Origin of the sequence: Engelhardtia mirabilis, from assembly GCF_007748095.1 — a bacterium.
Taxonomy (GTDB): Bacteria; Planctomycetota; UBA1135; order UBA1135.
On the sequence record NZ_CP036287.1, the window covers coordinates 5,823,479 to 5,880,909 of the forward strand.

50 protein-coding genes and 1 pseudogene (2 of these 51 running past the window's edge) are annotated in these 57,431 nt (G+C 70.1%); 20 read left to right on the plus strand and 31 right to left on the minus strand.

Features of this window, described 5'->3' with window-relative positions:
- Both Pla133_RS21470 and Pla133_RS21475 read left to right on the plus strand, forming a co-directional pair.
- On the plus strand, window positions 1-377 hold the 3' portion of the coding sequence (locus tag Pla133_RS21470; protein WP_145069097.1) for an RNA polymerase sigma factor. 349 nt of this gene lie to the left of the window's left edge; the window shows 377 of its 726 coding nt (coding positions 350-726); its start codon lies beyond the left edge, outside the window; it ends in the stop codon at window positions 375-377.
- A gap of 68 nt (window positions 378-445) precedes the next feature.
- Complete coding sequence (locus tag Pla133_RS21475) at window positions 446-1,813, plus strand: serine/threonine-protein kinase (protein ID WP_145069100.1); 1,368 nt, start codon at window positions 446-448, stop codon at window positions 1,811-1,813.
- Window positions 1,814-1,825: 12 nt separating this feature from the next.
- Here the strand turns inward: Pla133_RS21475 and Pla133_RS21480 are convergent, their stop codons facing one another.
- The 4 genes from Pla133_RS21480 to Pla133_RS21490 form a co-directional block, all read right to left on the minus strand.
- Complete coding sequence (locus tag Pla133_RS21480; protein WP_145069102.1) at window positions 1,826-2,332, minus strand: hypothetical protein; 507 nt, start codon at window positions 2,330-2,332, stop codon at window positions 1,826-1,828.
- On the minus strand, window positions 2,308-3,114 hold the full coding sequence (locus Pla133_RS26640; RefSeq protein WP_419191818.1) for an archaeosortase/exosortase family protein: 807 nt from the start codon (window positions 3,112-3,114) through the stop codon (window positions 2,308-2,310). The genes Pla133_RS21480 and Pla133_RS26640 overlap by 25 nt, the downstream gene beginning before the upstream one ends.
- Window positions 3,111-5,528, minus strand: a complete 2,418-nt coding sequence (locus Pla133_RS26645) for a hypothetical protein (RefSeq protein WP_419191819.1) — start codon at window positions 5,526-5,528, stop codon at window positions 3,111-3,113. The genes Pla133_RS26640 and Pla133_RS26645 overlap by 4 nt, the downstream gene beginning before the upstream one ends.
- 129 nt (window positions 5,529-5,657) lie before the next feature.
- Complete coding sequence (locus Pla133_RS21490) at window positions 5,658-7,166, minus strand: B12-binding domain-containing radical SAM protein (RefSeq protein ID WP_145069106.1); 1,509 nt, start codon at window positions 7,164-7,166, stop codon at window positions 5,658-5,660.
- 415 nt (window positions 7,167-7,581) lie between these two features.
- Between Pla133_RS21490 and Pla133_RS21495 the strand changes: the two genes are divergently transcribed.
- The gene (locus tag Pla133_RS21495) at window positions 7,582-9,048 is read left to right on the plus strand and encodes a B12-binding domain-containing radical SAM protein (protein WP_419191820.1); all 1,467 of its coding nucleotides are present in this window, start codon (window positions 7,582-7,584) and stop codon (window positions 9,046-9,048) included.
- A 70-nt stretch (window positions 9,049-9,118) separates the two neighbouring features.
- Here the strand turns inward: Pla133_RS21495 and Pla133_RS21500 are convergent, their stop codons facing one another.
- Window positions 9,119-9,658 carry a hypothetical protein gene (locus Pla133_RS21500; protein ID WP_145069110.1) on the minus strand — a complete coding sequence of 180 codons (540 nt, stop codon included), beginning with the start codon at window positions 9,656-9,658 and terminating at the stop codon, window positions 9,119-9,121.
- Between the two features lie 155 nt (window positions 9,659-9,813).
- Between Pla133_RS21500 and Pla133_RS21505 the strand changes: the two genes are divergently transcribed.
- From Pla133_RS21505 to Pla133_RS21515, 3 genes are all read left to right on the plus strand, one after another.
- Window positions 9,814-10,086, plus strand: coding sequence for a hypothetical protein (locus Pla133_RS21505; RefSeq protein WP_145069112.1), 273 nt, complete (start codon window positions 9,814-9,816; stop codon window positions 10,084-10,086).
- A gap of 238 nt (window positions 10,087-10,324) precedes the next feature.
- Complete coding sequence (locus tag Pla133_RS21510) at window positions 10,325-12,763, plus strand: hypothetical protein (protein WP_145069114.1); 2,439 nt, start codon at window positions 10,325-10,327, stop codon at window positions 12,761-12,763.
- A gap of 171 nt (window positions 12,764-12,934) precedes the next feature.
- The gene (locus tag Pla133_RS21515; protein ID WP_145069116.1) at window positions 12,935-15,370 is read left to right on the plus strand and encodes a hypothetical protein; all 2,436 of its coding nucleotides are present in this window, start codon (window positions 12,935-12,937) and stop codon (window positions 15,368-15,370) included.
- 89 nt (window positions 15,371-15,459) lie between these two features.
- Here Pla133_RS21515 and Pla133_RS21520 read toward each other — a convergent pair whose 3' ends face one another.
- Window positions 15,460-16,428, minus strand: a complete 969-nt coding sequence (locus Pla133_RS21520; RefSeq protein WP_145071026.1) for an NAD(P)-dependent alcohol dehydrogenase — start codon at window positions 16,426-16,428, stop codon at window positions 15,460-15,462.
- A gap of 156 nt (window positions 16,429-16,584) precedes the next feature.
- Here Pla133_RS21520 and Pla133_RS21525 point away from each other — a divergent pair, with 156 nt between their 5' ends.
- Window positions 16,585-17,253, plus strand: a complete 669-nt coding sequence (locus Pla133_RS21525) for a TetR/AcrR family transcriptional regulator (protein WP_145069119.1) — start codon at window positions 16,585-16,587, stop codon at window positions 17,251-17,253.
- Window positions 17,254-17,269: 16 nt separating this feature from the next.
- Here Pla133_RS21525 and Pla133_RS21530 read toward each other — a convergent pair whose 3' ends face one another.
- Window positions 17,270-18,193, minus strand: coding sequence for a class I SAM-dependent methyltransferase (locus Pla133_RS21530; protein ID WP_145069121.1), 924 nt, complete (start codon window positions 18,191-18,193; stop codon window positions 17,270-17,272).
- A gap of 50 nt (window positions 18,194-18,243) precedes the next feature.
- Window positions 18,244-18,678, minus strand: a complete 435-nt coding sequence (locus tag Pla133_RS21535; protein ID WP_419191821.1) for a DMP19 family protein — start codon at window positions 18,676-18,678, stop codon at window positions 18,244-18,246.
- 198 nt (window positions 18,679-18,876) lie between these two features.
- Here Pla133_RS21535 and Pla133_RS21540 point away from each other — a divergent pair, with 198 nt between their 5' ends.
- From Pla133_RS21540 to Pla133_RS21550, 3 genes are all read left to right on the plus strand, one after another.
- A complete protein-coding gene (locus Pla133_RS21540; RefSeq protein WP_145069126.1) occupies window positions 18,877-19,740 on the plus strand; it encodes a beta-galactosidase in 864 nt (287 codons plus the stop codon).
- 88 nt (window positions 19,741-19,828) lie between these two features.
- Window positions 19,829-20,935, plus strand: coding sequence for an IS630 family transposase (locus tag Pla133_RS21545; protein WP_145071014.1), 1,107 nt, complete (start codon window positions 19,829-19,831; stop codon window positions 20,933-20,935).
- A gap of 212 nt (window positions 20,936-21,147) precedes the next feature.
- Window positions 21,148-21,645 carry a hypothetical protein gene (locus Pla133_RS21550; protein WP_145069128.1) on the plus strand — a complete coding sequence of 166 codons (498 nt, stop codon included), beginning with the start codon at window positions 21,148-21,150 and terminating at the stop codon, window positions 21,643-21,645.
- Window positions 21,646-21,696: 51 nt separating this feature from the next.
- Here Pla133_RS21550 and Pla133_RS21555 read toward each other — a convergent pair whose 3' ends face one another.
- The 8 genes and pseudogenes from Pla133_RS21555 to Pla133_RS21590 form a co-directional block, all read right to left on the minus strand.
- Window positions 21,697-21,969, minus strand: a complete 273-nt coding sequence (locus Pla133_RS21555) for a hypothetical protein (protein WP_145069129.1) — start codon at window positions 21,967-21,969, stop codon at window positions 21,697-21,699.
- A gap of 175 nt (window positions 21,970-22,144) precedes the next feature.
- Window positions 22,145-22,579, minus strand: a complete 435-nt coding sequence (locus tag Pla133_RS21560) for a DUF1330 domain-containing protein (protein ID WP_145069131.1) — start codon at window positions 22,577-22,579, stop codon at window positions 22,145-22,147.
- 75 nt (window positions 22,580-22,654) lie between these two features.
- Window positions 22,655-23,221 (minus strand): SRPBCC family protein, encoded by a 567-nt coding sequence (locus Pla133_RS21565; RefSeq protein WP_145069133.1) that lies wholly within the window; start codon window positions 23,219-23,221, stop codon window positions 22,655-22,657.
- Window positions 23,222-23,366: 145 nt separating this feature from the next.
- Window positions 23,367-23,849 carry a cupin domain-containing protein gene (locus Pla133_RS21570; RefSeq protein WP_145069135.1) on the minus strand — a complete coding sequence of 161 codons (483 nt, stop codon included), beginning with the start codon at window positions 23,847-23,849 and terminating at the stop codon, window positions 23,367-23,369.
- Between the two features lie 90 nt (window positions 23,850-23,939).
- Window positions 23,940-24,860: pseudogene (locus Pla133_RS21575) on the minus strand (aminoglycoside phosphotransferase family protein).
- Between the two features lie 132 nt (window positions 24,861-24,992).
- Entirely contained in the window at window positions 24,993-25,682 is a 690-nt protein-coding gene (locus tag Pla133_RS21580; protein WP_145069138.1) for a VIT1/CCC1 transporter family protein, read from the minus strand.
- Between the two features lie 117 nt (window positions 25,683-25,799).
- Window positions 25,800-26,177: a VOC family protein gene (locus Pla133_RS21585; RefSeq protein WP_145069140.1), complete on the minus strand. Its 378-nt coding sequence runs from the start codon at window positions 26,175-26,177 to the stop codon at window positions 25,800-25,802.
- A 49-nt stretch (window positions 26,178-26,226) separates the two neighbouring features.
- Window positions 26,227-27,345, minus strand: a complete 1,119-nt coding sequence (locus Pla133_RS21590) for an NHL repeat-containing protein (protein ID WP_145069142.1) — start codon at window positions 27,343-27,345, stop codon at window positions 26,227-26,229.
- A 57-nt stretch (window positions 27,346-27,402) separates the two neighbouring features.
- Between Pla133_RS21590 and Pla133_RS21595 the strand changes: the two genes are divergently transcribed.
- Complete coding sequence (locus Pla133_RS21595) at window positions 27,403-29,676, plus strand: HEAT repeat domain-containing protein (protein WP_145069144.1); 2,274 nt, start codon at window positions 27,403-27,405, stop codon at window positions 29,674-29,676.
- Between the two features lie 43 nt (window positions 29,677-29,719).
- Window positions 29,720-30,187 carry a hypothetical protein gene (locus Pla133_RS21600; RefSeq protein WP_145069146.1) on the plus strand — a complete coding sequence of 156 codons (468 nt, stop codon included), beginning with the start codon at window positions 29,720-29,722 and terminating at the stop codon, window positions 30,185-30,187.
- 26 nt (window positions 30,188-30,213) lie between these two features.
- On the opposite strand, the gene Pla133_RS21605 is transcribed toward Pla133_RS21600, so the two are convergent.
- The 7 genes from Pla133_RS21605 to Pla133_RS21635 form a co-directional block, all read right to left on the minus strand.
- On the minus strand, window positions 30,214-30,414 hold the full coding sequence (locus Pla133_RS21605; RefSeq protein ID WP_145069148.1) for a hypothetical protein: 201 nt from the start codon (window positions 30,412-30,414) through the stop codon (window positions 30,214-30,216).
- A gap of 157 nt (window positions 30,415-30,571) precedes the next feature.
- Window positions 30,572-31,297 carry a CPBP family intramembrane glutamic endopeptidase gene (locus Pla133_RS21610; RefSeq protein WP_419191822.1) on the minus strand — a complete coding sequence of 242 codons (726 nt, stop codon included), beginning with the start codon at window positions 31,295-31,297 and terminating at the stop codon, window positions 30,572-30,574.
- A gap of 280 nt (window positions 31,298-31,577) precedes the next feature.
- The gene (locus Pla133_RS21615) at window positions 31,578-31,997 is read right to left on the minus strand and encodes a c-type cytochrome (RefSeq protein WP_145069152.1); all 420 of its coding nucleotides are present in this window, start codon (window positions 31,995-31,997) and stop codon (window positions 31,578-31,580) included.
- Between the two features lie 29 nt (window positions 31,998-32,026).
- Window positions 32,027-32,833: a uracil phosphoribosyltransferase gene (locus tag Pla133_RS21620; protein WP_419192458.1), complete on the minus strand. Its 807-nt coding sequence runs from the start codon at window positions 32,831-32,833 to the stop codon at window positions 32,027-32,029.
- Between the two features lie 5 nt (window positions 32,834-32,838).
- Window positions 32,839-34,089, minus strand: a complete 1,251-nt coding sequence (locus tag Pla133_RS21625) for a pyridoxal phosphate-dependent aminotransferase (protein WP_145069156.1) — start codon at window positions 34,087-34,089, stop codon at window positions 32,839-32,841.
- Window positions 34,090-34,252: 163 nt separating this feature from the next.
- Window positions 34,253-34,711 (minus strand): hypothetical protein, encoded by a 459-nt coding sequence (locus Pla133_RS21630; RefSeq protein ID WP_145069158.1) that lies wholly within the window; start codon window positions 34,709-34,711, stop codon window positions 34,253-34,255.
- 54 nt (window positions 34,712-34,765) lie between these two features.
- Window positions 34,766-35,239 carry a hypothetical protein gene (locus Pla133_RS21635; RefSeq protein ID WP_145069160.1) on the minus strand — a complete coding sequence of 158 codons (474 nt, stop codon included), beginning with the start codon at window positions 35,237-35,239 and terminating at the stop codon, window positions 34,766-34,768.
- Between the two features lie 348 nt (window positions 35,240-35,587).
- Between Pla133_RS21635 and Pla133_RS21640 the strand changes: the two genes are divergently transcribed.
- On the plus strand, window positions 35,588-36,196 hold the full coding sequence (locus Pla133_RS21640; RefSeq protein WP_419191823.1) for an RNA polymerase sigma factor: 609 nt from the start codon (window positions 35,588-35,590) through the stop codon (window positions 36,194-36,196).
- Entirely contained in the window at window positions 36,193-36,753 is a 561-nt protein-coding gene (locus Pla133_RS21645; RefSeq protein ID WP_145069164.1) for a hypothetical protein, read from the plus strand. The genes Pla133_RS21640 and Pla133_RS21645 overlap by 4 nt, the downstream gene beginning before the upstream one ends.
- A 39-nt stretch (window positions 36,754-36,792) precedes the next feature.
- Here the strand turns inward: Pla133_RS21645 and Pla133_RS21650 are convergent, their stop codons facing one another.
- Complete coding sequence (locus tag Pla133_RS21650) at window positions 36,793-39,327, minus strand: carboxypeptidase-like regulatory domain-containing protein (RefSeq protein ID WP_145069166.1); 2,535 nt, start codon at window positions 39,325-39,327, stop codon at window positions 36,793-36,795.
- Between the two features lie 69 nt (window positions 39,328-39,396).
- On the minus strand, window positions 39,397-39,792 hold the full coding sequence (locus tag Pla133_RS21655; RefSeq protein ID WP_145069168.1) for a VOC family protein: 396 nt from the start codon (window positions 39,790-39,792) through the stop codon (window positions 39,397-39,399).
- A 69-nt stretch (window positions 39,793-39,861) separates the two neighbouring features.
- On the opposite strand from Pla133_RS21655, the gene Pla133_RS21660 reads away from it, so the two are divergent.
- The gene (locus Pla133_RS21660; protein WP_419191824.1) at window positions 39,862-40,869 is read left to right on the plus strand and encodes an NUDIX domain-containing protein; all 1,008 of its coding nucleotides are present in this window, start codon (window positions 39,862-39,864) and stop codon (window positions 40,867-40,869) included.
- 173 nt (window positions 40,870-41,042) lie between these two features.
- On the opposite strand, the gene pyk is transcribed toward Pla133_RS21660, so the two are convergent.
- From pyk to Pla133_RS21680, 4 genes are all read right to left on the minus strand, one after another.
- Window positions 41,043-42,506, minus strand: coding sequence for a pyruvate kinase (gene pyk, locus Pla133_RS21665; protein ID WP_419191825.1), 1,464 nt, complete (start codon window positions 42,504-42,506; stop codon window positions 41,043-41,045).
- 253 nt (window positions 42,507-42,759) lie between these two features.
- On the minus strand, window positions 42,760-45,264 hold the full coding sequence (locus tag Pla133_RS21670; protein ID WP_145069174.1) for a spermidine synthase family protein: 2,505 nt from the start codon (window positions 45,262-45,264) through the stop codon (window positions 42,760-42,762).
- Between the two features lie 135 nt (window positions 45,265-45,399).
- Window positions 45,400-46,617: an EAL and HDOD domain-containing protein gene (locus Pla133_RS21675; RefSeq protein WP_419191826.1), complete on the minus strand. Its 1,218-nt coding sequence runs from the start codon at window positions 46,615-46,617 to the stop codon at window positions 45,400-45,402.
- A gap of 247 nt (window positions 46,618-46,864) precedes the next feature.
- Entirely contained in the window at window positions 46,865-48,703 is a 1,839-nt protein-coding gene (locus Pla133_RS21680; protein ID WP_145069178.1) for an ArnT family glycosyltransferase, read from the minus strand.
- Between the two features lie 96 nt (window positions 48,704-48,799).
- Between Pla133_RS21680 and Pla133_RS21685 the strand changes: the two genes are divergently transcribed.
- Window positions 48,800-50,515: an FG-GAP repeat protein gene (locus tag Pla133_RS21685; protein WP_145069180.1), complete on the plus strand. Its 1,716-nt coding sequence runs from the start codon at window positions 48,800-48,802 to the stop codon at window positions 50,513-50,515.
- 399 nt (window positions 50,516-50,914) lie between these two features.
- On the opposite strand, the gene Pla133_RS21690 is transcribed toward Pla133_RS21685, so the two are convergent.
- Window positions 50,915-53,317, minus strand: coding sequence for a hypothetical protein (locus Pla133_RS21690; protein ID WP_145069182.1), 2,403 nt, complete (start codon window positions 53,315-53,317; stop codon window positions 50,915-50,917).
- Window positions 53,318-53,856: 539 nt separating this feature from the next.
- Here Pla133_RS21690 and Pla133_RS21695 point away from each other — a divergent pair.
- From Pla133_RS21695 to Pla133_RS21705, 3 genes are all read left to right on the plus strand, one after another.
- Window positions 53,857-54,921, plus strand: coding sequence for a hypothetical protein (locus tag Pla133_RS21695; protein WP_145069184.1), 1,065 nt, complete (start codon window positions 53,857-53,859; stop codon window positions 54,919-54,921).
- A gap of 34 nt (window positions 54,922-54,955) precedes the next feature.
- Complete coding sequence (locus tag Pla133_RS21700; RefSeq protein WP_145069186.1) at window positions 54,956-56,044, plus strand: hypothetical protein; 1,089 nt, start codon at window positions 54,956-54,958, stop codon at window positions 56,042-56,044.
- A 110-nt stretch (window positions 56,045-56,154) separates the two neighbouring features.
- On the plus strand, window positions 56,155-56,622 hold the full coding sequence (locus Pla133_RS21705) for a DUF309 domain-containing protein (RefSeq protein ID WP_419191827.1): 468 nt from the start codon (window positions 56,155-56,157) through the stop codon (window positions 56,620-56,622).
- 8 nt (window positions 56,623-56,630) lie between these two features.
- Here the strand turns inward: Pla133_RS21705 and Pla133_RS21710 are convergent, their stop codons facing one another.
- Entirely contained in the window at window positions 56,631-57,215 is a 585-nt protein-coding gene (locus tag Pla133_RS21710) for a pyroglutamyl-peptidase I family protein (RefSeq protein WP_419191828.1), read from the minus strand.
- 99 nt (window positions 57,216-57,314) lie between these two features.
- On the opposite strand from Pla133_RS21710, the gene Pla133_RS21715 reads away from it, so the two are divergent.
- Window positions 57,315-57,431 carry the start of a DUF4097 family beta strand repeat-containing protein gene (locus tag Pla133_RS21715; RefSeq protein WP_145069192.1) on the plus strand. It continues 678 nt past the right edge of the window, so only the first 117 of its 795 coding nucleotides appear in the window; the start codon lies at window positions 57,315-57,317; the stop codon falls past the right edge of the window.

Consider the following 57,431-nt stretch of genomic DNA (forward strand, 5'->3'; position numbering starts at 1 on the left):
CCCTCGACGGCGCCGAGGCGGAGCGGCGCCTGGCCGAGATCGGCAGCGACGCCGAGGACCCCGAGCGCCTCTTCCTGCGGACCTGGGCTCTGACCCTGCTCGAGGTCGTTGTCGAACGCCTGGGGCGCGAGTACGAGGACTCCGGCCGCGGTGACCTGTTCGCCGCCCTGCGTCCGACCCTGGTTGGCGACGGCGTGGACGGCGGCCTGGCCGCCGTGGCCGAGGCACTGGGCAGCACCGAGGGCGCGGTCAAGGTCGCCGCGCACCGCCTGCGCCAGCGCTTCGCCGCGCTGCTGCGGCGCGAGGTCGGCGAGACCCTCGTGGATCCGGACGAGGTCGAGGACGAGGTGCGCGGCCTGTTCGAGGCCCTGGCGTGATTTCCCAGCCCGTGCCGTAACCTCGGCCCACGGTTCCGTCAGAGGAGGGCAGGAGCGACCTCGACACCATGCAGATGCCCGTCCACTGCCCCCGCTGCGGGGCCCACCTGCCCGCGCGCGGGGCCCTCGCCGGCCTGTGCCCCGCCTGCGTCCTGCGCCAGGGCGCCATCGCCCTCGCCGACCCCCTCGTTGCCGACGACATGGCCAGCCACGACCCGAGCACCGATCCGCCCATCGACCTCGCCGAGGTGCGCCGCGACTTTCCCCAGCTCGAGATCATCGAGCTGATCGGGCGCGGCGGCATGGGCCTGGTCTACCGCGCCCGCCAGCGGCGCATCGACCGGCCGGTGGCGCTGAAGCTGCTGTCGCCGGAGGCCGCCGCGGACCCGGCCTTCGCCGAGCGCTTCCTGACCGAAGCCCGCGCCCTGGCCCGCTTGCAGCATCCGAACGTGGTCACGGTCCACGACTTCGGCGAGCTGGGCGGACGCTACTTCCTCCTGATGGAGTACGTGGAGGGTTGTTCCCTGCGGCGGCTGCTCGACGAGCGCGCGATCGACCCGCAGCGCGCGCTGGCCTTGGTTCCCGCCATCTGCGCGGGCCTCGAGTACGCCCACGGCCAGGGCGTGGTGCACCGCGACATCAAGCCCGAGAACATCCTCGTGCAGCCCGACGGCCACGTGGTGATCGTCGACTTCGGGCTGGCGCGCATGGTCGGCAGCGCAGGCGACGACCTGCGCCTGACCCGCGCCAGCCAGATCATGGGGACGCCCCAGTACATGGCCCCCGAGCAGATCCACCGCCCCCTGGAGGTCGACCACCGGGCGGACGTCTATGCCCTGGGCGTGGTGCTGTACGAGATGCTCACGGGTGAAGTCCCGCGCGGGCGCTACGCCGCCCCCTCCGAGCGCGTGGACGTCGACCCGCGCTTGGACGAGGTCGTGCACCGTTCCCTCCAGGGCGAGCCGCGCGACCGCTTCCAGAGCGCCGCGGAGTTCGCGGCGGCGATCGAGGCGACTCGGAGTGCGCCCACCGTGCCCGCCCCTGCGCGGCGCGTCGTGCGCGCCCCCGGCCGCGGCTTCCGCCTCAGCTTCGTGAACTCCAACCAGTACGGGGGCCTGTGGAACCTCGAGGGCACGATCAGCCTCGACGAGGACGGCCTGGTCATCGACCACCGCCCCCAGGGCTGCCCACCCTTCTACGTGCCGACGACTCGGACGCTGCGGATCCCGTTCGACGAGATCGTGAGCATCGAGCTGCGGCCGAAGTGGTTCGGACGCTCGCGACTGGATCTGCGGGTGAGGCACCTGACGACGCTCGACGGCTTCCCGCAACAGCATCCGGGGACGGTTCGGATCGACTTCAAACGCGCGGACGGGGAGCACGCGGCGGAGTTGGTCGCGGCGGTGGGGAAGGCCCTCGAGGGGCACTCCGGCTGAGGCGGACGCCCGTCAGTCCGCGCGCTCGACGCGAGCGAACGCCAAGAACGGCGGACGCAGCCTGCTCGTGCTCGCGTGCCAGTACCACGACTGGAAGTCGCTCTCCACGCGCCCGTCCGCGTCCACGATCCACTCGTGCACGAGGAGTCGCTGCTCCATCTCTGTGACCTCGAAGGCGCTGGCGCGCTCACCGCCGGGGCGGACGACGTCCTGGAGCGGGCGCACGCTGCGTCCCGAGCCCCGGTAGCACTCGCGCAGGGAATGCAGCTTCGGCGTCGCGTGCGGCACTCGGCGCAGCACCAGGTGTGCGCCGTCGTGCTCGAAGCGCGCCACCTCGATCGGTGCCGACTGGGCGAAGGTGCGGTCGAGCTCCGAGGGTGGCAGGGGCCGGAGTGCGACACCGTCGAGCTCGACCGGCCAGTCCCCCACCGCCGCCGACTCGGGCACGCCGGGTCGCGCGACCAGCGGCACGAGCGCCGCCAGGGCCGCGACGCCTAGGAATGCGCGACGACCACGCACGGCGCGCCTCCCCTCTCTCGGCGCGGCGCGCCGAGCAGCAGCACCGCGGCCAACACCAACGCTTCGATCGCCAATCCCGTCGCGCCGTGCAGCCACGCGGGCCGTGGCCAGGGCGAGGTCTCGAGCACGAACAGGGCCGCCACGCGCCAGGCGTTGCCGAGCAGCACGGCCGCGGTGGCGAGGCCTGCGGTGAACGCGAGCCTGGCGTTCGACCAGCCGCGGATGGTGCCGGCGGCAAGGCCCACGAACAGGGCGGTCCACAGCATCGCGATGCCGGCGCAGGGCGGGTCGACCCAGACTTCGCCCCCGGGGTGGGACAGCACGGTTCCCATCGCTTCCACGTGGAAGCCCGCCGTCCGCAACAGGGTTGCCGCGCCCTGCGCCGCGGGCAGACGCAGGGCCGGGCCGAGCTGCAGCTCGAAGATCGGCAGCAGTGGGAGGGCGAGCAGTCCGAGGCCGAACAGGCCCAGGTGGAAGCGTCGCTCGGTCGCCAGGCGCGACACGATCCACACGGTGGCCGCCACGGCCGAGAGGGCGCCGGCCAGGCCGCCGATTGCCAGCCCGAGGACGGACGAGAGGGCCAGGCCGACTGCGGGCGCGCGCAGGTCGACGGCCGCGCCGCTCGCCGGACGACGCAGCGCGCGGAACACGAGCGCGGCGAAGGTCGCGGCGGCGAGCCCGTGCAGACCGAGGTCGCCCGTGTGCTCGGCCGTGCGTCCGGCCCACCACCAGGCCGGCCAGTGGGCCACGACGGCGAGAAGAACGACTGCCGTGCGGCTCACGTGGCGATCCTCTGCCGGGGTCGCTCGCGCAAGAGCACGCCGCCGACGACGAGCACGGCGAGGGCGATCAAGGCCCACTCCCCAGGCTCGGGCACGGTCGGCACCGAGTCGGCGGAGACGGGCTCGAGGTCCGCCGCCTCGTACTGGGCCGCGGTCTCGAGCACCACGGCGCCGCTGACCGAAGTCACGAGTTGGTGCGAGGCCGCGAGCTCGACCGCACGCTCGCGCTCGTGGGCATCGGAGCTGCGGGCGAGTCGCTCGATCTCCTCTGCCGCCCACAGCCGCGTGACGTGGCTCGATCCGGGTTGGGCGAGCAAGTGCTCCGGCTGGGTCAAACGCAGACGCTCGGCCTGCCAGTAGGGCTCGCCCCGCAGTCGGTCGAGGGCCGACCAGAGGTCCTGCTCGAGGTCGCCGAAGCGCGGAACGGTCTCGAAGACCCCCAGCTTCGCGATCGAGCTCGCGCCGTAGAGCCCGTGCGCCAGCTCGTTGGGATAGCTCGACGTCGACAGGGTCACGAGGCGCAGCGGGCGCTGCCGCCGCTCGAAGTTCTGCACGATCCCCGCCGTGCCGGTCAGCAGCACCGCCTGGGGACCGTGGATCCACAGCACGGCGCCGGGCTCGTCGAGCGGCAGGGCGTCGAGCGCGGCCTCGAGGGCCGGCGCCGAGTCCTGGCCGCCGACGAAGCGCTCCGCTTGCCCCAACGCGCCGAGCCCCTCGCGCCCCAGACGGAGGGCCCGATCGCCGGCGAACCACACGTCGAGCGGGATCGAGCTCGGCAGGCCGACGAGGGCGTCGCGAATCGCCGTTCCGAAGGGCGCCAGGGTCGCCGAACCGTCCACGACCACGGTCAGGCGCGGCGTCGGGTCGTCGGAAAGCCGTCGCCAGGTCTGCCGGATGAACGCGCCGCCATCGAGAGGCCGCGAGACGATCGGATCGGTCGCGGCGTCGCGGGACAGGAGCAGGGGCTCGAGGCCGGACACGAGGCTCTCAGCGGCCAGGGTGCCGCGCGCCACGAACTCGCCCGGTCGCCCCTCGGGTGAGGCGACGACTCCGCCGGGCCAGCGAATGGCCTCGGCCGACGACTCGACCCACAGGTGGTGGGCGACCTGTCCGAGGTCGAAGTTGTGCTCCGCGATGGTCGGGAAGGCGGCGCGGCCCCTGGCGAGGTCGAGCGGCACGATCGGCGCCGTGATGCCGACGCGGATCTGCATCGGTGCGACCGGTTCGGTGTCCGCCCTCGAGGTCGGCTGGACGGGGAAGCACTGCACCAGCACCCGGTCCGGCCCGGCGACGGTGGCGAGCACCGGATCCCGCTGCCTGACGACCACGGCCTCGTAGGCCTGGCGGACCTGGCTGTGGCCAGCGAAGGCCGCCTCGCGCTCCTCACCGTCGACCCACAGGGTCAAGCGGCTCACCACGCCGCCGGGGGGCAGGGCCAGGACCATGCGCGCCTCGCGCTGAAGCCAGCCCGTGTTCTCGAAAGCCAGGGTCCATTCCCAGTAGACGGTCGACGACGGGCCGTCCGCGCGCGCGTCCAGGCGCGAGTCGACTAGAGAGAGGTCGTCGAGCCGCGGCCCGACGCGCTCGCTGCCCTGGGCCGGGTCCCAGTCGCGAAAGCCCGCCTCGGCCCAGGTCCTGGGCCGCGGTCGGCTGATCCAGCCCGAGGTCGGCCGGGGGTCGGCGTACCAGGGGCGCCCGGTCAGGCGGTAGTAGCTCTCGCGCGCCGTGGCCTGGGTCCAATCGCGCGAACCTCGGCGGAACCATTGGCCCAGATCCACCGACGGCGCCTGGGTCTCGCACAGCCCCCGCAGAACGGACGCGCTCCCCACGCGCCGCAGCAGCTCCATCCCCCGCTGCGCCTTCTCGGGATCCTTGTGGTGCGCCATGGCCATGGCGGCGGTGGTCGCGTAGGTGGCCATGCCGAGGGCGACCGGCGCCCCTAGGCCCACCAGGACCCCGAGCACTCCCGCGAGGGGCGTCGGACTGCGACCGAGCTCCCGCGCTCGAGCGAGGAAGCGACTGCGCGCGATCAACAGGGCCAGCACCGACAGCAGCGGAGCCAGGGGCAGGGCTCCGATCCCGAACAGGACCATCACTGCCGCGAACGGCGCGATCGGCGCGTAGGCGAGGGCATAGAGGCTCGCGACGGTCAGGGCCAACCCCACCAGGACGCGGGCCGGGAACAGCATCGCGCCCGGGAGCCTGCCGGCGACCAGCGCCAGGGCGCTCGTCATCGGCACGCTGAGGATCAACAGCGCGTGCCAGGGCGTCGGAATGGGATCCAGGTACTGCTCGGCGCTGGCCCCGGTCCGTAGCTCCCAGATCAGCGCCGCGAGGGGCAGGACGATGCCGAACAGGCCCAGGCAGAAGGGCGCGAGACGGCGAGGACGGGAAGCGGTTTCAGGTTCACTCATCAATCGAGGAGGACGGCAGTTCGCGGGAGATCTCCCCAGTGAACCGCCTCGGCCCCTCACCGTGAGTAACAACCCCGCATCTGAGCTGAGGCGGCGGTCTTGTGCCTGGCACCTGACGTCCGCCTCAGCTCAGATCGCCGCGTCCTGGCCCGTGTCCAGTGTGTCGAGGAACTGGTTCTTCGAACCCTCGCCCTCGTGGGTGCCGCCGCCGCCCTTGCCGAAGATCTGGCCGATGTTCTTCAGGCCCAACCTGAAGTCGTCCATCATCCCGTAGCCCGACACGACGGCGTGCTGGTACCAGAGGAACGCCAAGAGGGTCCAGTCGAAGACCGGGTTGCGCGGGAACTTGATCAGGGCCTTCACCAGCGGGATGCCGAAGGGCAGGTAGACCGCGATGTTGAAGAGCTTCTGCAGGTTGACGACTTCCTCGACGTCCTTGCGGCGCATCTGGCTGTCGTTCTGCAGCGAGGGGCCGATGTCCTTGCCGACTTCCACGCGCTCCTTCTCGAAGTCTTCGCGGCCGAGCTCGGTGGACTTGAAGGGGCGGTAGATCAGCACCGTGCAGCCGTTGGGCTTGATCGCCTTGTTGGTGCGCACCGTGTTGAACATGTCCTCCAGCGTCTCCGCCGGCGAGCCCATGATGTTGTTGGTGCGGAAGGTGATCTTGTACTTCTTGAGCAGCTTCGGGATGCCGTAGACGACCTTGTCCGTGTAGCCCTTCTTGTAGACGCGCAGGCGCACGTCCTCGGAGCCGGACTCGAGGCCGAACTGGACCGAGGTGCAACCGGCGCGGCTCATGGCCTCGATGTCGTCCTCGTCCAGGAAGTTGATGTTCACGTTGCACGCGAACGGCAGGCCGACCTTCTCGGGCCACTTCTCGGCGAACTCCTGGACCCAGCCGCGCTCCATGTTGAGCGCCGCGTCGCCGAAGTTGACCATGCGGAAGTTGGGGTAGCGGGCGAGGATGTCGTTCATCTCCTCGACCAGGTAGTCCACCGACTTCACGCGGTTGAACTTCTCGCCGACCTTGCCGCTGATCCACTCCTTCTTCATGAGGCCGACGGAGCAGTAGGTGCAGCTGTTCTGGCAGCCGCGGCTCGCGTGGACCTGCATCACGCGCTTAGCGCGCAGGAAGGGGTACTTGTAGAAGATGTCGACGTCCGGGAACGGCAGGGAGTCCAGGTCCTGGATCACCGGCCGGATCGGGTTGGTCCACGGCTCGCCGTCGCGCAGAAAGCCGACGTTGGGGATCAGCTCGATCGAGTTGTTGTTCTCCCAGGCGTTGACCAGGTCGAGCATGGCGTACTCGCCCTCGGCCTTGATCGTGGCGTCCACGTAGGCGCCGTCGCGCAGCACCTCGGCGTCGAAGGAGGGGTGCGGCCCGCCCATCACCACCCGCAGGTGCGGGAACTGCTTGCGCCACGCGTTGACGTGGTGCTTGGCCCAGTTCTCCTGGCCCGTGGTGGCGTAGATGCCGATCACGTCGGGCTGCCAGGCCTCGACCACCTCGTGGAAGTGCGGCTCCTCGGCGGTGATGAAGCAGTCGGTCTGGTGGCCGTGTGCCTTGAGCACCGACGACAGCACCTTCACGCCTTCGAACTCGTGGCAGGTGGTGACGATGAATGCGATGCGCGCCAAGGTTGGATCGTGGGTGAGGGTCGCGGGAGAGCGCAGGGGGCCTCGGCTGGCGAGGGCCCCTCGAGGGGAGGTCGGCGACGGGCCGAGGGGAGAAACTAGCCCGGATTGCCGCGCCTTGGTCGAATGCCCCGAAACGGGGTTCTGCGACCGGTTCGCGGCCGAGCTGAATCGGCCTCTGGGTGACAGGAAGACGTCCGCCGAGTCGCGTGGGTTCGCGTCGTCAGGCTGCGGTCATGCAGCGTGGGCGAGCACTGGCCTACTGGACCTGGCCTCAGTCTCCCCCTCACGGGAGATGCCGGCTTATGCTACCACCAGGCCCGTGTCCCTGCGGACGGTCGCCGGCGATCGCGACCGGCGGCAACCTATCCTCCGCCGAGAGGGCACTTTCGCCCGTCCCCGAGCGTCCCTCCCCCAGATGTCCACGACGATCACGGCCGACCCGGCGAGCACCAGCCCCGCACGCACCGAGCGCTCCCAGCGCCCGCTCCGCACCGTTCTGGTCCAGACCTACCACCCCTACACCCAGTTCACCCACGTGCACCCGCTCGGGATCATGATGATCGCGGCGAATGCCCGGGAGCGGGGGCACAAGGACGTGCACCTGGTGGACATGAAGGTCGAGGACTGGACCCCGGAGCGCGCCTGCCAGGAGCTGGAGCGGCTGAAGCCGGACGTGGTCGGCCTCTCGGCCATGACCTACGAGGCCGGCTGCATGCACGAGCTGGCCAAGCTCGTCCGCGCGCGCCTGCCCAAGGCCGTGATCGTTTGCGGCGGCCCCCACCCCTCGGTGGCGGCGGACGACGTGATGGAGGACGCCTCGGTCGACTTCGTGGTGCGCGGCGAGGGCGAGGAGACCTTCGCCGAGCTGCTCGACGGCGTGGCAGACGGCCGCACCGACTGGTCCGGCTGCGCCGGCATCCACTGGCGCGACGCCGAGGGCAAGGCCGTGGCCGAGCCCGATCGCCCGCCGCCGGCCGACCTGGACGCCATGCCCTTCCCGGCCTGGGACCTGGTCCAGCACCCCAAGTACCACAAGGTGCCCCGCGGCGGCGTGATCTACGCCCACAAGGAGTTCGCGACGATGTTCTCGTCGCGCGCCTGCCCCTGGCGCTGCACCTACTGCCACAACTCCTACGGCAAGGCCTTCCGCGAGCGCTCGGCCGAGAACGTGCTCGAGGAGATGCGCCTTCTGGTCGAGGACTACGGCGTGCGCGAGTTCGTCTTCATGGACGACATCTTCAACTTCCGCCCCGAGCGGGCGAAGAAGATCGCGCGCGGCATCATCGACGCCAAGTGGAAGATCAAGCTGACCTTCCCCAACGGCTTCCGCGGCGACATCCTCGACGAGGAGCTGGTCGTGCTGCTGAAGGAGGCCGGGATGTACCGCTGCATGATCGCCGTGGAGTCGGCCGTGCCGCGCATCCAGAAGGTCATGAAGAAGAACCTGAAGATCGACAAGGTCCGCAAGATCGTCGAGTTCACCGCGCGCCAGGGGGTCATGACCCACGGCGCCTTCATGCTCGGCTTCCCCACCGAGACCGAGGAGGAGATGGAGGCCACCATCGAGTGGGCGGCCTCCAGCGCCTTCCACACCGCGGCCTTCTTCCGCGTGATCCCCTTCAAGGGCACCGAGCTCTTCAACCAGATCCAGCACGCTGGCTTCGACCTGCCGACGGATTGGAGCAAGTACGAGCCCTACCAGAGCCAGATCAACCTCTCCGAAGTGGAAGAGGACGAGATCTACAAGCTCCGCAAGAAGGCCTACCGGCGCTTCTACTGGAACCCCAGGCGCCTGTTCTCGATCTTCAGGTTGATCCCGAACAAGACCAACATGCTGCCGTTCCTGACGCTGCTGTTCGCGCGTCGGGCCTACGCGCGCTGAGTTGATAGACCGCTTCCTCCGACGACAGCCGAGGAATAGGCCCTCCGCCGCAGGGCACAGGGCGCCCCTGCTACCGAAGCAGGCCCAAGTCCTCGACCTTCGCCTCGAAGCCCTCTAGGTACTCCGGTGCCAACCGGAACGTCCATTCTCCGACTTCGCACCGAACTTGCAGGACAAGGCCGTCGTTTCGAAGCCGATCGAGTTGCCCTTCGTCCACGGCAAACCGAATCCACTGCTCGTCATTCCACGGCCCGGACGAAGGCAGCTCCTCTGACTCATCGAAGAGCTGGATCTCAACCCCGCTCTCCGAGTAACTCGCGGCCTGCAACTCGACTTCAGCACGGTTGTCGGGATCCACGGAGGCAAATAGGCGCAGTGCCATGCCGCCGTAGCTCCAAGCTGGAGCCTTCACGCCCAGATAGGTTCGGTAGTCGTTCTCGTCCGTGTTTGGGATCCCCGTGGACTTGCGCTCCACAAGCGTCGCATCGCGCCAGATGTTGATACCGACTCGCTCGGGGACCGCATCCAATTCTTGAAGACGGTGGGCATTGACTTGCCCTTGAATGAAATTGCCGGCAACGCACGACGAGAGCAGGGCAAGGCTCGCCATGCAACAAAGGCTTCTCCACTGGGTTGGATTTTCCATCGCGGTCCGATCGTAACGCCTGCCGCATCAGACGCCCTCTACCATCTGGCTGAGGTCGCACGAGCGTCGGCCACGGCGAGGTAGCCTCCAGCGCCTTCCACACCGCGGCCTTCTTCCGCGTGATCCCCTTCAAGGGCACCGAGCTCTTCAACCAGATCCAACACGCCGGCTTCGACCTGCCGACGGACTGGAGCAAGTACGAGCCCTACCAGAGCCAGATCAACCTCTCCGAAGTGGAAGAGGACGAGATCTACAAGCTCCGCAAGAAGGCCTACCGGCGCTTCTACTGCAACCCGCGGCGGCTGATCTCGATCTTCAGGTTGATCCCGAACAAGACCAACATGCTGCCGTTCCTAACGCTGCTGTTCGCGCGTCGGGCTTACGCGCGCTGAAGGGCTGGGGGGCCAAACGGGCGGGAGGACCCGAGGGTCGCCTGCCGCGCGCAGATCGAGAGGGACCCCGGGGGCAGCCGCCCCGGGGTCCCTCTGCCGTTGGGCGCGCCGGTTCGAGGCCCGAGGGCGTCGATTTCCTCGGGTTTCTCGATCAGGCGCGCCGCCCCGCGCGTGTATCCGGGCACGCCGCGACTCGGCGCCGCCCCGTCCACCGCCACCACCCGACCCCGTTCGAAACATGCCCCTCACCCCGCGCACCCTGGCCCTCGTCGGGCTGATGCTCCTCGGATCGATATTCACTGGCACCGCCCGGGCCCAAGGCCTGGTCAACGGGGGCTCGGTGGCCGGCTCGATCGACTTCGCCGGGGACCAGGACTCCTGGACCTTCTCCGCCGCCGCCGGTCAGGGCTTCCAGGTCCGGGTGACGGACCTGGCCGTGTCGGCGCTGAGGCCGCGCGTGGCCCTCTACGCGCCCGGGGGGGCCCTGGTCACCACGGTCTCCGGCTCGACTGTCGCGGCCCTGAGCCTGATCGCCGGCTCCACCGGGACCTACACGATCGTGATCGACGACTCGTCGCAGGGGTCCGACCAAACTGGACCCTACGCGGTGCACTTCACGCGGGCCCCGGGAGCGAATGAGCTGGGCAGCCTGCCGAACGGCGGGTCCTTGGCCAGCTCGATCGAGTTGGGCGACCTGGACTCGTTCACCTTCTCGATCGTGGCGGGCCAGAGCTTCCAGCTGCGGGTGGCCGACACCGGCTTCGGCGCCTTCACGCCGCGGATCGACATCTACGACCCCATCGGCGCCTACTTCACCGGCGCCTCGGGCAGCACGGTGGCGGCGATCAGCGGGGCGGCGCCGGCCACGGGGACCTACACGGTCGTCCTCTCGGACGTGAGCCAGGGCAACGACGCCGCCGGGGACTACGAGGTGCACTTCGTCCGCACGCCCGGGGCCAATGAAGGTGGAACCCTCCCCAACGCCGGGATGCTCTCCGGCAACATCAGCCTGGGCGACCTCGACTCGTACACCTTCGAGGCCGTCGCCGGACAGAACTTCAAGTTGCGCGTCGCCGATACGGCCTTCGGTGCCTTCACCCCCAGGATCGACATCTACGATTCGATCGGTGCCCACATCCTGGGGGCCTCAGGCTCCACCGTCGCGGTCGTGAACGCCGTGGCGCCCTCGACCGGGACCTTCACGGCGGTGATTACCGACGTGAGCCAGGGCAACGACGCTGCCGGCCCCTACGACCTGCACTTTATCCGCCTGTCGGAGGCCGACGAGCACGGCCCGCTGGTCAACGGCGGCGCCCTCGCCGAGTCGATCGAGATCGGTGACCTCGACTCCTACACCTTCGCGATCACCGCCGGGCAGAGCTTCGAGCTGCGCGTCGCGGACCTGGATCTGGGCGGCTTCACGCCCAGGATCGACGTCTTCGACCCCGTGGGGGCCTACTTCATGGGTGCCTCGGGCTCGTCCGTGGCGGTGGTTGGCGGGGTGGCGACGTCGACCGGAACCTACACCGTGGTGCTGTCGGACGTCAGCCTCGGCAACGATGCGACCGGGGCCTACGAGGTTCACTTCGCCCGCGTGCCGGGTGCGAACGAGGGCGGCTCGCTGCCGAACGGGGGCCTCGTCCCCGGGATCCTGAGCCTGGGCGACCTGGACTCGTTCACCTTCGACGTCAACGCGGGGCAGAGCTACCAACTGCGCGCGGTGGATACGGCGATCGGTGGCCTCAGTCCGCGGATCAACGTCTACGACCCGGTCGGGGCCTACGTCGGCGGAGCCTCGGGCTCGACCGTCGCGGCGGTCAGCGCCGTCGCCACGTCGACCGGAACCTACACCGTCGTGCTCTCCGACGTCAGCCTGGGGAGCGACGCGGCGGGGACCTATGCGCTGCACTTCGTGCGCGTGCCCGGCGCCAACGAGGGCGGCCTGCTGCTCGACGGCGTCTCCAAGTCGGAGACGATCAGCCTGGGTGACCTGGACTCCTACACATTCGCGGCGACGGCGACCGAGATGGCCCAGATCGTGGTCACCGACCTGGCCGCCGGGGGACTCAGCCCGCGCGTCGACCTGTACGGCCCTATCGGCGAGTACATCACGGGGGCGTCGGGCTCGACCCAGGCGGTGCTCTCCTACACGATCGTGACCGGCGGCGTGCACACGGTCGTGGTGTCGGACGTCAGCCTCGGCAACGACGCCGGAGGCGACTACACGATCGTGCTCTCCGGGTCGGGCGCCGCGCCCGGCTCCACGAGCAACACGATCCTGCCGCCCGCGCTGCCGACCGACCCGATCCTGGCGGACAACGGCGGCGGCCAGGGCTTCGGCCCGCTCGTGGGCGACCCGTCGCAGCCGTTCAACTTCGCCCTCGACTGCAGCGGGGCGAGCCAGCCCTCGATCTACCTGATGGAGTGCCGCACCGGCTCCCTGGCGACGCCGCTGCCGAGCCCCTTCGGCCTGCTGTACCTCGATGGTGCGACGATTCTCTCCGCGAGCGGCCTGCACGCCCAAGGCATCGTCGAGTGGTTCCCGGCCCCGGTGGGCCTGGCCCTGCCGAATGACGCGGCCCTGATCGGCCTGAGCTACACCGCCCAGGGATTCGTCGGCGGCTACGGCGCCTCCGGGCGCCTGAGCAACGCGATCGTGCAGACGATCGGCGGCTGAGTGAGCGCCCGGGGCACCGCGCCCCGCCGCCACGCGCCGACTTTCTCGGGGATTCGCGGGGTGCGCGGCCCGCCGCTTCCGCTTGACACCTCGCTCCCCCCTGGCCCGCCCCCCCCTGGCCCGCCCCCCGAAGGGCCAGTTCCTCCAATCGTCCAACTCCACGACCCGACCATGCCCCTCTCCGTCCGCACTCTGGCCCTGGCGGCCCTGTTCTTGTTCTCCCCCCTGTTCTGCCGCGCAGCCTCTGGTCAGAGCCTGGTCAACGGCGGCTCCGTGGCGGGCTCGATCGCTCCGCTCGATGACGAGGACACCTGGACCTTCTCGGCCTCGGTCGGGGAGGGCTTCCAGGTCCGCATGACCGACGTCGCCGTGGGCAGCCTCTTCCCTCGGATGCGTCTGTTCGATCCTTCGGGCACGCTGATCAGCACCAGCTCGAGCCCCACGGTCGTCTCGATCAGCGCCACCGCGGCGGTTTCGGGGACCTACTCGGTCGTCGTGGACGACGTCTCGTCGGTCGGCTCGACCGGCGGCTACACGATCGACTTCGTGCGAGCACCCGGCGCGGACGAGCTAGGCGCCCTGCCCAGCGGCGGCATGGTCTCGGGCACGATCGACCTGGGCGACATCGACTCCTACACCTTCACGATCGAGGCCGGCCAGAACTACGAGGTGCGCGTGGCGGACGCGGGGGTGACCGACCTCTTTCCCCAGCTGACCCTCTACGGGCCCTCCGGCTCCGTCGTGAAGAGCGGCTCGAGTCCGACGGTCGTGAGCCTCTCCGGTGCCGCGCCGGTCACGGGCACCTACACCCTGGTGCTCACCGACGTCAGCTCCGGCCTCGATGCGGCCGGCGCCTACGACCTGCACTTCGTGCGCTTGCCCGACGCGGATGAGCTGGGCGCCCTGCCCAACGGCGACTCGGTCAGCGGAGTCATCGGCCTGGGCGACATCGACTCCTACACGGTCGCGCTCTTCTCCGGCGAGAGCTACCAGCTGCGACTGGTGGACAGCGCGGTCAGCGACTTCTACCCCCAGATGCGGTTCTACGACCCCTTCGGGCAGCTCGTCGCGTCGCCCTCGAGCCCCACCGTCGTCAACCTGGCCGGCAAGGCCGCGTACACGGGCACCTACACGGTCGTCGTGACCGACGTCAGCAGCGGACTCGACGCGGCCGGGAACTACGACCTGCATTACGCCCGGGTACCCGGGGTGAACGAGGGCGGGCCGCTGCTCAATGGCGGAGCCCTCTTCGGCACCCTCGATCTGGGCGACATCGACAGCTTCACCTTCTCGATCGTCGCCGGTCAGAACTTCCGCATCCGCCTGGTCGACTTGGCGGTCAGCGACCTGTTCCCGAACATGACGCTGTTCGACCCCGACGGCAAGCAGGTGGCCCAGGACTCGGGCGCGACCGTGGCGGACATCAACGCGGTCGCCACCAAGTCCGGCACCTACACGCTGCTCGTGACCGACGTCAGCTCGGGCCTCGACGCCACGGGCGACTATGCAGTGCACTTCGTGCGCACGCCGGACGCCGACGAGCTCGGCTCCCTGGCCAACGGCGACGTCGTGACCAACAGCCTGAGCCTGGGCGACATCGACTCCTTCAGCTTCCAGTTGGTCGGCGGCGAGTCGTTCCAGATCAGGCTGGTCGATCCGGCCCAGGGCGGCTTGTTCCCCCTGGCAACGATCTACGACCCTTTCGGCGACTACGTGGGACAGGCGTCGGCCGCGACGGTCGCGGCCTTCAACAGCGTGGCGCAGTACTCGGGGACCTATACCCTGGTGGTCACCGACATCAGCTCCGGACTCGACGCCAGTGGCGCCTATCAGGTGCAGTACGCCCGCATGCCCGGTGCCAACGAGGGCGGATCATTGATCGACGGTGTCGTGGTGAACGACAACATCGCTCTGGGCGACCTGGACTCGTACACCTTCAACGCGGTCGCGGGCGAGAGCTCGACGATCACCGTGACCGACACGACGACTTCGGACCTGTTCCCGATCGTCTACCTGTACGGCCCCTTGGGGCAGTTCATCACCTCGGCCTCGAACGCGAACGTCGCCTCCCTGGCCTTCACCGTGGCCCAGGACGGGCTGCACACGATCGTCGTGGCCGACACGAGCTCGGGACTCGACGCCTCGGCGCCCTACTCGATCGTGATCGACGGTTCGGGCGCGCCGCCGGTGTTGGTGCCGAACACGCTGCTCGCGCCGCAGTTCCCCACGGACCCGGTCCTGGCGGACATCGGCGGCTCGGCCGGCTTCGGGCCGCGCATCGGCGACCCGACGGAGCCGTTCAACTTCTCGCTGGACTGCTCGGGCGCCGACTCGCCGTCCATCTGGCTGATGCAGGCGCTCTCGTCGGGGTTGTCGACGCCCTTGCCGACGGAGTTCGGGTTCCTCTACATCGCCGGTGCGCCGGTCCTGACCACGGCGGGGATCCACGCCCAGACGGTGATCGAGTGGTTCCCGACGCCGGCGGGCTTGGCGATCCCCAATGACCCGGTGCTGGTCGGGCTGGACTACACGGTGCAGGGCTGGGTCGGAGGTTTTGGAGCTTCCGGGCGCTTGAGCAACGCGATCAGCCAGGCGATCGGGGGCTGAGGCTCGCGGGACGTACGGTGCCGGTGGGACGTACGGTGCCGGCATCGTACGTCCCAACGGCACCGTACGTCCCACCGCACCGGACGTCCTCAGATCGTGAGCACGAGCTTGCCCCGGGCTCGTCCGGCCTCGAGCCAGGCCATGGCCTCGGAGGCTCGCTCCAGGGGGAAGGTCCGCTCAACCGCGGGCGTGACCTTCCCGGCGTCGATCAGATCGCGCAGCACCAACAGGTCCTCGCGGCGCTCGCTCGAGATGAACGTGCGCAGCTCCTGACTCACGAACCGCGACAGCGCCATCGCACGCAACTGCCGGTCCGTTCCGCCGATCCAGCGGTCGCCCTGCTCGCCGCCGACGATCACCAAGGTCCCGCGCGGCGTGAGCACCCGCCGCAGCGCGCCTAGGCTCCGATTGCCGGCGATGTCGATCACGAGGTCGTAGCGCACGCCACCGGTCGAGATGTCCTCGGTCGTGTAGTCGATCACGTGGTCGGCGCCGAGGGAGCGCACCAGGTCCACCTTGGCCGTGCTGCAGACGCCAGTCACGTGGGCGCCGAAGGCCTTCGCGAGCTGCACGGCGAAGCTGCCCACACCCCCGGACGCGCCGATGACGAGCACGCGCTGACCCGCCTGCACCTCGCCCACGTCGCGCAGGGCATGCAGCGCGGCGCAGGCGGACACGGGCACGGCGGCGGCCTGCTCGAAGCTCAGCCGAGCCGGCTTCGGCGCCAGCCGGTCCGCCTTCACCACGGCGAACTCGGCGTAGGATCCGTCCGTCGCGCCGAAGACCTCGTCGCCGGGGGCGAGACCGGTCACGCCGGCGCCCACGGCCTCGACGACCCCGGCCAGGTCCATGCCGGGCACAGGGTTCTTGGGCCGGCGCAGCCCGAAGCCAAGCCGGACCAGGTAGGGCAGGCCGGCCATCAGGTGCCAGACGCCCCGGTCCAAGCCCGCCGCCCGCACCCGGACGAGGACCTCGCCCTCGCGGGCGGTGGGCCGCTCGATCTCTCGTAGCTCCAACACCTCCGCCGCGCCGTAGCGGTCCTGGACCACCGCTCGCATCGTTTCGCCCGTCCTGGGCGCCTGGGTCGCGTTCATCTGGCTGTCTCCGGGACTGCGGTGAGGCTCTGGGCCCGCGTCCCACGCCTCACCGTCAAAACTTACGGCGTAAGCTAGGCGTACACCGTAAGCCTGTCAAGGCTAGGATCCGTCTGACCCATGCCCGACGCCTCCCCCACCGACGCCGCGCCCCGCGTTCCCCTGAGCCGCGAGCGCGTGCTCCAGGCCGCCATCGCCATTGCGGATGCAAACGGTCTCGGAGCCCTCTCCATGCGGAAGCTGGCCCAGGGCCTGGGGGTCGAGGCCATGTCCCTCTACAACCACGTGCAGAACAAGGGCGACCTCCTGGACGGCATGGTCGACCTGGTCGTGGCCGAGATCGAGTTGCCAGAGCCCGGCGCCGACTGGCGCGCGGCCATGCGCCGCCGCGCGATCTCCGCCCACTCGGCCCTGGTCCGCCATCGGTGGGCCACCAGCCTGATCGTGTCGCGGATCAACGTCGGCTCGGCCATGCTGCGCTACGTGGACGCGACCCTGGGCTGCCTGCGCGGGGCCGGCTTCTCACCCGCCATGGCCGACCACGCCTGGAACGCCATCGACAACCACGTCTACGGCTTCACCCTGCAGGAGTTGAACTTCCCGTTCGAGCCGGGGGAGTACGCCGAGGCAGCCGCCAACTACGTCGAGATGATCCCCGCCGATCAGTTCCCACACCTGTTCGAGCTGACCGCGGAGGTCATGTCCGGACGGCACGACGGGGTGCACGACTTCGAGTTCGGGCTCGGACTGCTCCTCGACGGCCTCGAGCTGCTGCGGGCGCAGGCTTGATCGTCGTCGACAGTGACTAGGCGCCGGGCTTGCGGCCAGAGACCAGGTAGCACACCGCCCCGCCGGCCGACGCGCAGGTGCCGGCAGCCACCGCCGCCGCGCCGGCGGCAACCCGCGACAGGGCCAGGGACCACAGGTGTTCGAACTCAGGCACGCTGCCGCCGCCCGCCAGGAAGAAGCGCCGCGAATCGTCCCGACTCCAGATCCAACGCTGCGCGCTGTCCGACTCGCCCGCCTCGGTGGCCAGGGCGCGCTGCTCGCCCGAGACATAGGGCGGCACGAGGGCGCTGGCCTTGTCGTTCATGAAGACCTGCACGTCGACCAGCCCCTGGGCGGCGAAGAGCCCCGGGGCCAGCTCGCCGGCCGCGTTGTCGCCCTCGCCCAGCGCCGCCTTGCCGCGCTCGCACAAGAGCTGGAAGCCGACCATCGCCAGGGTCTCGTCCAGCGGGATCTCGAGCGAGGCTTGGTTCAACAGCAGCGCGCTGGCCAGGTTGTTGGGCTCCGCCACGGCGACGAGCCCGCCCGGCTTCGCGACCCGCACCATCTCCGCCACCGCCGCGCCCGCATCGGGCGCGTGGATCAGCACCGTCTGGCAGGTCACCAGATCGAAGCAACCGTCCGGGAAGGGCAGGGCCTCGATGTCGCCCTCCAGGTAGCGGAAGCGATCGCCGAGCCCGCTCTCCGCCGCGATCTGCGTGGCCTCGGCCACCCAACGGGGCTCGCGCTCCAGGCCCGTGATGCGAGCCTCCGCGGGCAGGGCGCCCGCCAGCACGCGCCCCCAGTGCCCGACGCCACTGCCCACGTCCAGAACCTCGCGCACGCCCTCGAGGCCCCAACGCCGGCCCATGAGCTGCACGAAGTCCGCGTTCCACCAGTAGTCGCGGGTCTCGCCGAAGTACGCGGCGGAGTGGGGAGAATCCCCATCTTGGTCGTCAGCCATGGTCAGGCTCGAGCGCTCGCAACTTCGACGCGGACCTCGAGGCCCGCAGGCTAGGCCCGCAGGTCCTCGAAGACCCTGGCGTGGGCGTGGGCGTAGGTCGACAGCAAGCGCCAGATGTCGTCGCTGAACTCGCCGTCCAGCGCCTCGATCCGCTCGCCGACCGGACCGGCGAGCAGCTCGCAGCGCCGATCCGAATCCGTCTGGGGATCCGCGAAGTCGAACAGCGCGGTCGCGGCGTCGATGGCCTGCGCCTCCCGTGCCGCGCCGATGTTGCGATAGGCATCGGAGAGCAAGGAGTAGGGCGGCTGCCCCGGCCAATCGGCCTCGAACAAGTAGCGCAAACCGCCGTTGTCGATCACGCCCTGGGCGGCGTAGACGATCGCGATCGTGCGCAGGGGGTCTTGCAGGTCGCGGGGGTCGCCACCGGCGTCAGCGAGCCGCTCGAAGGCGACTTCGGATGCGAGTTCGAGGAGTTCGTCGCTCATGGCTTCGTCGTGCATGGCCTCGTCGGCGAGGGCCGCGAGCAGAGGATAGCGGGAGCCGAGCCGAGTGTCCGACCCTCTCCGAGCCAGGAGGGAACCGCTTCGAGAGACGGGGGAACCGCCGTTCCGAGCGGAACCCAGGGTCCGGCGGCGGGTTCCTCCGACTCGCCTCGAGTCCGTTCGCCGACATCCCGCCCCGCCATGAATCCGCTCCGAAGCCTCCTGCTGCTCGCCTGCCTCGCCGCCCCGCTGCCCACTCGAACGGCCGCCGCCCAGGAGCGCCCGTCGGGCATCTACTGCAGTTGCGGGGTGACCAATGCCGCCGGGGGCAGTTCCGACACCCCCACCATCGCCGCGCGGCCCTTCGTCGACGGGATCCTGGTGCGGGTGCCCTGGTCGGACCTGGAGCCGTCGCCGGGCGTCTACGATTGGAGCTTGATCGAGGACCAAGTCACCAAGGTCGCGTCCCACGGCAAGCGGATCGCCCTGGGCATCGTGCAGGGCGACGGGGGCACGCCAGCTTGGCTGGCGGGGCTCGGCGCGCAGATGGTGATCTACACCTTCAGCGGCAACGTCCGCACCATCGCGGTGCCGTGGGACGCGGTCTACGTCGCGCGCTGGACGAGTTTCGTAGCCGCCCTGGGAGCCAAGTTCAAGGACGAGGCCACCATCGACCTGGTCCACGCAACCCACGCCACCCACAACGGCTTCGAGATGCAGTTGCCCTTCGGCGAGCAGCAGCAGTACTTGGGCCTGGGCTACACCGACGAGCTCTACGCCCAGTCGTGGACCGCGGTCCTCGACGCCTTCGCGGCCGCCTTCCCGAAAGCGTGGATCGACGTGGACGTCCATCCGATCTGGGGCAGCGACGCCGTCGCAGCGGCGGTACTCGACCACGGCCTGGCGACCATCGGCGATCGCTTCGGGGCGTTCGGAGCCTGGTGGAGCGAGAAGAACGCCCTCGAGGTCTACACGGGGATGTACGCCCTGTTCCTGGCAACGGCCCTGCAGAGCTTCACCACGGTCCAGAACGTGGGTAGCTGGATCACGACGCCGGAGCGCTAGTGGGGCGAGTCAAAGATTCGACTAATAAGTTGCAAGTTTCGGGCAAGTCGGGCTCGGCCGCGCCGATGGTTGCATCATGACGACCAAGATGGGACGGCCGAAGGCGAAGCTCGTGTTGTCCGAGCAGGAGCGCGCGGAGTTGAATCGGCTGGTTCGGCGTCGCTCGACGCCTGCGGCAGTGGCGGAGCGGGCGCGCGCCATCCTTCGCTGTGCGAAGGGGCTGGACAATACCGATGTCGCCGACGAGTTGGGGCTGCACTTTCAGACCGTTGGTCGCTGGCGTCGCCGATTCGTGAAGGAGCGTCTGGACGCGCTGTACGACGAGCCTCGGATTGGACGGCCGAGGAGCGTCTCAGATGACGATGTCGCCCGCGTCGTGGACATGACGCTCCACCGTAAGCCGAAAACCGGGACCCACTGGAGCTCCCGCCAAGTCGCGAACGAGCTCGGATTGTCTCAGAGCGCTGTGGCGCGGATCTGGAAGGCCTTCAGCCTTCGTCCAGACCGCAGCGAGTCCTTCTCCTTGTCCCGCGACCCTCAGTTCGTCGAGAAGGTCCGGGACATCGTGGGACTGTACATGAGCCCTCCGGACAATGCGCTCGTGCTCTGCGTCGACGAGAAGTCCCAGATGCAGGCACTGGATCGCACTCAGCCCCTGCTGCCGATGACGCCGACGCACCCGGAGCGACGCTCGAATACCTACGTGCGCCACGGGACGACGTCGCTGTTCGCAGCGCTCGACATCGCCACGGGGCGAGTCATCGGCAAGTGCTTCCGTCGACACAGGTCGAAGGAGTTCCTGAAGTTCCTGGGCGAGATCGAGCAGTCCGTGCCCAAGGAGCTGGACGTCCACCTCGTGATGGACAACTACGCCACGCACAAGACGCCAGCCGTGAAGCGGTGGCTGCTACGCCGACCCCGATTTCACGTGCACTTCACGCCGACGACGTCGTCCTGGCTCAACCTCGTCGAGAGCTGGTTCTCGATCGTCTCCCGGCGAGTGACTGAGCGCGGCGTCCATCGAAGTACGGCTGCGCTCGAGAAGGACGTGAGGGCGTTCATCGATGCCCACAACGACGAGCCGAAGCCGTACGTCTGGACCAAGACCGCAGACCAGATCCTCGCCAGCCTCCGCCGCTACTGCGACACAGCGAACGCCACTCGTTCCCGGCAAACAAATGAGTCGAAGCTTTGACTCACCCCACTAGTGTCCTGGATCAGAAATTCGGCGTCACTGCCCGGAGGTCCGATCGATGCTGGCTAGGCGCGCGGACGACGCGTATCCGCTGCGATACTCGGAGGAGGCGCTGGCGACGCCAGCGGCGATCGGAGCCCGGGAAGTGACGCCGAATTTCTGATCCAGGACACTAGAACTTCGACCTGGCCAAGTACGACGCCTCCTTCGACTTGGCCCTCGACGTAGGCGTGCGCTACGCCGAGGTCTGGAACCAGGATCTGCTCGCACCCGAGCTGGAGGCGTTCCTGACCGCGAAGGGCGCGGAACTGAACTGCAACGGCTGGTCGATGCACTACGGCGCGGGCACGCCCGGGAGCGGCGGTCTGACGCCGAGCCTCGACGTGACGGGCTGCCCGAGCCCCGGGAGCACGGCCACGCTGACCCTCGTCGGTGGACCCGCGAGTGCCCTCGGCTGGCTCGGCATCGGCACCCTGTGCGACGAGTTGTCACTGTTCTCCGGGAGCCTCTGGATCGGCCCCCTGAGTGGCATCGTCGCGTTCCCCTTGCAGCTCACGGCCGAGGGCTCCTGGTCCATCGCCTGGCAGATTCCGCCGGCTAGCGCCTTGACCGTCAGCGCACCGACCGTCACGACCCAGGCCCTGCTACTCGACAACAGGGCGATCGGCGGCGTCGCGCTGTCGAACGCGCTCGAGATCCGCGTGCAGTAGCGCCGAGTCGGACGTCCGACCCGCCCCCCCGCGATCGCCCGTACTCGGCGGCTACGCTCGCTCGCCCTCGAGGGCGGCGACCTTCTTCTTCAGCTCCGCAATCTCGGCCCGCTCTCGAGTCTGGGCCTGTCGCCTGCGGTTCTCGAGCGCGCGGATCGTCTTCGGCGACTTGTAGGCCACGAGCAGATACGCGATCGCCACCGGCCAGATGAGCAGCGAAGCGACGAACCAGCCCCACTGTCTCGTTCTGGCTGCATTGGTCAGCGCGATGACCACAACGACAAGGCTGCCCAACCAGAACCCAGAACCGATCAACTCGCCCAAGGCGACACGCCTCCTCTGATATTCGCTGCGGCTGCCGCGGGACCTCTTTGACGCCTCGGCAATAGGTACTGCGGCCAGAGTATCAGGTCTGCCGCAAGCTCGAAAGGCCGGGTCTAGCCACGGCGCAGGGGTCCTCGAGAGCGAGTAGCCGAGTACCGGACCGTCCCGCGGAGCCTCACCGCCGAAGTGCGATTCGGGACCAGGGTTCGAGGGGCAGCAGGCGCGAATCCTCCAGCGCCGCCGTGCGATGGCCAATCCCCGCGAGGTACGCCTGGTCGGAGGTGAAGGCCATGAAGGCCTCGGTGCTGGACTGCTCGACCAGCATGGCGGCATCCCAGCGCTCGTTTGCAGGACCGATCAAGAAAGCCCCGCCCCGGCCGAAGAACAGCAGCTTGCCGCCGGAGCGCTCGAGGTGCGGAAGGGTGTGCTCCATGTAGAGGCGGTAGGCCTCTTCACCGCTGATCGGCGCGGGTGGTCCAAGTTCGGGTGAAGCCGAGTAGTCCGCCACTTCGCGGTAGCGGAGCAGATTCAGCATCACGACTGGCCCGCTGATACCGCGCATGAAGAAGCCACGGCCGGATGCTTGGGTGGGTTCGAGGTAGGCAGTCATGTCTGGGGAGGCTGCTTCGCGCGGCCAGGCTCGATCCAAGGTGTGATGGGCGCGGATCCTGATGCTCGATGAGGGCTAACCCTCCAAGTGGTCCTTCAGAACCTGGAACAACCCTTCGTTGGCCGGGATGAAGAACTCCATCAAGTCGCGGTAGGCCTGGGAGTCCCGGTAGCCGACTCCGTAGGAGAGAATCTTCGTCCGGTCGTCGCCCTTGGGCTCGAAGACGATCACGTTCATCAAGTTGCCCGCGTCCTGTTTCATCACCTCGGGCCAGCGATCCTCGACCTCCGCGCGAAGGGTCAAGAGCCGCTCGGGGACGTAGTTCACGATGTGGATCACGTTCGTCCCGGGGTCGCCGATCGCAGCCCCCTCGCCGTAATGCGTGCGAACCGTCCCGCCCGCGCGCAGGTCGATCTCGACCGCCGGAGCCGCCCATGCCCGCCAGCCGTCTTCGGTTGAGTAGGCCTTCCAAACCTCGCCGACAGGCGCTTCGAGGAGGACCTCCTGCAGGAGCACCAGGTCTCCGGCAGCGGCTTCGATCAATCGGCTCTGGATCGGAGCGTGCGACAACTCCGCGGTCGGCGGACCGCCGGCGTGGCAGGAGGTCAGCGCAGCCAGGAGAATGATCCGTTCGATACCCATGCGGGCTCCCTGTGATGGTCTAGGTGAAAGCGGCGACGCCCTCGTCGCCCGTTGTTCGAGAGCAGACTAGTGTCCTGATCCACGTCAGGGGCGCGCCGCGATCGATCTCCGCAGTCCCGACGACAAGCGACCAACCTGGCCTGCACTAGCGATAGGGCGTGCCGTCCTTGTGGAAGAAGCGCCAACCGCCGTCGATCAGTCGCGCTTCCAGATCATCGTCCGGATAGGAAGCGCCGTCACCAGGGGTGCGGTCGCCAACCTCCAGGTAGACGACGTCCTCCTGCGATTCGTTGGTGAGGCAGTGCCCGTCCCCGGTGCCGGCCTTGAAGCCGGCACACATCCCCGGCACGAGCTCGCGCTGCCCCTGGTCTGTGTGCAGGGTCGGTCGCCCCTGCAGCACGTAGACCAACTCGTCCTGCCGGGTGTGCGCGTGGCGCAAGGCCGAGCGCCCGCCCGGTGCGAGTCGCACGAGGTTCACCCCGAAGTTGGTGAGCCCGAAGACCTCACCGAGTTGACGCTTCTCGCGACCGACGATCTGGGCTGCGAAGGGTTCTGGATACACGGAGGGCTTGGTGCGAGGCGGGACTTCGGAGGCGACGACGGCCACTGAACTCTGCGGCGTGGACATTGGTTTCGAATCTCGGTTGGTCGGCACGCCCAGCGAGCACGGTCTCGCCAGAACGGTCTTTCGAGCTGAGGCAGCAGCGTGTTCGGCCGCTCACTTCGAGCCCTCCGCGGCTCTGGCACCGTAACCTCGAGGCTCCGCGTGGTCGGCCAACACGCTGGCGATCGTGCTCCAGGCCTGGCCACCCTCCCAGGCGTTGGTCTCCGCCAGGCCCGCCGCCACGATCAGGGCCTTCCACAGGACCCAACCGCGACCGCGCTCCCAGGTAGCCCGATCGAGCGGCAGGGCGTCTCGCAGGGTCCTGCAACCCTCCACGCCCAAGAAGGTCCAGGCCGGCACCAGATCGCAGGCGGGATCGCCGACGCACGTCGCGCCGAGATCGATCACTCCACCGAGTTTCCCGGACTCGACCGGAAGGTTGCCGACAGCCATGCCCCCGTGGACCCGGCCGGGTGCGTGTCCCCAATGCGAAGACAGCGCCATTGCCCAGACCTCCGACACGGCTGCAGCCTTCAGCCGATGGCTGAGGACCTCGACGTCCTCACGAAACTGCGCGTCGTAGCAGGCCAGGTCGCCGCCGCGGTGGAAGTTTCGAGGACCCGCCGGGGGTCCGTTGTTGGCGGGGATGGAGGGCAGAGCGCGGAGGAATCCGGCGAGGTCGAGCGCGAAGCCGGTCGGACTTGCGATGCGCTCGGGGAGCACCGTCTCCCCCACGACCCAGTGGTAGACCTACCAACTCCAGGGATACTCGCCCTGCGGGACACCTGTGCCCAGCGGCTGGGGGATGGGAAGTGGTAGGCCTCGCACCAACACGGGCAGCCAGCGTTGCTCGGCATCGATCTGTGCCGCGCGGGCCCGCGCCCGTGTCAGGCGGACGACCTTGTCGTCGCCGAGCCGGAAGGTGACGTTGCTCCAGCCGCCCCGAACGACGGGCCGGACCTCGAGCCGCGCCCATAGGGGAAACTGCGTACGAATAGAGTCCCGCGCGAGCTCGACGTCGACCTGCGTCGTCAGTGGGCCGCGTCGGGTGCACCGAGCTCGCCGGGTTCCATCGCTGCAAGGTCGTCAGCGACGGCGTAGCCAGGCTCGGCAACCGCGCCACGGCACGAGCCGACCTCGGTCGAAGGTTCGGAGCACGGTCCGACCTCACGCCGCGACGCCGAACAGGGCACCCACGGCGAAGGTGATCGCCATGGCGAGCGCGCCCCAGAAGGTCACTCGCGCGGCCGCCGCTCCCAGGGGCGCGCCGCCGGCCCGTGCCGAGAGGGAACCGAGCAGAGCCAAGAAGAGCAGCGAGCTGCTGGCCACCGCCCACACGAGGGCGCCGGCGGGAAACAGCACCGCCACCAACAGCGGGAGCGCCGCCCCAGCCGAGAAGGTCCCGGCCGAGGCGAAGGCTGCCTGGACCGGCCTGGCGGCGAGGGACTCCGAGATGCCCAGCTCGTCCCGGGCGTGAGCGCCCAGGGCGTCGTGGGCCATGAGTTGCTCCGCCACCTCGGCGGCGAGCTTCGGATCCAGCCCACGCTTCACGTAGATCTCGGTGAGCTCCGCGAACTCGTGCTCGGGGTCGGTGGTGAGCTCCTCCCGCTCGCGCGCCAGGTCGGCCAGTTCGGTGTCGGCCTGGGAGCTGACCGATACGTACTCCCCGGCGGCCATCGACATGGCCCCGGCCACCAGGCCCGCGACGCCAGCAATCAGAACGCCCTGGGACCCCACCCCGGATGCAGCGACACCCAAGACCAAACTCGAGGTCGAGACGATGCCGTCATTCGCGCCGAGCACCGACGCTCGAAGCCAACCGATCCGATGGGTACGGTGACCTTCAATGTGTTTCACGGCGCCGATTGTGGGCGCCCCTGTGGCGCGGCGCCATCAAACCTTTCAACCGCAGCAGCCAATCGCTCGTGCGCTGAACTCCTAGGTATCCGCGAAGGCCACGACCCTCGGCGTCCATCAGTCAGGAAGAGCCCAGACGGCCAACTCGTTACCGCAGGGATCGAGGAAGTGGAAGCGGCGCCCGCCGGGGAAGTCGAATGGCTCGACGACGATCTCCCCGCCCCCGGCGCGCACGCCCGCGAGGCTCTGCTCGAGGTCCTCCGAGAAGAGCACCAACAGGGGCCCACCCCGCGTGACCTGTTCCTCCAGCCGCAGGCCCCCGGCCTCGCCCCCGGGCTTCTTGATCCCGGCGTAGCCGGGCCCGTACTGGTTGAACTCCCAACCGAAGGCGGTGGCGTAGAAGCGCTGAGCCTCGTCCATGTCGCTCACCGGAAGTTCCAAGTAGTCGATCGAGTGGTGCAGGTGCGGGGCTTGGTTCGGGGCGTCTTCAGACATGGATGACCTTCCCTTGTGCGGTCCGTTCGATCGATGGTCCGGAACGGGCTCAATCCGCCGGATCGGGAACCAGCCGCGTCAGGCGACCGGCCACGTTCCAGTCCATGACGTAGATCTCGCCTCCGGACGCGATGCGGGCGCAGTGGGGCGCGATGAAGGCGCCCTCGCGCCAGTGGTCGGGGGTCACGTCGAACTGAGCGCGCTCGGACTCGACGGGATTGTCACCCAGGTGGCAGATCAGGTTGAGGTCGCGGTCCAGCAGGGTCACTCGGCCGGCGAGATCGGCGACGACGCCGACGTCTCCCTCGAACTGCAAGTGGCACGGGCGCCGCAGGAGTCCCGAGTCGGGGTCGGTGCAGCCGATGTACTCGCCGGTCGTGGAGAAGCGCGCGATGCGGCTGTGCCCGCGGTCGGCGACCAGGAGCGTCGTGCGACCGTCGCGCGTCTCGATCCACAGGCCGTGAGGCGTGCCCAGCTGCTCGGGCCTCTTGCCGCGGCCTCCGAAGCTGTCGAGGTAGTTGCCCTCGGCGTCGTAGCGGTGGATCCACGACAGCCCGTAACCATCGGCGACGAAGATCGTCCCGTCCGGCGCCACGGCGACGCTGGTCGGCTTGTAACTGCCCGGGTCCGGGTACAGGCCCGCCTCGGCCGGCGGCGGCGGGATCGTCATCAGGACCTCCCCGCCCAGCGTGGTCTTGATCACCTCCTGCCGCGCGGTGTGCGCCAACCAGAGCACCTCGCCGCGCACGCGCCCCTCTTTGGAGACGATCATCTCGCGGTCGGGCACCCAGTCGACGCCGATCGAGAGGCCGTGCAAGCCCGCGCCCCACTCCTCGCCGAAGGAGTCGACGAGGGCGCCGTCCGCGTCGAAGACCAGCACGGCCGCGCCCTCCTCCGCGCTCAGGTACACGCGCCCAGCGCGGTCGACGACGATGCAGCCGTGGGTGCTGCCGAGCCACTCGCGCCCCTCGGGCAGCTGCAGCCAGCGCGACTCCCAGCGATAGCGATGCGCGCCCTCGCCAACGTAGACGGGCTCGTCGGAGTACACCGCGGGTGCGAAGCGCGGCTCCTGGCCATCGGCCGGATGGTGGTGGTGCCCGGCCCCGTCGTGGGGGTCGTGGGCGGCGGCGAGCAGGAGCGGGACGCACAGGAGCTGCAGCGGAGTCATGGGACCGCGAGTCTAGCCCCAGCGCGCCCATCGCTCGCAGCGCAGTAGGATGCCCCGGTGAAGCCGCTCCACCTGCTGTGTGCCCTGGCCCTGTCCGCGATGACCACGGCGCCCCCATGGGCGCAGAACCCCGCCGACGGCCTGCGCGCGGCGCAGGTCGAGGAGCGCCTGGCCGCGATCGGCAACCTGGAGGAGCTGGGGCACGAGAACGCCGAGGACCTGCTGCTGAGCGTCCTGGACGACGACGATTGGGAGGTCGTGGAGCGCGCGGCCCAGGCCCTGGGTCGGCGCGGGGGCAAGGACTCGATCAAGGTCCTCGCGGGCCTGGCCGTGGACGCCCCCCTGCGTCGCGTGCGCCATGCGGCGGCCCGCTCGCTGGTCAAGATCGACCCCGAACAGGGTCTCGAGCGCCTGCTCAAGGCGGTCAAGGGCAAGCGCATCGTCGAGGCCGCCGAGGCCCTGGCGGCCGGAATGGAAGCACTCGAGGGCGAGGCCGAGCTGGGCAAGACGTCCAAGCTGCTCGAGAACGACGAGGGGGACGTGCGCGCCGCCCTGGCCCGAGCCGAGCTGCTGGTCGATCCCTCGCCGGCCCACTTCGCCGATCTGCTCGCCCGCGACGACGTGCGCGTGCGCGCGGCCGCTCTCGAGACCCTGCGCGGACGCGCGACGGTGGCGCATCTCGAGCCTGTGGCGAAGCTGCTCGCGGGCGGCGACGTCACCGACGTGGTCGCGCGCCGAGCCGTGGCGCTGATGGCAGACCTGGCCACCGATACGGGCGCCCGGCCGCACCTCGACGCCCTGCCGCCCGCGCGCGCCGCCGAGGTCGCGGCGCTGATCCTCTACGAGCCCCTCGAGGCCTCGCGCCAGAAGCTGGCCCGCGAGCTGGCCGAGCGCGCCGCGGCCGCGGACGACACCGGCGCCCGCGCCCTCTCGATCGTGGCCTTCGAACGCCTGGGCGAGAGCGAGGGCGAGCGCCTGAAGTCCCTCGCGGTCGACGACGAGCCGCGCGTGCGCCTGCGCGCAGCCCAAGCCCTGGGTCGCGTGGACGCCCTGGCCCACCGCGCCTTCCTGGTGGAGCGCTTGGTCGCCGAGCCCGACGCGGGCGTGCGTCGCGAGCTCGCGACGACGCTGGGGCGACGCACCTTGGCGGTCGTGCTGCCGGCCCTGGTCACGGCCCTCGACGACGCCGACTGGGGCGTGGGCGCCTGCGCCGCCGTGTCGATCGGCAAGCTGGCAACCGTGGCCTCGGTCGAGCCGCTGCAGCGCATTCGCAACGAGCACGAGGACTGGCGCCTGCGCGCCGCGGCCACGGTCGGCCTGGGCCTGATCCACGAGCCCGCCGCGATCCCGCCCCTGATCGCCGCCCTCGAGGACGACGACTCGATCGTCGCGCTCTGCGCCCACGAGGCCCTGCGGCGCTTGACCAAGCGCATCGACGTCGAGGCCACGCGCGAGGCGTGGCAGGCCTGGTACGACGACGGCGGCAGCGCCATGCGCTTCACCCACCCCGAGGACGACGCGGAACGCCGCGCGAAGTACGGCTACGGCGTGCCCTACGGCGAAATCTACCGCGGCCTCGACGTGGTCGTGCTCGAGAGCCGCGCCGACCACATCCAAGAGCTGCTCGAGCGTCAACACATCGCCTACCGCTTGACCCAGTCCTCGCGCGTGCGCCGCGATGGCCTGCACCCGGACGCGATCTTCGTGGCCAACTGCACCGGCGAGATCGAGGCCGGCGACGCAGAGCTGCTCGAGTGGTACGTGCTGTGCGGCGGCCAGCTCTTCGGCTCCTGTTGGGCCCTGACCGAGACCGTCGCGCGAGTCTTCCCCGGCGTGATCGCCAAGGTCGACACGCGCTCGGAAGTGCTCGACGACGTGGAGTCCTTCCCGTGCTCCGACGACAGCCCCTTCCTGAAGGGCGTGTTCCCCGGCGACACGCGGCCGATCTACCACCTGGAGGGCGCCCACCTGATCCGGGTCCTCGCGCCCGAGCGCGCCGAGGTGTTGATCGACAGCCCCGACGCCGCCGACGTGTGGGGCGAGGGCAACCTGGCGGCCTGGTTCCGGGTCGGCCACGGGGTCGTCCTGGACTCCTCCAACCACTTCGACCTGCAGGGCCTGGCCGTGGCGCCGGGCGTGTCGAAGCCCGACCAGCGCCGCGCCTACGCCGTGGACCACATGGGCATCGACTACGCGCGCCTGCGCGACCTCGACGCCTCCGGCGAGGACGTGTGGAAGAACGCCGCCCGCGCCGCCCGCGAGGTGCCCGACCTGTCGGCCTTCCGCTTCGTGACCAACTTCGTGGCCGCCCGACGCTCTGGCGACCTCTGATCCGCCCGGCTGATCCGACCCGCAACCGACCCGACCCGAGACGATGTTCGACATCGAAGCCCTCGACCCCGCCAGCCGCTCCCTGGCCCACGAGCTCCTGCGCCACCACCCCGAACTCAAGGGGCACGCGCGCATCGAACAGCGCCCCGGTCGCGACGAGGCCTACTTGATCCTGACCATCCCGGCGGCCGTCGAGGGCGAGCCGGCGATGGTCGTCGACAGCGGCGACCCCGAGCGGGTGCTGGTCCAGTGGGGCCGCTGGAGCCAGGAGTTCACCGCGCCGCGCGGAGGCGGACGCTCGAGCGAGCTGGCCGAAGCGATCAGCCTGGTCGAGGACCTCTTGGCCGACACGGTCACGATCTGGACCCTCGAGGTCGATGGCCGCTGGCGCGGCGCCGGCGTGCTCTACGACGAGTTCGACGAGCGGCGGCTGCTCTCGGGTCTGAAGCCCGGCTCGCGCCTCGAGCTACGCACCTGGTCCGGCGGACGCATCGACGTGATCGAGCGCTGAGGGCGCGGGGACCCGTCCGTCGCGGACTACTCGCCGGTCTGCCGCGACGGGTTGGCCGACGCGTCCCGAGACCGCAGGTGCATGACGACGATCGCGCTGGCGATGGACGCGGCCGTGGCCGCCGGCAAGCGCCCCTCGGGTCCCACGCTCCAGAAGCAGGCCAGGGCCAGGGACGAGCAGATTCCGGCGACGATCGCCACAGCGATCAGATCAGTCAGGGTCGGCATGGGTTCCTCCTTGGCGGAGCCGTCGCCGCGGCGACGGGATGCTGCTCCGCGAGCTTCGTCTTAGCAGCTCCCCCCGAAATCGGTCAACGCCGGGGGTCGTGGCGTCGGAATCACGGCGGCGGGATCCCCTGTCCCTCACCACCGGGCGCCCCATTCGTCACGGCCTCGATTCGAGCATCGAGCTCGCGGTGACCTTGCCGCGCGGGGCCAGGTCGCGTCCTCGAAAGGCGATCCACAGTCCGACGGCGACACTCCAGAACACGCCCATGAGGACCGGTCCCGACAACGCTCCCGCGCGCGCGAGGGCGGCGTCCTCCGCGGGATTCGGCCCCAGGACGGCGTTCAGGTGATTGTGGAGGCCGTGCAGGACGACCGAGACCAGGACGAGCCCGCGAGCCGAGTTGAAGGCGAAGGTATGCATGACCGCCATCGGGATGGTCAGCAGCAGGTAGGGGATCAGCGCCAGCCCCGCCTCGAGCGGGGAGCTGTCCGGTCCGGCGCCCCACATCAGGACCAACGGTAGGTGCCAGAAGGCCCACGAGACGGCGACCACGACGGAGGAGCGCAGGGCGCCACCAGTTTCCTGGAGCAGCGGAAGCTGCGTCCCTCGCCAGCCGAGTTCCTCCCCGATGACGAGCACGCAGGAAGCCAGCAGCAGGCCCGCGAAGCCGAGCGGACCCACTTCGGACCTGAACGTCACGCCGGTCAGGGCGAAGACCACGGTCGATGCGACCGCGAAGTAGCCGGCAGGGAGCAGGGCGCCCGTCCAGCCTCGCCAATCACTGATGCGAACGTCGACCAGGTGCCGCCAAAGGGCCCGCAGGCCGGCCGCTCCCGCCCGATGTCGCCAGGCCAGGATCGCACCCGCGACGGGACCGAGCACGCCGCCGCCCAGCACGAGCCAGTGCGCGGGAGTCCCGCCGCGCAGGGCGACGAAGTCCGAGAACCAAGTTGCAACGTAGGGGTTGGAGAACGAGTGGGACGTACGGTGGCGGGATCATTTGTCCCACGCCCCCGGGCATCCGCGGCGCCTCCGGCGCTGCGGATGCCCGGGGTCGTGGGACAAATGATCCCGCCACCGTACGTCCCACGCCACCGTACGTCCCACGCCACCGTACGTCCCACGCCACCGTACGTCCCACGCCACCGTACGTCCCACGACGCTACTCGAGCGTCAACAGCCAGCGCGCCAGCAGCTCGCGGTCCTCGAGCGAGATCGGGCGCGGGGGCGGGTTCATCGGCACCATCGCCTCGGATTTCAACAGGGCCAGGCGACTGTCCTTGGCCACCCAGGCCTCGGGATTCTCGATGAAGTCCGCCAAGTCGGCGACGTTCCAGTGGGCGTCGAGGCCCGCGAGCTTCGGCCCGCCGAAGCCGTCCATGTCCATGTGGGGCCGGCCGTGACAGGTCCAGCAAGTCCCCGCCTCGAAGACGGCGATGGCGGCGTCCACGTCGAGTTCGGCGGCGGGAGCCGGGCCGGAGTCGCCGCTGCCTTCGGTCGCCGGTTCACTGCCGCCACAGGCGACGAGCGGCAGGACCAGCGGGGCCACGAGGACGCAGAGACGAAGCGGGCTGGGGAGCATGGGGAGTGGGTCCGAGTCGGCCGGCGCGTTCAGCACCAGGCGTTGTTGAGGATCTCGCCGACGCCGCCGGCGCCGGGGACGATGTAACCGTGGTCGTTGAGGCCGCGCTCTTCGCTCCAGCGTTCGCCGGGCGTGGTCGCGAGCACGTCGGGGGCGGAGAGGCCGCGGTCGAGCCGCGCCGCGAACACGTGCACCAGCTCCGAGGCCTCGGTCACGCGGCGCACGAACTCCGGCGTGGCGATCATCGGCAGGACCACCACCTTCGCCGGGCGGCCGTGGTGCTCCAGGTAGTGCTCGAGGGCGCGCACGACCGTCGAGCCGGTTGCACCCATCGGATCGGGGATCACCAGGGTCGCGCCCTCGACCGTGCCGCCGACCTTGCTGCCGGACAGGTCCACGCCGGTCACGCGGCCCTGGTCGTCGCTGATGCGCGCCATGTTCAGGTGGTCGAGGCGCGTGCAAGCATCCGGCAGCACCGCCGTCAGCATCTCGAACACGATCTGCGCCGGGACGATGCCTCCGCGGATCACGTCCACCACGACCACCGAATGGCTCGGATCGAGGGCCTCGCCGCGGAAGACGCCCTCGGCGGGGTGGAACTCCTGCATGCGCGTGGAGACCTCCACCCGAGCGCGGGGCAACTCGTTGCCGAGGGCTTCCACCGCGAGGCTGTGGTAGACGAGCTCCAACAGGCGATAGAGCTCCGCGCGCCGCGAATCGCCGTTGCCCAGCCGCGCGATCGCGGACTGGATCAGGGCGTTGTCCACCAGGTGCACCCGCTCGCCGTAGTAGTGCTCGCGCTCACCCGCGCGGCGGATCAACTCGCTGTTCGGCACGCCGCTCAACCCTCGAGGCTGCTGGCCAGGGTCTCCACCAAGCGCGGGATCGTCACCGCCGGCGTGGCGCACAGGGCCAGGCGGACGGCGCCGTCGAGCGGCACGAAGAACACGCCCTTGTCCTGGGCGCGAGCCACGGTCCCGTCGGGGTCGTCGGTGAAGACCGAGACGAAGAAGCCGCCCTCGTAGCGCGGGTAGGCCAATCCCGCCGCGGCGGCCTCGCGGTTGAAGGCCTGGACGCGGTCGTCGAGTAGGGCCACCAGCTCGCCGCGCTCGGCGATCGAGCGGGCGCGCAGCTCGGGGTCGTTCAGGACCTTGGCCACGGTCAACATCCCGAGGTTGTTGCAGTTGGACCAGGTCCCGCGGCAGGTGTAACCCAGGGCGTTGGCCAGGTGCTCGCGGGTCTCCGGGGTGGCATCGGCCGAGTGGAAGGCCGCCAGCGCACCGATGCGGCTGCCGTACTGGGTGAAGGCCTTCGACGCGGTCCAGGCGGCGAGCACCTGCACGCGCCCGACCAGGCGTTCGGCCAGGGGCTGCCAGGAGGCGGTGTGCGGCGCGGCGAACTTCTCGTAGGCCAGGTCCAGGAGCAGGGTCACCGGCGCCTCGCCGGACAGCTCCAGGAGCAGGTCGCCGATGCGCTCCAACTCACCCGCGTCGAGGGAGTAGCCGGTGGGGTTGTGGCAGGGGGTGTTCAGGACCAGCAGCAATCGCCCTTGACGCGCGATCAGGCGCCGCGCCTCGACCTCGAGGGCGGCTACGTCGAAGGCGCCGCTCTCGTCGAAGTTGCGGAAGGTGGCGAAGCGCCGCCCGCTGTGCTCGGCCAGGATCCCGTAGGGCTCCCAGTAGAAGCTCGAGGTCAACAGCGCGTTGCCCGGCTCGAGGAAGTTGACGATCGCGTTGTAGACCGCGCCGGTGCCGCCGGGGGTTGCCACCGCGATGGCCTGACCGGCGAGGGTCGTGCCCTCGGTCAGGTCGCGCACCACCGCGTCGAGGAACTCCGCCTGCCCGCGGATCGGCGCGTAGCCCGCCGCGCGACGCCCGTCGATCGAGCGCATGGCGTCGTAGACCGACGGCATCACCGCGAGTTGGCCGTCGTCGGTGAACAGCGCACCCAAGGTCGCGTTGAGCACGTCCTCCCCCGCCGCCGCGCGGGCCTGGGCCATCGCGTTGAGCCGGAAGATCGGATCGTCGCCCGGTCGGTCGGAGCTGGCGGGGACCAGGGTGTGGTCGGAGGAGGTCGAAATGGCGCTATCCAAGGGGAGCTCGTCGGGGTTGGCGGAGCCCGCCAGGATACCCGACGATCCGGCCCCCTCCCCGCGCGGGTTGGGGCGGATCGCCGCCGCTCGCGCCGCACCGGGACGGCCAGAGGCCAGCCGCCCGCCATCGCGGGGGGCTGGCCTCCATTCCAGGGCCCCGAGCTCAGAGGGTCAGACCCACCCAAGTCGTCCACTGCTTGTCGCCCATGGGCGACTTGCCCTCCAGGTTGACCTGGAGCGAGTGACTGCCCTTGGAGAACAGCACGTCGGTGGGGATCGAGATGACCCACGCGCCGCCGACCTGCATCAAGGCGTAGTCGGTCGTCATCCCGTCGGTCTCCAGGGTCGCCGTCCCGCCCGAGATCGTGAAGGGGTCGACCAGGTCACTGATCTTCGGCGGGATCCAGCCGGAGGCCGAGAGCAGGCTCGAGCCCTTGTCCGACTTCAGCACGTCGAAGCGCACGCCCATGGTGTGGTCCAGGGTGCTGTAGGCCACTTGGGCCTCGTCGCTGGAGAACTGCGCGAAGGGCGAGGCGGCGGTGGAGACTCCGGAGAGGGCGACCACGCCGGCCCCCAGGAAGGCGGCCAGACCGAGACCCGCGAATTTCTTGTTGTTGATCATTGTTCTGTCTCTTGTGTCGTTCGTTGGAGGTGGTTGTTGGCGCGAGGCTCGAACTCAGCTGCCGCTGGAGACGATCGTGCGCTTGAGCTTCTTGCCGTCGGGGCAGCAGGCGTCGATCTCGTAGGTCATGCGGAAGGCCGTCTTCTCGCCGACGCCGTTGATGGTGACGCCGCCCATGCCCACGGTGGTCGAGTTGCTGACCGGGATGTCGTTGGTGTACTCGCCGGGATCTTCGTGGCCGTTGCCGTTGACGTCACAGTGGATGTGAATGTCACCCGTGAGTTGACATTCCTCGCACTCCGGGGTCTGGCGCTTCTTGATGTCCACGGCGGTCGCTGCGCCACCGATCTTCAGCACGCCGCCGCTGACCGTGAAGTCCACCTTGCCGCCGACGAGCTCGATGCAGCAGGTCGTGATGCTCTCGACCTGGAAGCTGCCTTCCGTGTCGCAGCCGGCGGCGGTCAACCCGACCGCGAGCGCCCCCGCGGCCATGAGTTTCTTGGGGAGCAAGCCATTGAGGTAGGCCATGACGTTTCCGTTGGTTGATGGTCTTGGTTCGGAGCCCACTCCTGCGAAGTTCGAGGCGCGAGCTGCCTCCGACGTCGCGTCGCAGGCGGCAACTTCGTGTTGGCCGCCCGACCAGCGGACGACAAGAACTTCAGGTTTCCTCGACGCCGCGCTACGGCAGCTTCGCCGCTGAAGATGGCGGAAGGCAGCGCGCCCATTCCGACCAGCCCTTCGGAGCGAACCCCAGACTGGCTCCATCGACAGCCATTCGCCCAGACGGCGACGAGAGGGCGTCGATCTCGCGAGCGTGTCCACCCCCTTGAGAAAATGTCCCACCGAGGTAAACCCATGCCCGCCCCGCCGACACCAATGGTTGCCGACCGACTCGAAGGAGGCGCCGAGGACCTGTTGCTCGCGCAAAGGGCCCTGGCGTGTGACCTCGAGGCGCAGGAAGCCCTCGCGATTCGGCTGCGCTGCGTCGCTCGCTTCGTCGCCGAGCGCAACCGGCGCCTTGGATCACCCCTGGGACCGGAGGGAATCGAAGAGGTCTCCCAGACCGTGGTGCTGCAGGTCTGGAAGCGACTCGATCAGTTTCGGGGCCGGGCCCGGATCGAGACCTGGACCTACGCCTTCTGCCGCAACGAGACCATGAACGCCGCCCGCCGACTCCAGCGTGAACGCTCGCGCACGTTATCCCTCGCCGCCCTCGAGGGTCCGCTCGAGCCGTCCGTCGCAATGGCCGTTCACCAGGGGGCCGTCGACCAGGGTCTCGTCGACGACGACATCGAGGCCCTGCTGGCTCACCTGGCCGCACGCGAGGCCCAGGTCGTTCGCCTGCGCCACATCGACGACCGCACCCTGCCCGAAATCGCCTTGCTCCTGGGCCTCTCGGTCTCCAGCATCAAGACCCACTACTACCGCGGGCTGACCAAGCTCCGGGCCCTGCTCGAACCGATCGACAAGGGAGACCGATTGTGAACGACGATTCGCATTCAAGCATGGACGAGGAGCTGGTTGCCGAGCTCCTGGACACCGCGCCCGACGACCCGCGTCGGGCCGCGCTGGCCCGCGCACGCCCGGACTTGTATACGGAGCTCGAGGCCCTCGAGGCGACGGCGGCCGAACTCGATCGCCGCGCGACCGAGCGCTGCGACGACGCCGCGACGATGGAGGGTTCGGAGTCGACGGTCCACGAACGACGTCTACAGGAATTCGCCCTGCGCGCCATGGCCACTGCGCCGAGGACGGCAGCCGACGTCGCGCCGTCGGGCCCCGTGGCCGCGTGGGGGACGTTCCGTTGGCCCGCCGCACCGGCAGCGGACGGTTGGGTCCGTCGAGTGCGCGTGTGGGCGGCCGAGCAGGCGGCCGGTCCCGCGGCGCTCGAGAGCTCGGAGCTGCGCGGAACCACCTGGGCACCCGATGCGAGCGCGCTCGAAGCCCTGCCCGACGCGATCCGCTGGCGCCTGGTGGAGATCGACCCGGTCAGTGGGCAGGAACGGGTGGTGCACGAGGCAGCGGCGCATCTGGCTCGCTGAGGCGCGGTCGGCGGTGCTTTGACCGCGACGTCGTCGACCTCACGGAGCTTCGACCACGGCCGGCGAGGGTCCGGAGGCGATCCAGTCGACGCGGGTCAGACCGACCAGGTCCGCGCCGACCTTCGGGACCGGGTCCGCGTCGGCTTTCGCCAGCCACAGGGGCCCCTCGGGGATCAGCAGGTCCAGCCCGCCCTCCGAGTCCGTGGTCAGGCTCCAACGGTACACCCTGCCGGTCTCCTCCTGGCGCAGGACGGCGAGGGGTGTGTCGACAGCCGGCGCGCCCCCGTCCCGCTCGACCACGGCCAGGGTGTGCCGCCAGGCGGGCACGTCGATCCGCACCTGGCTGCGACCCAGGGGTTCGAACTCGAACGTGGCCTGGGAGCGCCAGACCCAGAAGGGATCGAAGCGGCCGTTGACCACCACCCGATAGCGTCCCGCGGCGATCTCGACCGTGTCACGCCCATCCCCGTCGAGGTCGACCCTCGGTGAGGAGCTCGGGCGCTGCTCGTCGAGCGACTCGAAGTACACCTGGGCGCGGGGAGCGGGTTCGCCCCCGATCCGCACCTCGATGTCGACGACCGCCGGCCACCGCGAGCGCAGGTCGAACTCAAACATCACCTCGCCGGCAGCCGCGACCGGGACGACGCGACGATCCAGGATCTGGCCGCCGTCCTTGTTGAGGATCAGGACGTCGAGGTCACCGACCCCGAAGTCACCCACGTCGAAACGACCCTGGGCGTCGACCTCCGCCACCAAGATGGCGTCGATGTCGGGATCCAACATGGCCGGATCCATGTCCGGCATCAGGGCCACGGGACCGACCCAGGCGACGAACCCGTCGAAGTCGGCGCCAGTGGGAGCGAGCAGCCGACCCGTCAGGTGCACGCCTGAAGGGACCTCGACCTCGATCGGGTCCGACTCGGTCGCGGCCTCGTGTTCGAACTCGACCAGGCCGTGGAGTCCCACTCCGCCCACGGCACGCAGCAGCAGGGGCCCTCCCTGGGCGGTCGGCAGTCGGAAGCCGCCCTGGTCATCGGTGGTCGTGGTCCCGAGCCGGTGGCGCTCCAGGTGGTCGTGCCCCCACAGGCTCCACCAGTCGACCCGGGGCGAGGTGACCTCGGCCCGATAGAGCTCCACCGGGACCCCTGGAAGCCCGTCGCCCGCCGCCGATCGCACGGTGCCCACGACGGCCCCGCCCTTCGAGAGCAGAAACTGGACGGGGCGCTCCTCCCCTGCCGCCAGGTCGTCCACGGGTAGCTGCATGGGCGGGTAGCCCGGTGCTTCCAGGGCCAGGGTGTAGCTCATCGGCACCAGCGATCCGAGGCGGCCGTCGGCGGGGGGCTCGCCGCCCTTCGTCACCAGCGCGAACTCGCGGGGCCAGAAGTTCACGTCCTCGCAGCGGATGTCGAGCGACCAGTCGTCCACCGGCGCGCCCGTCTCCCGGTCGACCACGTCGACGACGATGGCGCAGCTGCCGGTCAGGTGGGCGTCGACGCGTTCGCCCGGTCGCACGCCGCGGCGCTCCCAGCGCTCGAAGCGCGGGTCGTCGATCACCACCGTGTAGAGCCCCGGCTCGAGGTCGGGGAAGTCGTGGCTCTGGGATCCGAACGTGTGCTCGCAACGCAGGCGCTCTTCGAGCGCTCCGCCCTCGAGCATCACGTTCTCGGAACCGGGTCTGACGGGATGAATAGGACCCGTGAAGACCACCACGACGATGCGGCTCGCGTTGTCCGGGCCGTCGTAGACCAGGGTGCAGTCGACCGTCTCGCCGGCGCGGACGACGACGCCGGGCTGCTCGATCCAGTTGGCGATCTCGGAGTAGGCCGCCACCTCCGCGGCCCCGCCCGGCAGGTCCGTGATCAACCAGGTCTGCGTCCGCGGGTCGTACTCGCCCGAACGCCGCGCGGCCTCGCGATCGCCGAAGCGCGGCCCGTCGTTCGATCCGTGGACCCGCCAATCGTCGCCTGCGGAGGAACCGTCCGGCCGTTCGATGGACACGCGGATCGAGCCGCCGGCCTCGAGGGTCACCGTCCCGAGGTCGCGGTCGTCGCCGGGGGGCAGGCTCGACCAGCGCCAGCCGGCGGGCGCGAAGCCGTCCAGGTGGACGCCGAGGGCGAACTGGTACGCGCCGGGAGGAACGAAGTCGAGCTCGAAGCGGCCCTCGGCGTCGGTGGTGGTCTCGGGGTCGGACCACTCTGCGGGGAGTCCGAACTCGGCCACGCGCTCGGGGTTGGATTGCCAGCCGTGCAGGCTGACCGCCGCACCGACGGCCGGCGCGCCGTCCGGGGTCAGGAAGCGGCCTCGCAGGGCGGCCTGCTGCGGATCCGGGGACTCGGTTGCTGCAGGTGGCGGGGTCTCGACCCTCGCGCGCGCAGCTTCGACGGACGCCAGGGGTTCGGTACCGGCCGCCGGGCCCTCGATCCTCGGCGAAGCGAGCGCGACCTCGAGGTCCCGCGCTTCCGTCGCGGGCCGCGCGTCCGGGACGGCCCCTGCATCGCCGCCCGCTGCGGTGACCTTCCAGAGGACGACGAGGGCGATCAGCGCGAGGGCGAGGGGCGGGAGGATCCGGCGCATCGTCCGATCATCGGCGCTCCGCCGGCGGGCGTCGGTATCTCGCTCGTCACAAAGACTGCGCGAGCGGCATCAGGCCGGACCCAAGAGGTCCCAGCGGTTGCCCCACGGGTCGACGAAGACCGCCACCTGTCCGTAGGCCTCGCGGCGGGGTTCGGTCGCGAACTCGACGCCAGCGCTCACGAGGCGCCGGTGGCTGGCCTCGAAGTCGTCCACCTGCAGGAAGAGCCCCACGCGGCCGGCGAACTGGTCCCCCACCGCGCGCTGTTGGCGCTCGCCGTCGGCCTGAGCGAGGAGAATCCCGGTCTGGGCGCCAGGCGGACGCACGACGACCCAGCGCTTGGGCCGTCCGTCGTTGGTGAGCGACGGCGAGTCCTCGACGAGCTCGAAGCCGAGCGCGCCGGTGTAGAAGGCGATCGCGCGGGCGTAGTCGTCGACGATCACCGCCACGAGTGCCAGGTGGGTCATGGCGCGGAGTGTAGCCGTGGCCGGCGTACACTCTGCGCTTCGATGGAGGTCGAGTCAGAAGGAGTCGAGTTGGAACAAGTCCCCACCCACGCCGGCGGCGTCGTCGTGCGTCCGACGCTCACAGGTCCGTTGTTTCTGATGGTCAGGTCCCGGTCCAACCCGACCGAGTGGGTGCTCCCCAAGGGGCACATCGAACGGGTGGCCAGCTGTCGCGAGACGCCGGAGGCCACCGCGCGGCGGGAGGTCGAGGAGGAGACTGGAGTCGTCGCCGAGGTGGTCGCTCCCGCCGGAGACCTGTGCTACTCGAAGGAAGGCGAAGACGTCGTCTCCCGGATGTTCCTGATGCGCTTCGTCTCCCAAGGGCCGTCGAGCGAGGGCCGCGAGACGCGCTGGGCGAGCTTCGAGGACGCGCGCCGCGAGCTGGCCCACCCGGGCGCGGTCCACGTGCTCGAGAGCGCGCGGCTGCTCACGGCACAGCAACCCCACGAGGCCCACGACGCCCTGGCCGAGCAGGTACTGATGAAGCAGCTCGACCTCCTGCACGAACGCATGAAGGAGACCTCCGCCACGGCCAACGACTTCCTGGCGAAGTTCCTCTTCGGTGGCATGATCGCGGTAATCGCCCTGCTCAACGCCGACCTGGTCCTGCTCGATGAGCCGCTCTTCGCGAGGCCGAGCCCCTGGATGCTGGTCGCCGTCGGACCGCTGCTGCTGTTGACCGCCGTCTACTTCGGCCTCGTGACCGACCACCTGCAGAGCTACCGCCGCTCCCACCGCAAGCTGAAGTACAAGTTCGAACTGACCCTCCACAGCCTCCTGCAGCAACCCGGGGTCGTGCCCGAGGAGTACTCGCGCCGGATGGAACTGTCCGTGGGAGCCAAGGCCCCAGACAAGGACCCCCCCTACCCGGAATCGGGCTCGCGCAGCGAGGTGCTCGACTACCTGGTCGCCCACCACCGCTACAAGCTCACCAAGATCGAGCGCTGGAACCGCTCGGTCTTCTTCTGGCTCGCGATGGTGCTCGTGCTCCTGACCCTCGCGGTCCGGCTCGTGCCGCTGCTCGGCGGCGCGGCCTGAAGAGCGGGGCGGCAACCGGGTGCGGGGTTCGACGCCTTGGCCCAGCGCTGGCAAATGCCCTGGTGTTTCGACACAGGACGTCAAAAAGACCCCCCTCTTTCTGACACGAGTCCCAGCGGCGGGCCCGAGTAGGCGGCGGTTCTGTGCCTGGCACCTGACGTCCGCCTACGCGCTCAATGGAACCGCACCCGCTCGCCGATGCGGTGCAGCTTCATCAGGTTCGTCGTACGCGCCACGCCCGGCGGCACACCGGCTACGAACAGCACCTGCTCGCCGCCGCGCACCAAGCCCTTGTCTTGTAGGAACAGGCTGGCGTTGAACATCATGTCCTCCAGGTTGCGGTCGCGGCCGTAGAGGATCGGGCGCACGTGGGCCAGCATGGCCATCAGGTTGAGGGTGCGCTGGTGCGGCGTCAGGGCGATGATCTCGGCGCGGGGGCGGTAGCGCGAGAGCAGGCGCACCGTGTTGCCGGTCTCCGTGAAGGCGATGATCTTGGTCAGGCCCAGGGCCTCGGCGGCCTCCACCGCCGCCACGGCGATGGCGTTGGAGAAGGTCGGCTCGGAGGCGCGGAACTCGACGCGCGGCAGCTCGTTGTAGCCGTCGCTGGTCTCGACCGCGTGGGCGATGCGGACCATGGTCTCGATCGCCTCGCGGGGGTACTTGCCGACGGCGGTCTCGGCCGAGAGCATCACCGCGTCGGTGCCGTCGAGCACGGCGTTGGCCACGTCGGCGACCTCGGCGCGGGTCGGGCGCGAGGAGTGGATCATCGACTCGAGCATCTCGGTCGCGGTGATCACGTAGCGGCCCTCGCGCAGGGCGCTCTGGATCAGCATCTTCTGCAGCATCGGCAGGCGCTCGAGCTCGGTCTCCACGCCCAGGTCGCCGCGGGCGACCATGATCCCGTCGGAGGCCTTGATGATCTCCGGCAGGCGCTCGAGGGCGATGGCGCGCTCGATCTTGGCCACCATCTGGGGCTCGGGCGCCAGCTCGCGGATCTTCTCCACGTCCTCGGCGGAGCCGACGAAGCTGATGCCGATCATGTCGACGCCGCACTGGCGCGCGACCTCGATGTCGGCGATGTCCTTGGGGGTCGGCAGGTCGACGGCCAGGTCCGTGTCGGGCAGGTTGACGCCCTTGCGGTCGGCGACCACGCCGCCGCGGGTGACCACCGCGCGGATGTGGTCGGCCTCGCAGGCCGTGGCCTCCGCGGCCACCGCGCCGTCGGCCAGGAGCAGCCGGTGTCCGATCTGCATCGGGCCCAGGAAGCCGTCGAACTTGAAGTAGACCTCGCCCTCCTGGGCCGGGCCCTCGCCCTGGCGGATGACGATCTCGTCGCCCTCCACGAGCTCCACGGGACCGTTCGCGAACTTGCCCATCCGCAGCTTGGGGCCCTGGATGTCGGCCAGGACCGCCACGGCCATGTTCAGGTTGCGGGCGGCCTTGCGGACGACGTCGATCCGGCGGCGGTGCTCCTCGGCCTCACCGTGGCTGAAGTTGATCCGGGCGACGTTCATGCCGGCCAAGATCAGCTCCTCGATGCGCCCCTCCGAAGCCGGGCCGATGGTGGCCACGATCTTGGTGTTGGAGTGGGGCGCCTTGGGTCGGCGCTCCGGGGACGACTGGCTTCGCTCGGGCATCTTCGGGGAGCTCTCGGTCGTGTTCGTGGGCACTGGGCAAGAACGTAGCGACTGGACCGATCGCGCCGCCAGGCGCAAGGGTCGTACGGTGCCGCGGTCGTACGGTGCCGGGATCGTTTGGTCGTACGGTGCCGGGATCATTTGTCCCACCGGCGCCCGAAATCGTTGCGATTCGCAACGATTTCGGGCGCCGGTGGGACAAATGATCCCGGCACCGTACGACCAAACGATCCCGGCACCGTACGACCGCGACTCAGCGCTCGGCGCGGGACTGGGACAGGGGCCCGGTCACCTGCAGGATCGTGCCCAACCCGTAGGCCAACATCGCCAGCAGGGTGACCGTGCGGAAGCCGGCCTCCATCGCGATCACGATGCAGAGGATCGACGCCACCACGCTCGCGCCGCCGTTGACCCCCATGGCCCACGGCACGAGCCGCGGGGCGAGGCCCTTGAGGCGCTGCAGCCCGAGCGGGAAGGGCATCCCCATCAGGAAGTTGAGCGGCGCCAGGACCGCCACCACCACCGCGATGCGCGCCGGCAGCTCCAGGTAGAGCGTCGCCTCGAGGATCGGCTGCAGCCCGAAGGCAAGGGCGCCGATGCCGATGCAGAGCAGGGTCGCGACCACGGCCATGGCCCGGGCCGGCGCGGCGCCCAAACGCCCGGCCACCAGGCTGCCGAGGCCCGCAAAGGTCAGGAAGCAGGCCAGCACCACCGTCAGCGAGTAGGTCGGGTGCCCCAGGTAGAGCACCAGCCGCTGGATGGTCGAGATCTCGAGGAACATGAAGCCCGCGCCGAGGCCCAGGAAGTAGGCCAGGTGCCGCCCGGCGTTGGGCGCCTTCAAGCCCTCGCGGCGCAGCAGCACCAGGGGCAGGATCACGAGCAGCGCCACGAGCAGGCTGGTCTGCACCAACAGCGTGGCCATGATCCGCAGGCCGATCGGGCCGCCCGTGAGCGCGTGCCACGATCCGCTGTCCGACTCGGGCTCGGCGAACAGGGCGCTCCAGTGGTGGAAGTTGAAGAAGAACGGCGCGTCGTCGTTCACCGGGCGGACGTCCCAGGGGTAGTCCGCGTAGAACGCCTCTTCGGTGCCCGCGTCGATGGCCGCCGCCAGGCGCGCGAAGGGGTCGTTCGGGTCGGACTCCACGCCGGGCAGGTAGGCCAGGCGCCAGTCGGGGTTGACCTCGGCCATGGCGAAGCGCTCGAGCGCCTCGGGGCTGAAGGGCTGACGAGAGAAGACGTTGCCCGCGAAGCGGATCGTCTCGCCCGCGCCGGGGCCGCCCTCCGGCAGGGTGACCTCCTCGAAGATCACCGCCGCGTGCTGGCTCGGCCTCTCGATCCCGAACTCGTCGCGCAGGGCCGTGAGCGCGATCGCGAACAGGCGCAGGTTCTCGCGCGGCGGGTCGTAGCCCAGGCGGATCATGCCCAGGGTCCCGCGCTCGGGGTCGAGGTGCTCGAAGTACTCGACCAGCGCCTCGTAGGTGTACAGGTACGACTCGGACAGGACGTAGGCGCCCGCGTTGCCGGCGGTGTAGGTGTCCGTGCCCGACAGCTCGATCACGTCGAAGGTGCGGTCGAGCCGGCGCAGGGCGCTGCGGCCCTCGCCCACGCGCACCTCGACCCCGGGCTTGTGGTAGACGTCGCCGTTGAAGTCGGCCCACTCCTCGCCGACGAGCTGCACCGTCTCCGAGTTGATCTCGATGCCGAGCACGCTCTCGGCGCCCTGCTCCATGGCGAAGCGCAGGTCGATGCCCCCGCCGATGCCGATCGCCAGGGCCTGGGGCGGCGCCGCGCCCCGCTCGACCAGGAGCTTCTGGGGCTCGTAGGCGAGCTGGTTCAGGGCCAGGGGCGCCGTCGCGCGCAGGGCCCCGAAGCTGGCGTCCGAGTGCATCACGGTGATCGCGTCACCGTCCTGATAGATGTTGATCTCGCCCGGGCGCCCTTCGACGTCGGGAAGCTTGACCAGGTCGAGGCGGCACATGGGCGTCCAGCGCTGGCCCACGTGCTGGGAGCCCTCGATCTCGGCCAGGGTGTAGGTCATCGCCTTGGAGCTGGCGACGTTGACCGGAAACCACTCGCGCGCCTTGAGGAATGACACGGCGCACAGGGCCAGGGTCGCGATGGCCGCCACGCCGGCGCCGCGCGACACGGGCACGGGCGAGCGCGGCGCGCTCCGCAGGAAGCTGACCGCCGCCAGCGGCCCGAGGGCGGCGCAGGCGACCAGCAGGCGCTCACCGCCCAGGGGCGCGATGAACGCGATGAACATCCAGGCCCCGACCGCGCTGCCGATCAGGTTGAAGAAGTACAGCAGGCTGACGCGCTTGGCCGTCGACAGAGCGATCGTGACCACCAGCCCGCCGAAGAAGTACGGGATCAGCAGGTAGCTGTAGAACAGCGACAGGGAGAGGTACTTGCCCTCCGCTGTCATCTGCGCCGCCTGGTCCGCGGTCGCACCCAGGATCAGGTAGCCGCCGAGGGTCGAGAGCGCGAACAGGCTGCCGGCCCAGGCCAACTTGCCCGCCACGTCGCCGCGCGCCAGGCGCGGCATTACCGTCACCAGGGACCCCGCGGCGGCGAAGCCGAGCAGGGTCATGGTCACCACCATGTAGGAGTGGTGGTGCCACATCTGCACCGACAGGATCCGCGTCTGCAGCACCTGCAGGGCGAGCACCGCCGCCGAGATCAGGAACAGGCCGGGGGCGGTGCGGAGGGCGTCGGGGGCCGTCGCGTCGTTCGCGTCGGTCGGATCTTCGGTGGCCATGCGGGGGCGGGTAGGCCGGCGGGGACGCTGGCGGCCATCGGGTCGGGGAGGGGCCCTCGGCGGGCACGCGGGGCCGAAAGCTTATCGCGACCGGCCCCCCGGGGCGCGGCCCGACCGCCGCCCTCTCACCCCATCTCAGTCCTCGACGTCCGCCGAGAGGCGGTCGACCCACTCGCAGGCCTCGGCGTAGGCCTCCGCCACCGCGGACTCGGTGAAGCCCGTGGGAACAGCCTTGCCCCACATCCCGTGCTCGTAGGCCACGACCGCGCTGAGCACGTCCCCGGCGTCGCCGCCGCCCTCGATCAGGGCCCGTTGCACGTCCTCCGAGAGGGGCAGGCGCGCCAGGACGGCGTCCATGGCCGTGTCGAGCAGCGCGTCGAGGCAGGAGAACATGCCGACTGTGAAGTAGGAGTCAGGGCGCTCGCGATCGGCCTTTTGGGCCAGGATTTCGCACATGCGTCCGCGCAGCATGGCAGTGCGGATCAGCTCGTCGGGCTTGTTCTCGACCGAGGCCATCAGCACCAGGCTGGCCAGGTTGCGGACTCGGTTCAGGCCGAGGAAGACCACGGCTTCGCGCACCGACTCGACGCTGCGCCGGATGCCGTAGCGGGCGGTGTTGATGTGCCGCAGGATCCGATAGGAGAGCCCCATGTCGACCGAGATCGCGCGCTGCAGGCGGTCGATGTCCACCTCGGGCGAGTAGAGCTCGCTGAGCACGGCCAGGATCTGGGTCTTGGTCGAGCCCATGGCCCGACCCTTGACGATCGAAGGGCGCTCGAGGAAGTAGCCTTGGAAGTAGTGGAAGCCGAGCTCCTTGCAGGCCTTGAACTCGTCGATCGTCTCGATCTTCTCGGCCAGCACCTCGATGCCCCGATCGATCAGCTCCTCCACCAGGGGCGCGCACTCCTCGATGGACATGGCGCGCAGGTCCAGCTTCACGATGTCGGCCAGCTGCAGGAGCGTGTTGGTCGGCGCGTCGAGGGTGAAGTCGTCCAGGGCAATGCGGTAGCCCTCGCCCCGCAGGCGCTTGACGGCGTCGATCGTCTCCTGGTCGCCGGAGACGTTCTCGAGGATCTCGAGCACGATCTGGTCGGGTCCCGCCGGCAGCAGGCCCTCTTCGGTCAGGAAGCGCTTGGTCAGGTTCACGAAGGCCAGGCGGTCTCCCACGAGTCGGTCCAGGCCCAGCTCGAGGCAAGCGCCGACCAGCACCTCGGATGTGGCGCGGTCCTCATCGACCACGAAACTCTCCAGGGCCTCCTCCGTTGGGCGGAAGAGCAGCTCGTAGGCGAAGACGCCGAGACGACGGGTGAAGATCGGCTGTCGGCCGACGAATAGGGGGCGGGACTTCGTCACGATCGGGTGCCGGGAAGAGTCGAGGTCGGGCCGGCGCGGGGCAAGGGGCACTGCGGACGGGTTGCCCGACCCACCTCAGAGCAGGTCATCGGCACGTTCCCGGGCCGCAGCCTGAGGGAACTTCGATGAATCACGCGGGCTGGATCGCGGGGCCGCGCGCCGCCCGGATCCGGCACCGAGGCGCGCGGCTCTCGCGCTCGGCGAATTCGGGTCCGCCCCCCCCCCGAAGGGCCCTCCACGACGGACCTCAGCGATCGGCGCCACCCGCCGGCGGCGGAAGTCGTTTCCACAGGGCGAGCGCCGCCAGGTCCCCACCGACGAATTCCGGTCCGAGTAGGCCGATGTGGGTCCAATACGCGCCCGCCGGGGCGCTCGGCGCAGTCGGGACCCACGGGCTCGCAGCCGGTGCCGCGAGCAGGGTCCATTCCCGCGCGGGCTCCGGCGCCGGCCGGTCGGCGCCGCACAGCCACAGCTCACCGGGGGCGACGTCGTCAGGACCGTTGGCCCAGCCCCCCCGCCAGCCGGTGTAGTACAGCAGGTTGAACTGGGCCCAGCGCCCCACGCGCACGGTTGCTCCCGGGTCGTCGACGACCTCGCGCAGCACCGCAGCACCAAGGGCGCGCCGGTCCTTGTGGAGCTTGAAGGGCTCGATCATCGAGCGCTCGACGAGCCTCCCCGAGAATGCGAAGCAGGCCAGGGCCACCAGGGCTGCGCCGGCGGGCCCACCGGCGCGCAGGCGGCGCGTGCCCTCCACCGCTGACGCGAATGCGACCAGGCCGATGGTCACGACGGTCCACTTCGGCGGGTCTCCGGCCGTCACGCCCTCCGGATAGATCACGATCCCCACCAGCACGAACGGCAGGGCGAGCACCAACACGGGCAGCAGCGCGAACGACAGCCCGCGCGCGGCCCCGCGGCTGACCCTGCGGGCGGTCTCGGAGCCATCGAAGGCCACGCCGGCGAGGACGCTGGCCCAGGGCAACAGCGGCAGGGCGTAGCGCGCCCGCACCCCCGGCCAGGCGAGCAGCAGCAACATCCCGGCCACCAGCGCCACCGTGGCGAAGCGCCCGAGGGAACTGCCGCGCCAGGATCTCCAACCGGCGAGGGCCACGAGCGAAGCGGGGAGCCAACCGAGCAGCACGCCGCTGACCAGCCGCAGGCGGTCGCTGAGGTACACCCAGGCGCTGCCCGGCCCGCCGCGCGCCAGTTCGCCGGCCCAGGTCTGTCCGACGTTCGACTGCTGTCCATCGAGCAACAGGGCCAGCCAGATGCCCGGGACCGCCAAAGAGAGGAACGTCGCGAGCGCGGCGCGGGCCAAGGCGCGGCCGCGGCCGTCGCGTTCGAGCGCGGCCGCGAGCCACAGGGGCGGCAGGGCGAAGGCGAAGGCGATCGGACCCTTGGCGAGCACGGCGGCGCCGATCGCGAGGCCTCCAACGACGCTCCACACCCAACGCCCGCGCAGCCCGAGCCAGGCGGCCGCCGTGCCCGCGAAGCACAGGGCCGTGAGCGCCATCTCGATCTCCCCTAGGGTCGCCTTGGCCATCAGCGTCGGCGCGCCCGCCATGCAGCCGGCGGCAACGGTCGAGGCGGTCGCGCCCAGGCTGCGCCTGCAGAGCAGGAACACCAGGGCCACCGCCGCAGCGGAGAAGACCAGCGACGCCAACCGCGCCGCCAGGGGCGAGACCGGCGACAGGTCCGGCAGGGGCCCCGGCCCGAGCGCGCTGGCCACCGGGTCGCGGTGGGCCAGCTTCGACAGGGCGTCGAGATGCAGGTCCTCGAGCTCGATGCGACCCAGGTCGCCGAGCCCCGCCGCCCGGAGCCCCCGCGCCGTGGCCGCCACGCACCAGTAGTAGAGCGGTGGCTTGGCCAGGTACGGCCGGCCCCAGATGCGCGGCTCGACCCACTCGCCGGTCTCGAGCATCTCCCGCGCTGGCAAGAGGCGCCGCCCCTCCTCGTTCTCCACCTCGAGCTTGGACAAGAGAGGCAGGTTCGCGAGCAGCACCGCCCCCACCAGGAGCAGCAGCCGCAGGGCGTCGGACGGCCCGCCGGAGGGGGCCTGCTGGAACTTCTCGGGAGTCTGGTCCATCAGAGCAGGGCCGCACAGGTTGCAACGCGCCCGGCGCGCTTGCCACCACGCCCCTCGTAGCCGGTCGATCAGGCCGAGCTAGACTTACTCGACCCCATGTCTCCGCACGCCCTCCGAACCGCCCTGAAGCCGATCCGGCGCCTCGCCCTGACCGCCGGCTTGATCGCAGGCCTGTGCGCCTGCAGCGGCGGCGGTGGCGGTGGAGAAGCCAGCCCGCCGGCGATCCCGACGCCCTTCCTGGTCTTCGCCTCCCCGGTGGACGGCGCCCTGTCGCCGGGTAACGCGGTGCTGGTGCGGATCGTGGTCGACGACATCGCCGACCCCGTCGCGGACGTGGCCCTGCTGCTCGACGGCGCGCCGGCGCCGATCACCCTCAAGCTGGTCGGGTCGACCCTGACGGGTCAGATGCTGCTCGATCCCGGCGCCCACAGCCTGCGCGCCGAGTTCGCGGGTCCGCCCGTGATCGCCGACGAGGTCAACCTCTGGGTCCCGTCGGCGCAGGGCAGCGACCCCGCCGGCGACGACGACGAGCTGGTCCAGGGTCCGGTCAGCACCTGGTCCGCGCCGCTCTTCACGATCCTCGGCCCGACCCCCACGGCCGACCTCGGCCGAGCTCTCGCGGCCCTGGGCGACGTGGACGGCGATGGGCGCGAGGACTTCGCCGTCGGCGTTTCGATGCAGGGCGGCGACGGGCGGGTGCAATTCCGATCGGGCACTACTGGCGAGTTGCTGTTCGAGGCCTTCGGTGCACCCGGCGATCGCTTCGGCTCGGCCCTGGCGCCGGTGGCCGACGTCAACGGCGACGGGGTGCGCGAGCTCATCGTCGGCGCGCCCGACGCCGGTCCCGACAAGCGCGGCGCGGCGATCCTGCTCTCCGGCGTGGACGGCACCGAGCTGTGGCGCACACCCGGGCCGAGCATCTCCGACCACCTGGGCACGTCGGTCGACGGCCTGGGCGACGTGGACGGCGACGGCGTGGCCGATGTCGTCGTCGGCGCGCGGCTGTCGATCATCGTCGGCATCAACGGTGGACGGGCCCTGGTGCTGTCCGGCGTCGACGGCTCGGTGCTGCACGACGTGCAGGGCGAGATGGCCTTCGTGCAGGTCGGCACCGACGTGGCCTCCGCCGGCGACTACGACGGCGACGGGCGCGCGGACTTCGTGGTGGGCAGTTGGGGTTCTTGGGACAACGGTCCCGCCTCGGGCGCCGCGACGATCTACTCCGGCCGCGACGGCTCGCAGCTCGGGCGTGTGGCCGGACCGGTGGCCGACGATCACCTGGGCGCTTCGATCGACTTCGCCGACGATCTGAACGGCGACGGTGTCCCGGACCTCTTGTGCGGAGCGCCCTTCGCGGGCGACGCCGCGCTGCTCGACGTGGTGGGCGAGGTCCACGCCTTCGACGGCGCGACCCTCGAGCCCCTGTGGATCGCGCGCGGTCCGCAGCACGACTCCCAGTTCGGCCGTGAACTGGTCGCCATCGACGACATCGACGGCGATGGAGCCAACGACGTGCTGGTGGGAGCGCCCTTCGACCTGCACGGCCAGGGCTCGCTGCACGTGCTCTCCGGCAGCACCGGCCTTCAACTCGAGCGCCGCACGGGCCCCGCCGTGGTCGGCTTCTTCGGAACCACCTGTGCACGCCTCGGCGACCTCGACCGCGACGGCCGCGCCGAATGGGGCATCGGAGCGCCGGGCCTGTCCCTCGAGCAGTTCCTGGCCGGCGGCGCATTCATCTACACCGCCGGCAGCGGCGAGATGACCCCCCCGGTCGACGTGGGCGTCGACTTGGGCAGCGCGGCGGCCAAGTAGGCGTGTCCGAAGACGCCGAGCCGAAACGGCCGCGAGAGGGTGGCGGTGGCCGAGGACGCTGACACGACTTCGCGCGCGGCGAAGGCAGTGACGACCGCCGGCATTCTGACGACCACGGGCTCTCAAGTGACCGCGTGCGCTGCAATCGTCGCGTGCGCTGCAAGAGCCTGCGAGCGCCCGGGTTGCTGGCGGGCCCTGGCGGGTGGCACCTGAAAGGCGAAAACCGACCCGGTTGACCCGGATCGGTTTCCTGTCTCGCGGCGAGTCCTGAGGACGAGGAGCCCCTGGCCGAAAGGGAACTCCACACCCACTCGTCTCGCGAGCAGGGATGAGACGGCGTTGCGAACTCCTCGGTTCCGCCAGCCGGACAAGTTCTGAGCGGCCCCCGCGGCTTCGGCTTCAGCGCTCGCTCGGGACCCTCGCGGGGCCGACGCGATCGAAGCCGTTGCCGACGGCTCGGAGGTAGACGTCCAACCCCTTCGAGCGCCGACGGTCGGTCCAAATGGTCACTAAGTTGCCCCCCAGAATCGCCGTCGCCGGCGAAGTTCGGTTCTCGGAGAAGTCGGCCTCGCGCTGATTCACGGTCACGCGCGGGCCCAGGTCGAAATCCGCGCTGATGCGCCGGGCGTGGATGTGGTCCTCGCGCGAGATGTCGTCCTCCCAGACCACGACCCACGATCCGTCGGCCAGGCGCTCGACCTCGGCGTAGTCCTGCTCGGTGGCCTTGACACTGATCGCCAGGGGCGGGCCGGCGGGCTTGCCACGCGCGTCGAAGGCGCGCGCGAAGACGTCGCGGGTCGGGCTCTCGTTGCCGGTCCAGGCCAGCAGGAAGCCGCCGTCCGGTCCCGGCGCCGCGGCGGGCTGCAGGTCCCCGCTGCCGGTCGGCGATGGGTCGAAGTCGAGCTCCGAACCCGTCGGGCGCAGGCCTTCGCCGAGGAAACGCCCGACCAGGAAGCACGGATCCTGTTCGGGGCGCACGTCCCACAGGGCGAGCAGGCGACCGTCGTCCAGCAGCGTCAACTCGGGATTGCGGGCCTGGCCGTCGCGCGCGCGGTAGAGCGTGCGCGGCTTGCCGTCCACGGCGCCCGCCGCGTCGACCTGGACCACGCAGACCTCGCCGCGATCGCGCACGAAGAGCACCGCGAACCCGTCGCCGCGCGCCGCAACCGCCGCGGGCCAGTTCCCGCCGCAGACCTGGCCCGGATCGAGCTCGATCGCAGCCGTGGGCTTGCCGCCGGCGGGGATCACGCTGGCCACCAGGCGCGTGTTGCCGACCTCACCGCGCTTCCAAGCGATCAGCGTGGCGGGGCTCGCGCCCCCGGTCACGGCCACCGCGGGGAAGTTCGTGTGCACGCCGGGCGCCGAGAGTCGCGCCTCGTCCGTCAGGCTGCCGTCGGGCTTCAGGAAGCGGTACCAGATGGCCTCGACACCCTCTCGCCGATCGCTCCAGGCCAGGCAGCACAGCTCGCCGTTGGAGGCGATCGAGGCGTCGGTCTGGTCCGAACTGGCGCGATCGCCGTTCCAACGCGTCGAAGCCTGGGGCGGGGGGGCCTCGTCGTCCGAGGCCAGGGGGAAGCGGCGGTAGAAGACGTCGTCGTCGCCCTCGCGCGCGTCGGTCCAGGCCGCGACCAGGACCTTCCCATTGGCGGCCAGGTGCACCCCACGGGGGGCCGCGCCCTCCTCAGACGGGAAGGCGGTCGTCTCCAGCGGCCCCTCGCCGTCGTGCGCGTAGTAGCGCAGCTCGAAGGCAGCCCGATCTCCCGGCTTCGACCACTCGAGCGCCACCGCCACGCGCTCGCCGATCGACGCGGCGTCGATGCGCGCGACATCGCGCGGGAACTCGAGTTCGCGCTCGAGGTCGAGCCCAGCGTCGACGAAGGCCACGACCGGCCGGGATTTGTGCGAGCCGACCAACCACCAGCCGTCGCTCGAGCGGTCGGGGAAGGCGCGCTCGATGCCATCCAGCTTGACCGTGCGGATGCGGCCCGTGGAGTGGGCGTCGCTCCACAGGGTGACGCCACGATCGGAGGGCCAGGCGATCAACGCGCCACCCTCGGGCCGCATGGCCGCCACGGCGCTGCCGGTGGGCGCGGGCGCGCCGGTCGAGGGGCTGAAGGGCTCACCCACCCGCTCGGGCTGGAACTTGCCGTCGCGCTGCTGCGCGCCGCGGCGAAAGCGCTGGGCCAGAAGGCCATCGCCCTCGACCCACACCACCAAACCGCTCCCAACGCCGTCGATCGCCAGGCCGGGGACGCTCGCCCCGCTGCCCCGACCGCCATCGGAGGCGCCGCGCGCCGAGCCGCCGGCCGATCGATCCCGGGCCGCCCCGGCACCCACCGGCAGGGGCGCGGAGGCGAAGCCCAGCTCGCCGGCGAAGGGGCGCAGCATGGTTTGAAGCGCCTTGCCGCTGGCGCCGAACCAGGCCACGGCGCCCGTGAAGCCCCCGCCCAGTGCCACCACCGGGTCGAACTGCCGCGAGGTCTGCTGGGTGGCGACGGACTCCTCGAAGTCGATCCGCTCGCCGTCGGCGGTCAGCTCGCCGAGCACCAGGCCGAGGTTCCCGAAGCGGGTGTCGCGCCAGACCGCGGCGAAGCCCTCCTCGCCGGCGGCCAGGGTCATCAGGATCTGCTCGGCCCCCCCGAGCTCGTCCCCGTGAACCAGCAGATCATCGATAACCACGTCCGCCGGCTGGGGATAGACGGTTCCGAAGACGCCCTTCTCCTGCCACCCGTCGTCGACCTGGGGGCCACAGTTGAGGGTCGGGACGAGGGTCAGGAGCAGGGCCAGGGCGGTGGTGAGCATGTCGGGACGGGTCTTCGGTGACGCGGGCGGAGGCGGGGGGCCGGGCGATGCTACGCCAGCCCCTCGGAAGCGAACCTCGTCGGCCCTATGGGCCACGGAAGCTCGAATTGTTCGGTCTGCACCCGAGGGTGACCGTAGAGAGCCCCCTCGCACCTATAATCCCCCGCCCCGAAACGGCCCCGGTGGGCCCAGGCGGGCCAGGGAGCCCCTAGATGGGCCCTCGGGCCCCGCTGGAGTCCCAATCCCCTGGAATCAGCACCGCCGTCCTGCGTAACGGCCGAGGTCCGCGCGACCCCGTCCGCCCCAGGGCCACGCGACGCCCCCCCATCGAGGCCTCCGGCCAGAACCACTCCCTTTCGCCTGCCACGCCCGTCGGCCACTGCCGCGCCGATGGGAGCGCACCGGTCATCCGTCACCGGCGCGGTCTATCCGACAACCGTCGCACACCCACTGGGCTCGTGAGCCCACCGGCCAGCGCAAGTCGGCATCCGACCGAGGCACGTCCAACCGCTCCCATCGAGCACCGCAACCTATCCTCCATGAACTACACCAAGCCTGCCCTCCTGGCCGCGCTCGGCGCCCCCTTCCTGCTCGGCCTCGCGTTGCCGAGCGAGATGATCAAGTTCCAGACCCCCGAAGGTCTGGTCCTCAAGAAGACCTTCTCGAACACGAGCGAGATGACGCTCGACGAGATGGACATGCTCATGAACGGCGAGCCCCTGCCGTTCCCGATGGACATGGACATCACCGTCTCCACCGACCAGACGGTCGTGGTCACCGACACCCTCGGCACCGTCCGCGGCGGTCACCCGATCAAGGTCGAGCGCACCTTCGATTCCCTTACGTCCGACTCCGTCTCGTCCATGTCGTCCTCGATGATGGGCGACGAAGAAATGGAAGCCAACGGCACGAGCGAGCTCGAAGGCCTCTCGGTCGTGTTCACCTGGGACGACGACGAGGGTGAGTTCACGGTCGCCTTCGCCGAGGATTCCGAGGGCGACGAGGATCTGCTCGAGGGCCTCAAGGAGGACATGGACCTGCGCGTGCTGCTGCCCGCGGGCGACGTCAGCGAGGGCGAGAGCTGGTCGATCGACCCGAGCCTGATGATCTCGGTCCTGGCCCCCGGCGGCAACCTGCAGATCGTGCCCGAAGACACCGAGATGGGTGGCATGGGCATGCCCGGCGGCAGCATGAACCTCGAGCAGATGCTCGGCGAGCTCGACGGTGAAGTCACCGGCAAGCTGGTCGGCCTGCGCGACGTGGACGACTCCAAGATCGCGGTGATCGCGATCACCCTCGAGATCGAGTCGACCAACGACTTGACCGAGTTCATGCGCGAGATGATGGAGAGTGTCGAGCTGCCGCCCGAGGCGGGTTCGATGGAGATCGAGTCGTTCGACGTCGAAATGTCGATCGCGGGCGAGGGCGAGCTGCTGTGGGACATCACCCACGGCCACTTCCTCGAGCTCAACATCTCGACCGAGATGGATAGCACGATGGACCAGGCCATGTCGATGTCGATGGGGCCCGAGTCGATGACCATGGAGCAGTCGATGGTCTTCTCCGCGACTGGCAACCTGGCCTACACCGCCGAGCGCCAGTAGTCACCCCAGCCATCACCACAGCGGGAGATTGAACATGAACCACAAGCTACTACTCCTGCCGACCGCCTGTGTCGGCCTGGGTCTCGCCGGTTGGCGCGTCGCCGGGGACCAAGTCGCCTTCGGCCCGAGCGACGGGACGACGGTCACCAAGACCTTCTCGAACGAGTTCGAGATGGAACTCGACGACTTCTCGATGATCGTCGGGGGCCAGGACATCGGGGCGATGCTCGGCACGCCCGAGATGAACATCTCCTCGAGCTCCGAGATCACCTTCACCGACGAGTACGGCGGGGTGGCGGACGGTCGACCGAGCAAGCTGACACGGACCTTCGGCGACCTCTCCTCCGAGGTCGTGGCCGCCTTCGAGATGATGGGCGAGTCACAGGAGGACGGCAGCGAGATGTCCAGCCCGATGGAGGGCATCGCGGTCGTGTTCACCTGGAACGAGGAATCCGATGACTTCGACGTCGCCTTCGCCGAGGACTCGGAGGGCGACGACGCGCTGCTCGAGGGCCTGACCGAGGACACCGACCTGCGCCAGCTGCTGCCCGCCGGCGAAGTCGAAGTGGACGCGACCTGGGACTTCTCTCCGAAGATCCTCCAGGGGCTGCTGCTGCCCGGCGGCGACCTGTCCTGGGAGACCGAGGACATGCCCGACGCGGACATGGCGGAGTTCGAGGAGATGTTCTCCGAGTTCACCGACGAAGCCATGTCCCTGGGCGAGGGGCTGATGGACGGCACGGGGACCGCGACCTACCGCGGTACGCGCGAGATCGATGGCCGCCAGGTCGCGGTGATCGGGCTCGAGGTCGAGATCGGCTCGTCCGCGGACTTCTCGCGCCTGCTCACCAACATTGCCGAGCGCGCATTGGAGCAGGAGGACGTTCCGGACGACGCCGAAGTCGACATCCAGACCGCCGACGTCTCCCTCGACGTCGAGGCCGAGGGCGAGTTGCTCTGGGACCTCGCCACGGGGACACCGTTGAGCCTGACCATGTCGGGTGACTTCGACGTCGCCCTCGACGTCAGCGTGACCGCCGCCGGCGATGGTGAGGAGATGGACTTCGAGGCCAGCGTGGCCATGAGCGGTCCGTTCACCTCGAGCCTCACGACCTCGCGCTGAGTTGGTCCGGGCAGTCGGACTCCCCCGCGGGTCCGACGCCAGAACGGTAGCGGCGGCCAATCGCAATCGCGGTCGGCCGCCGCTCGCCGTTCGGTAGGGTGACTCCCCGCGTGCAGCCTGCCCTGTTCCTACCCGACCTCCCGCTCCCCGACACCGCCTACCGGCCGGGTCACTCCGGGCGCCCGAGCCCCGAGTTCGACGCGCAGCTCCCCTGCCCGCGCGGCGACGACTGGAGGGCCTGTCGTCCCTACCTGCGCGGTATCGACCTCTACAACCACGGCTTCCCCTGGGAGGCCCACGAGGTCTGGGAGTCGATCTGGCACACGGCGCGCCGCGATCCGGAGCTGGCTCGACAGGCCTCGCTCCTGCGAGGGTTGATCCAACTGGCGGCGGTTCGAGTCTTGCTTCGCGATGGCCGCCCCCGGGGAGCTGAGCGCGTGGCCGGACGCGCCCGACGCAACTTCGAGCGGCTCCGCGAGACGCAGCTGTGGGGCCTCGATGCGGCGCAGCTCGAAAGGGTCGCGGCGCGGCTGGCTGAGGGCGAGACCACGACCACGCCGCCCCTCGATCCGCGCTGAGGGCCGGCTCAGTCCAAGGCCCGCAGCAGCGCCTCGAAGGGCGCTCGCAGGCGTCCGGTCGAGCACAGCTCCAGGGGCGGCACGTGCACGAAGAGCGCCGGCAGACCCAACTCGCGGCCGCGCAAGAGGGTGTGGAAGCAGGCGCGCTCGCACACGTAGCCCCCGGCGTCGTCGGAGATCCAGGCCTCGAGGTCGCCCGCGCCCTGCGCCTTCACGCGCAGGGTCTCCAGGTCGACTGTGGTGGCGAGCTCGTCGGGCAGGCCGGCCTCGAGGGGCTCGTCGTCGGCCCGACGCCCGACGTTGTCGGTGCGCTCGGAGCCCTCGCCGCCCAGGCGGCGAGCCCGGCGCTCGATGCGCAGGCTCTCGGCGCGGTGCACCCCGGTGGCCACCAGGGCCCGCGCCCCCCGGCCCGGGCCGCGCAACAGCTCGTCGAGCGCGGCGCCGACCCGTCCGAACTCCACCGGCAGGACACCTCCGACGAGGGCCAGGCCCGCCGGCGGCCGAGCCAAGAGGTCCTCGACCAGGCGCTGGCTGCCGTTCTCGTCGACCTTGCCGAAGGGGCCGAAGCCGGTGATCAGGATCGGGGCAGTCATCTGGAACCGAAGTCGGCCCGCAAGCGTAACGGTCGGTGGTCCTTCCCCAATCATGGGCTGGCCCGATCGATCCCGCCCCCGCGAGCCCCCCGACCTGTCATGGCCCAAACGACCCCCGACTCCGCCCTGCGCCGCTTCTCCCGCTCCTTCGATCGCCTCGCATTGCGCTCGGCGGCGCTGTTGGTGGCGCTGGGAATCGCGGCCTGCGTCTCCGGC

Bases quoted from the DNA above. Each gene is read 5' to 3' on its own strand.
- Pla133_RS21475 (WP_145069100.1), top strand. From the start codon at position 446: ATGCAGATGCCCGTCCACTGCCCCCGCTGCGGGGCCCACCTGCCCGCG.
- Pla133_RS26645 (WP_419191819.1), bottom strand. From the start codon at position 5,528: ATGAGTGAACCTGAAACCGCTTCCCGTCCTCGCCGTCTCGCGCCCTTC.
- Pla133_RS21495 (WP_419191820.1), top strand. From the start codon at position 7,582: ATGTCCACGACGATCACGGCCGACCCGGCGAGCACCAGCCCCGCACGC.
- Pla133_RS21500 (WP_145069110.1), bottom strand. From the start codon at position 9,658: ATGGCGAGCCTTGCCCTGCTCTCGTCGTGCGTTGCCGGCAATTTCATT.
- Pla133_RS21510 (WP_145069114.1), top strand. From the start codon at position 10,325: ATGCCCCTCACCCCGCGCACCCTGGCCCTCGTCGGGCTGATGCTCCTC.
- Pla133_RS21515 (WP_145069116.1), top strand. From the start codon at position 12,935: ATGCCCCTCTCCGTCCGCACTCTGGCCCTGGCGGCCCTGTTCTTGTTC.
- Pla133_RS21520 (WP_145071026.1), bottom strand. From the start codon at position 16,428: ATGCGAGCGGTGGTCCAGGACCGCTACGGCGCGGCGGAGGTGTTGGAG.
- Pla133_RS21525 (WP_145069119.1), top strand. From the start codon at position 16,585: ATGCCCGACGCCTCCCCCACCGACGCCGCGCCCCGCGTTCCCCTGAGC.
- Pla133_RS21530 (WP_145069121.1), bottom strand. From the start codon at position 18,193: ATGGCTGACGACCAAGATGGGGATTCTCCCCACTCCGCCGCGTACTTC.
- Pla133_RS21535 (WP_419191821.1), bottom strand. From the start codon at position 18,678: ATGAGCGACGAACTCCTCGAACTCGCATCCGAAGTCGCCTTCGAGCGG.
- Pla133_RS21540 (WP_145069126.1), top strand. From the start codon at position 18,877: ATGAATCCGCTCCGAAGCCTCCTGCTGCTCGCCTGCCTCGCCGCCCCG.
- Pla133_RS21545 (WP_145071014.1), top strand. From the start codon at position 19,829: ATGGGACGGCCGAAGGCGAAGCTCGTGTTGTCCGAGCAGGAGCGCGCG.
- Pla133_RS21560 (WP_145069131.1), bottom strand. From the start codon at position 22,579: ATGACTGCCTACCTCGAACCCACCCAAGCATCCGGCCGTGGCTTCTTC.
- Pla133_RS21565 (WP_145069133.1), bottom strand. From the start codon at position 23,221: ATGGGTATCGAACGGATCATTCTCCTGGCTGCGCTGACCTCCTGCCAC.
- Pla133_RS21570 (WP_145069135.1), bottom strand. From the start codon at position 23,849: ATGTCCACGCCGCAGAGTTCAGTGGCCGTCGTCGCCTCCGAAGTCCCG.
- Pla133_RS21585 (WP_145069140.1), bottom strand. From the start codon at position 26,177: ATGTCTGAAGACGCCCCGAACCAAGCCCCGCACCTGCACCACTCGATC.
- Pla133_RS21590 (WP_145069142.1), bottom strand. From the start codon at position 27,345: ATGACTCCGCTGCAGCTCCTGTGCGTCCCGCTCCTGCTCGCCGCCGCC.
- Pla133_RS21600 (WP_145069146.1), top strand. From the start codon at position 29,720: ATGTTCGACATCGAAGCCCTCGACCCCGCCAGCCGCTCCCTGGCCCAC.
- Pla133_RS21605 (WP_145069148.1), bottom strand. From the start codon at position 30,414: ATGCCGACCCTGACTGATCTGATCGCTGTGGCGATCGTCGCCGGAATC.
- Pla133_RS21615 (WP_145069152.1), bottom strand. From the start codon at position 31,997: ATGCTCCCCAGCCCGCTTCGTCTCTGCGTCCTCGTGGCCCCGCTGGTC.
- Pla133_RS21630 (WP_145069158.1), bottom strand. From the start codon at position 34,711: ATGATCAACAACAAGAAATTCGCGGGTCTCGGTCTGGCCGCCTTCCTG.
- Pla133_RS21635 (WP_145069160.1), bottom strand. From the start codon at position 35,239: ATGGCCTACCTCAATGGCTTGCTCCCCAAGAAACTCATGGCCGCGGGG.
- Pla133_RS21640 (WP_419191823.1), top strand. From the start codon at position 35,588: ATGGTTGCCGACCGACTCGAAGGAGGCGCCGAGGACCTGTTGCTCGCG.
- Pla133_RS21650 (WP_145069166.1), bottom strand. From the start codon at position 39,327: ATGCGCCGGATCCTCCCGCCCCTCGCCCTCGCGCTGATCGCCCTCGTC.
- Pla133_RS21655 (WP_145069168.1), bottom strand. From the start codon at position 39,792: ATGACCCACCTGGCACTCGTGGCGGTGATCGTCGACGACTACGCCCGC.
- pyk (WP_419191825.1), bottom strand. From the start codon at position 42,506: ATGCCCGAGCGAAGCCAGTCGTCCCCGGAGCGCCGACCCAAGGCGCCC.
- Pla133_RS21670 (WP_145069174.1), bottom strand. From the start codon at position 45,264: ATGGCCACCGAAGATCCGACCGACGCGAACGACGCGACGGCCCCCGAC.
- Pla133_RS21680 (WP_145069178.1), bottom strand. From the start codon at position 48,703: ATGGACCAGACTCCCGAGAAGTTCCAGCAGGCCCCCTCCGGCGGGCCG.
- Pla133_RS21685 (WP_145069180.1), top strand. From the start codon at position 48,800: ATGTCTCCGCACGCCCTCCGAACCGCCCTGAAGCCGATCCGGCGCCTC.
- Pla133_RS21690 (WP_145069182.1), bottom strand. From the start codon at position 53,317: ATGCTCACCACCGCCCTGGCCCTGCTCCTGACCCTCGTCCCGACCCTC.
- Pla133_RS21695 (WP_145069184.1), top strand. From the start codon at position 53,857: ATGAACTACACCAAGCCTGCCCTCCTGGCCGCGCTCGGCGCCCCCTTC.
- Pla133_RS21700 (WP_145069186.1), top strand. From the start codon at position 54,956: ATGAACCACAAGCTACTACTCCTGCCGACCGCCTGTGTCGGCCTGGGT.
- Pla133_RS21710 (WP_419191828.1), bottom strand. From the start codon at position 57,215: ATGACTGCCCCGATCCTGATCACCGGCTTCGGCCCCTTCGGCAAGGTC.